Raw genomic sequence first — 56065 nt, forward strand, 5'->3', positions numbered from 1 at the left:
GCGCCGGATCGAGCAGAAGACCGACAAGTCTCTCAAGGGCATGCGCTGGACTTTGCTCAAAGACACAGCCAAGCTCAAACCGGAGGCGGCAGCTGAACTGGATGCGTTGATGGCCAAGATGACCGTCAAACGCACGGCCAGGGCGTGGTCCTACAAAGAGCAGTTGCGTGAGATCCTTGATCGAAAGCAGATCAACGTTGTGCGAACCATGCTGGATCACTGGTGCACATGCGTGATGCGCTCCAAGGTCGAACCGATGAAGGACGTTGCCAAGATGATCCGCGCTCATATGGAAGGCATCGTGGCCTGGGCGCAGACACGCCAGACCAACGGATTCCTCGAAGCCATCAACGGTTTGTTCCAGGCATCCAAGCGTCGTGCGCGTGGGTTTACGCGAATCACAACGATCAAGACTGTCATCTTCTTGATCGCCGGGAGACTCGACTTCCACGCTATCAATCCTCATGCTGGGCAACCCACTTGAAATTCATCAGAGCCCAAAAAATCTTCGACCTGACAAGGGTTTAGGATGAAGTGCTGCCTGTGCAGGTACTGGCACGGCTTGTGCAAGACTGTGTATGCAAAAAGCAGATCACGACACTTCCAACAGGAGATCCCATGTTCCGTCGACACCTCACTTCCTTGGCCGCCTTGCCCTTGATCGCTGCCTTGCCTCTGGTTGCCATGGCCCAAGGCAAAGACATCAAGATCGCCCACATCTACAGCAAGACCGGTCCACTGGAAGCCTACGGCAAGCAAACCCAAACCGGTTTGATGATGGGTCTGAGTTACGCCACGGGTGGCAGCATGACCATCAATGGCCGCAAGATCGTTGTGATCGAAAAAGACGACCAAGGCAAGCCAGACCTGGGCAAGAATTTATTGGCTGCGGCCTACGGCGACGACAAGGTGGACCTGGCTGTAGGCCCGACCGCTTCGCCTGTTGCGCTGGCCATGCTGCCGGTGGCCGAGGAGTACAAGAAGATTTTGTTGGTTGAGCCTGCCGTGGCCGACTCGATCACGGGCGACAAATGGAACAAATACATTTTCCGTACCGGACGCAACAGCAGCCAGGACGCCATCTCGAATGCGGTGGCAGTGGACAAGGAAGGCGTGAGCATCGTCACCATGGCGCAGGATTCGGCCTTTGGACGTGACGGCGTCAAAGCCTACAAAGACGCGATCAAGAAAGCCAAGGTCGTTCACGAAGAGTACCTGCCGCCCGCCACCACCGATTTCACGGCTGGAGCGCAGCGCATGATCGACAAGCTCAAGGGTTTGCCCGGCCGCAAGATCATTTTCATCATCTGGGCCGGCGGCAACCCCTTCAAGATCGCTGACATGGACTTGAAGCGCCACGGCATCGAAATCGCTACAGGCGGCAACATCTTGCCCGCCATGGTGGCTTACAAGCAGTTCCCAGGCATGGAAGGCGCGGCCTACTATTACTTTGGCATGCCCAAGAACCCGGTGAACGACGCCATGGTGGCTTCGCACTACCAGCAGTTCAAGTCGCCACCTGACTTCTTCACCGCAGGTGGCTTCTCGGCTGCGATGGCTTTGGTCACGGCGCTGAAAAAGACCAACGGCGACACCAACACCAACAAGCTCATCAGCACCATGGAAGGCATGAGCTTTGACACGCCCAAAGGCAAGATGACCTTCCGCAAGGAAGACCACCAGGCGATGCAGAGCATGTACCACTTCAAGATCAAGATCGATCCGGCTTTTGCCTGGGGCGTGCCTGAGCTCATTCGTGAGATCAAGCCCGAAGAAATGAACGTGCCGATCCGCAACAAGCGCTGATCGGGTTCGTTTCATGGGCGTGGCGATGCCTTGGATCGCCACGCTTTGCACGCGATGGCGGTGCTTGTTGTTTTTTAAATTGATCTCATGCTCGAAACCCAAAACCTGACTGTGCGGTTCGGCGGTCATGTGGCCGTGAATGCGGTTTCGTGCCGCTTTGCGCCCGGCACGCTCACGGCCATCGTCGGCCCCAACGGGGCAGGCAAAACGACTTACTTCAACCTGATCTCGGGGCAGTTGCCTGCCAGTGCGGGCACGGTTCATCTGAACGGGCGCGAGCTGAGCGGTTTGAGTGCTTCGGCGCGCACCCGCGCAGGTTTGGGTCGTGCCTTTCAGCTGACCAATTTGTTCCCGAACCTGTCGGTGCTGGAGAACGTGCGTTTGGCGGTGCAGGCCACGAAAGAGGGTGCGCACCGCCGGGGCCTGAACCTGTGGAGCATCTGGAGCGACCACGCGGCATTGACTCAGCGTGCTTTGGAGATTTTGCAATCCGTGTCGATGAGCGCGCAGCAGGACGCCCCGGTGGCCAGTCTGCCGCACGGCGACCAACGCAAGCTCGAAGTGGCGCTCTTGATGGCGCTTGAACCGGCGGTCTACATGTTCGACGAGCCGACAGCCGGCATGAGCCACGACGAAGCACCGGTCATCCTCGACCTGATTCGCCAGCTGAAGAAAGACAAAACCAAAACCATCTTGTTGGTGGAGCACAAGATGGACGTGGTGCGTGAACTGGCCGACCGCATCATCGTGCTGCACAACGGCGCGCTGGTGGCCGATGGCGAACCGGGTGAGGTGATGGCCTCGTCCATCGTGCAAGAGGCTTACATGGGCAAAGCGAAGGTGGCCGCATGAACAAGCCTGACATGAGTACGCATTTGCTGAAACTCGAAGGCGTGCACACGCACATCGGGGCTTACCACATCCTGCATGGGGTGGATTTGGTCGTGCCGCGTGGTGAGCTGACTTTGCTGCTGGGCCGCAACGGCGCGGGCAAAACCACCACGCTGCGCACCATCATGGGCCTGTGGCCCGCCTCGCAAGGGCGCATCAGCTTTGGCGGTGAAGACATCACGCAGCTCAATACGCCCGCCATTGCGCAAAAAAACATCGCCTATGTGCCTGAAAACATGGGCATCTTCTCGGACCTGACCGTGAAGGAAAACATGCTGCTGGCCGCCCGCAGCGCCCAGCACGCGGCCCAAATGGACGAAGCCCTGCTGCAGTGGATTTTCAAACTCTTCCCCGCAGTGGAGAAGTTCTGGAACCACCCGGCGGGCAAGCTTTCGGGCGGGCAAAAGCAGATGTTGGCGGTGTCACGGTCCATTGTGGAGCCGCGGGATTTGCTCATCATCGACGAGCCCAGCAAGGGCCTGGCCCCGGCCATCATCCAGAACATGATCGAAGCCTTCCAGCAGCTCAAGGCCAGTGGTGTGACGATTTTGTTGGTGGAGCAAAACATCCACTTTGCCCAGCAGTTGGGCGATAGCGTGGCGGTGATGGACAACGGCCGTGTGGTGCATGCGGGCCGCATGCAGGCGCTGGCCGAAGACACGGCCTTGCAACAATCCTTGTTGGGGCTGGCTTTATGAAGTTGTTTCAAGACGTGGACATCCGTCCTTTGCTGCTGGTGCCGCTGCTGGCTTTGCTGGCGTTTCCCTTGATCGGCTCAGGCTCCACTTGGCTCACGCTCACGGTGGCGGGTCTGGCCATGGGCATGATCATTTTCATCATGGCTTCGGGCCTGACGCTGGTGTTTGGCCTGATGGATGTGCTGAACTTTGGCCACGGCCTGTTCATCGCCCTGGGGGCTTTTGTGGCCACCAGTGTGCTGGGCGCTATGGGCGACTGGACCGGCTCGGGCGAGTGGTGGCGCAACATGGTGGCGGTGTTACCTGCCATGTTGATCGCGATGGCCGTGGCAGCCGCCGTAGGTCTGGCGTTTGAGTGTTTCATCGTGCGGCCGGTTTATGGCCAGCACCTCAAGCAGATCCTGATCACCATGGGTGGCATGATCATTGGCGAAGAACTCATCAAGGTCATCTGGGGGCCGCTGCAGATCGCCTTGCCTTTGCCCGAAGCCATGCGCGGCTCGGTATTGTGGGGCGACGCGGCCATTGAAAAATACCGTTTGCTGGCCGTGGTGGTGGGTTTGGCTGTCTTGGCTTTGCAGATGTGGGTGTTGGGTCGCACCAAGATCGGTTTGCTGATTCGCGCCGGGGTGCAAAACCGCGAGATGGTCGAGTCGCTCGGTTACCGCATTCAGCGCCTGTTTGTGGGCGTGTTCGTGGTGGGCAGTGCGCTGGCGGGCCTGGGCGGCGTGATGTGGGGTCTGTACCAGCAAAACGTGGTGCCGCAAATGGGCGCGCAGGTCAATGTGTTGATCTTCATCGTCATCATCATCGGTGGGCTGGGCTCCACGGGTGGGGCCTTGATTGGCGCTTTGCTGGTGGGTCTGATGGCCAACTACACCGGTTTTTTGGCCCCCAAGGTCGCGCTGTTTTCCAACATTGCGCTGATGGCGGCGATTTTGCTGTGGCGTCCTCAGGGGGTCTACCCCGTGGCCAACCGCTAAAGGGGCAGGGCATGTTGAACCGTTTGATTTCCAACGACCAGCCGCGCAGCCGTTTGCTCGCTGCGGTGCTGGTCGTGATTTTGTTGGGCCTGGCCTTTGCACCGTTTTTGTTTCCGGGTGTCAAGGCCTTGTCGGTGGCGGCCAAGGTGCTGATTTTTGTGGTGCTGGTGGTCGGCTTTGATTTGTTGCTGGGGTACACCGGCATCGTGAGTTTTGCCCACACCATGTTCTTTGGCATTGGGGCCTATGGCATCGCGATCTCGTCGAACACCTGGGGGCCGACCTGGGGTGCCATCGGCTTGGGTTTTGTGTTGTCCCTGGGCGTTACGCTGGTTTTTTCTTTGGCCATTGGCCTGTTTTCGCTGCGGGTGCGGGCGATCTTTTTCGCCATGATCACGCTCGCCGTGGCCGCTGCTTTTCAGACCCTGGCCTCTCAGCTGTCGGACTTCACAGGGGGTGAAGACGGCTTGAGTTTCAAGGTGCCCGAGCTCTTGTCGCCGGGCACCGAGTTCAGCGACGAGCCTTTTTGGGGCGTGTCACTCGACGGGCGTTTGCTGTCTTATTACCTGCTGTTTGTGCTGGCTTTGGGCATGCTGCTGGCCATGCTGCGCATCGTCAATTCGCCATTTGGACGGGTCTTGCAGGCCATCCGCGAAAACGAGTTCCGGGCCGAAGCCATTGGCTACCGGGTGGTGGTGTACCGCACGCTGTCGAGCGTGCTGTCGGCCTTGTTTGCCTGTGTGGCCGGGGCCATGCTGGCGCTTTGGCTGCGCTACAACGGGCCCGACACTTCGCTGAGTTTTGAAATCATGATGGACGTGCTCTTGATCGTGGTGATCGGCGGCATGGGCACGGTCTATGGCGCGGCGATTGGCTCGGTGCTTTTTTTGCTGGCGCAAAGCTATTTGCAAGACCTGCTGCGCCTGGCCAGTGAAGCCACAACGGCGCTGCCTTTGTTGTCGGCACTGTTGTCGCCCGACCGTTGGCTGCTTTGGTTGGGCTTGTTGTTTGTGTTGTCGGTGTATTACTTCCCGACCGGGGTGGTGGGGCGCTTGCGCACCCGCGCCGCCTTGAAGCAGTCGTCCAAAAAGCCTGGCCTTGAGGAGGCGTCATGAGCTTCACATCCCAATACATTCAATGCGCCGGCTTGGAAATCCATTACACCGATTGGGGTCAGGCGGAAAAGGGCACGGTGATCGCCTGGCACGGTTTGGCCCGCACCGGCCGCGACATGGACGAGCTAGCTGCGCACTTGAGCGCACGCGGCTGGCGCGTGATTTGCCCAGACACCGTGGGTCGAGGTTTGTCGCAGTGGAGCGCCGATCCTGAAAATGAATACTGCCTGGCCTTTTACGCCCGTCTGGCGCGTGAACTGATGGACAAGCTGCAACTGCGGGCGGTGCATTGGGTGGGCACCTCCATGGGCGGGGCGATCGGCACGGTGTGCGCCTCCGGCTTGCTGGAGCCCACGCTCAAGCACCGCATTTTGAGTTTGACGCTGAACGACAACGCGCCCGAGTTGGCTGGCGCAGCCATTGAGCGCATCAAAACCTACGCGGGCAGCCCGCCGAGCTTTGCCACAGTGACCGAGCTGGAGGCTTTTTTGCGGCAGGTCTATCAGCCCTTTGGTTGGCTCAGTGAGGCTCAATGGCGTCGCCTGACCGAGACCTCGGTGCGCCGCCTGCCCAATGGCCGCATCACACCGCATTACGACCCGGCCATGGCCTTGCAGCTGACGGTGCACCCTGACGATTACCTGATTTGGCCGCATTACGACGCCCTGAATCTGCCTGTGCTGCTGCTGCGCGGCGTGACGTCGGACTTGGTGCTGCCCGAAACTGCTGCGGAGATGCGCCGCCGGGGCCCGGGCGCACGCGGCTTGCTCAAGCACATCGAGGTGCCCGGCTGTGGTCATGCCCCGGCGCTGAATGTGCTGCAGCAACTCGAATGGGTGACCGAGTTCATCGAATCGACTTGAAGCGGATGATGAACGCCAGATGCCCAAGCGTTCAGCTTTCAGGTTTTGAAAAAATCCCGCGCTTCAAAGAGAGCAATGGCAATGGCTGATATTCGCGAGCAGGGGCTCGCTTCCACGAGGACCGGTTCATTTTATTTGTGTGGGAGGCTGCCCCTGCGGCCGAAAGCCTGAGGTGCGACAGGCCCACTTTCACGAGCGGCAGCTCGCAGCAACACCCATGAAAAGCTCAAACCTTCGAGCCGTGGGCCAAAGCCCGAGCCCGACTCGCGGTCAGCGCCTTCGCATCAGGCGCTGACAAGTTCCAGGCCTGCATGTGGTCCAGGCTGATGTCGGCCAGTGCCTCGATCCACTGCGCGTGGTTGTTCAGGCAGGGGATGTAGCTGAAGCTTTCGCCGCCTGCGTGCAAAAACGCTTCTTGCGCTTCTTGCTGGATCTCTTCCAGCGTTTCCAGGCAGTCGCTGGTGAAGCCCGGGCAGATCACATCGACTTTTTTCACGCCTTGCCCGGCCATGGCCACCAAGGTGGGCTCGGTGTAGGGCTCCAGCCACTTGGCCTTGCCAAAGCGCGACTGGAAGGTGAGTTTGTACTGGTCTTTGGTCAGGTTCAGCGCTTCGGCCAGCAAGCGGCCGGTTTTCATGCATTCGCAGTGATAAGGGTCACCCAGCTGCAAAGTGCGCTCGGGCACGCCGTGAAAGCTCATGACCAGTTGCTCGGCCCGGCCGTGGGTGGCCCAGTGTTCACGCACCGTTTGCGCCAGCGAGGCGATGTAGCGCGGGTCGTCGTGGTAGTGGTTGACAAAGCGCATCTCGGGGATGAGCCGCGTTTTGAGGCCCCAGCGGTACACCGCGTCAAACACACTGGCCGTGGTGGTGCCACTGTATTGCGGGTAGGCGGGCACGATGAGCACGCGCTGCACGCCTTCGGCCTTCAAGGCGTCGAGCTGCGCCGGGATGGACGGCTGGCCGTAGCGCATGGCGTAACGCACGGCCACATGGTGGCCACGCTCTTGCAAGGCAGTGCCCAGCGATTGGGCTTGTTGTTCGGTGAAGGCTTTGAGGGGTGAGCCCTGCTCGGTCCAGATGCTGGCGTATTTGGCGGCCGATTTGGCCGGGCGCACGCGCAAGATGATGCCGTGCAGGATCAACCACCAGATGGGTTTGGGAATCTCCACCACGCGGCTGTCGCCCAGAAACTCGGCCAGGTATTTGCGCAGTGCAGGGGCCGTGGGGGCGCTGGGTGTGCCCAGGTTGCAGTACAGCACCGCTGTGCGGGCGGCCTGACCATGCTGGAAGGAGGGTTCTTTTTGAAATGCCATGCGGTATTCTCCCACCACCATGATTGACATTTCCCGAATCAAAGCCATTACCCTCGATCTGGACGACACATTGTGGCCCGTTTGGCCCACGATTGGCCGTGCCGAGGTGGTTTTACAGACCTGGCTGAACACCCACGCCCCTGGCGCCGCAGCGCTGTCGGCCGACGCAGAACTCAAAAAAGCCGTTCGCGCCGAGATCAATGCCCGCCATGCCGACCGTGCGCATGATTTGTCGTTTTTGCGCCGGGAGTCGATCCGCGCCTTGCTGCATCAAGCCGGGGAGCCCGTGCACCTGGCCGAGGCGGCTTTTGAGGTGTTTTTTGCCGAGCGCCAACGGGTTGATTTGTTTGACGATGCGCTGCCTGCGCTGGCGTTTTGGAGCCAGCGCATGCCGGTGGTGGCGCTGTCCAACGGCAACGCCGATGTGCACCGCGTGGGCATTGGCCAGCACTTTCACGCCAGCGTGAGTGCCCAGTCGCTGGGCGTGGCCAAGCCGGACTTGCGCATTTTTGTGGCGGGCGCCGCAGCGGCGGGTGTGCAGCCGCATGAGGTGCTGCACATTGGCGACGACGCGCACGCCGACTGCGTGGGCGCATTGGCTGCAGGCATGCAAGTGGCTTGGCTCAACCGCGAAGGCCACGACTGGACCCATGGCGACATGCGACCACATCTGGACGTGCCGGACTTGCACGCGCTGTGCGCCAGCTGGCCTGATTACGAACCACCGCGAAAGCCCACATGACTTTGAAAATTTACGGCATCAGCGCATCCCGTGCCGCGCGGCCCTTGTGGGCCGCACTGGAGTTGGGTGTGCCCTTTGAGCACATCGCCATGACCTACAAAGCGGGCGCGACACGCACGCCCGAGTTTTTGGCGCTCAACCCCAACGGCCACATTCCGGTGCTGTGTGACGAGCGGCCCGAAGGCACGGTCACCGTGTGGGAAAGCATGGCCTGCGCGCTCTACATTGCGCGCGTGCACGGCACAGCCGATGGCCAGTCGATCAGCCCCGCCACGCCCCGCGAAGAAGCCGAAGCCCTGCGCTGGAGCTTCTGGACGGTGACCGAGCTTGAAAAAGACGCGCTCACGGTGCTCATGCACCGCATGGCCATGCCCGCCGACCAGCGCAAGCCCGAGCTGTCCGAGCAAGCTGAAAACCGCTTGAAGGTGCCGCTGGCCGTGCTGGAGGCGCATCTGCAAGCCCAGCACGCCAGGGGCCAGGCGCATTTGGCGGCCGATCGTTTCACCGTGGCCGATGTGTGTGTGGCCAGCGTGGCCAACTGGATTCGCCCGGCCCCAGGCTTGCTGGCGCAATACCCGGCGGTGTCAGGCTGGCTGCAGGCCTGCATGGCGCGCGAGGGGCAAATGCGCGTGCGGGCTTTGCCATGAAGGATAAAGCCCTGACGTGAGCATCCGTCAGGCGCATGAATCAGACGGGTTGAGCGGGCAGCGCGTGCAGCCTAATGCCCAAGGCCGAGGTGACTTTCAAGATCGTCGCAAAACAGGGGTGGCCTTCAATTGACCGTATCAACGGGGATACGGTTTGAGGTGCTCTTGGTTGTCAAAACAACTTGGCCCCGAGTTCAAAGAAATCAAACCCAGATGTGCGCCCGCCTAGGCAGCTGGCCAGAAAGTCTTCAGTTTTGCGGTAGGCGACCATGTTGTCCTGCCACCGATGAAAACCGTGTCCGGCCTTGTCGAACAACACCAGTTCAACCGGTTTGCCGTTCGCCCGCAGGGCCTCGGCCATTTGCAGCGACTGGCTGACTTTGACGCGAGGGTCGTGCATGCCGTGCATCAGCAAAATGGGCCCCTGCACTTGGTCAGCTTTGAACAGCGGTGAACGCTCTTGCATGGCGGCGCGTTGGGCGGGGTCTGCCGGGTCACCCACGTAGCGAATCCATTTGGGCTTGCTCAATTCCCAATAAGGCGGTGCGTCGTTCAGCAGGGCGGCAATATCGGTCACGCCCACACTGCTGATGGCGCAGCGAAATCGGCCCGGCGTGTGCGTCATGCCCACCAGGCTGGCGTAGCCGCCATAACTGGCACCGCTGATGGCCACGCGTTTGGGGTCCACCATGCCTTGGGCTACAAGTGCATCCACTGCGTCGGTCAGGTCGCTGTGCATCTTGCCTGCAAATTCGCCTTGAGCCGCGTTCATGAAGGCTTTGCCATAACCGCTGGAGCCCCGGTAGTTGACTTGCAGCACGGCATAGCCCCTGTTGGTCAAAAAGGGCAGCATCGGGTCGTTGCTTTGGTGCAGATCACGAGCCCATGGCCCGCCATGCACATAAACCACGGCGGGGTAGGGCTTGGCCACACCTGGCGGCAAGCTCAGATAGCCATGCAGGTCCAGGCCATCGCGGCTTTTGAAGGTGACGGGCTCCTGCGGAGGCAATGGGCTGATGGCATTCATGCGGCTGCGGCCCAGTTGGGCGAGCACCTCAAAGGTCTGCGTTTGCAGGTCATAGAGCACATGCTCGCCGCCGTTGTGGCGGGTCACGGTGGCGCTCATCCAGCGCTCGTCGTCGCTCAGGTTGTTGATCTCAATCCGTGCATCGCTTTGCCCCTTGAGTTTTTGCACGGCTTGATGGAACGCCGGGTCAAAGGCATGCCATTGCTGTGTGTCGGGTTCAGACACGGCGGCCCTTGGTCGTTGTTGCTGACGGCTCCATGACCAACTGGTCACGTCTGCCTTGGGATCGGCATATTCGACCCTTTCGGCGCCATCGCGCAGGTCGATCTCGACCAGCGCCAGCTTGTCTCGCCCTCGGTTGGACAAGGCCCACCAGTGGCCGAACGTGGCGCTGGGACCCACAGGTTTGACGGTGTCGAAGTGGCTGACGCGAAAGCGGCGGGTCCAGACCTTTTCAGGTGTTTCTCCAGGGGTTTCGAAAACCCATTCCTCTCCTTCGAGTCGGTCGCGCCCAATGACTTCGCCATCGTCGTTGACCAGCCATTGGCCCACATGGCCAGGGTTGGTGGCCAGCAGTTTCAGCTCGCCGCTGTCCATGGCGTAGCGGTACACATCATCGAACTTGGCGTCACGCCGGTTGCTGACGATGATCAGGTCGTTGCTCCCAGGGAGTTGTTTCAGCAGGTGTGAGGCTGAACCCGGAAATGGCGTCAGGTTCCGAGCCACCGTGCTGGATTGGTGCGTGTCCAGAGCCAGAACCTGGCTATTCTCGTCACCCCCGTGCATATTGAACAGAATGTGGCGACTGTCGTTGGCCCAAATCCCAGTTAATGGAATTTTGTAGGATTGAAGTCTGCCATTGGACAAGTCCTTGATGAACAACCCTTGGCCTAGGCCCAGGCGTGCGGACCACATGACGCGTTTACCATCCGGCGAAATTTGGTAAGCCCCGGAGCCGTTCCAGTCCGCCACAAAGTTTCTTATCGGAATCAAGGCCGGCGCGGCGTTGGTGGAGGGTATGGGCACGCTGGCGCAACCGGCCAGTGCGGCGATCAAGGCGCTTAAGCCCCATCGTGTCAGACGTTTGAAGGCACTGGTCGGTGTGTTCCTCATCATGGTTTCCCCCCTGTTTGTTGTTGAAATTTTTCAAAATCTTTTTGCGCCTTCTGCTCGCATTGGAAGCGCAAGGCACTGTCGGTTTGTTGTGCGCAAAGTCGTTTGCTTTGCTCTTTGTAGTTTTCGTGAACCAACAGGCCCCCTACGGCTTGTAAACCCTGTTGTGCCGTGGTGCTGCAAGTGGTCAGCGTGCAAGCGATGCCGATAGAGATTAATCGTTGAATAGGACGGGCATGGCGTTTTGGGCTCATGGAGGTCTGCAGCGGTGTTGAGTTGGGAAAATTTGCTGGGCTTGGCAATTCATTGGCCATGCGCTACGGTTGTTTGGGATTGGGTTGATATGCGGAATCAAAGTCAGAACCCTGATTCATCCGCTGAATCAAGTGCAGCAAGCCCTGGCTGCCCACTTGGGCCAGCCAGGGGCGCACTTCATGCCCGGCAGCGGCATAAACGGGGCTGAGGGCGGGCTGGCCTTGGGCCACGCGTTCAAAGTTTTTGTCGTCACCAAAGCGGTGAACGCCAGCCTGCCATTGCTGCAAGGATTGATAGGTCAGCAACTCATCGCGTGTGGGCCGGGGGATGTGGGTGCTGATCAGAAATTGCCAATGATTTTCTGAATGCTCGGGCGCTTCGCTGATGGTCACGGCCAGACCTTCGTCAAACCACGAGGGCGTGCGTTTCCACGCAAACAGGGTCAAACGTGTGCTCATTTCTGCGTGTGACCATTCGTGCGCCAGAAAGTGCCAGTTCAAGCCACGCGGCGACAGCAAGATGCGTTGGCCAAAGACCCTGGCCACGGAACCTCGCCCGCCGAAGGCGGCATAGCATTTTTCGGTGACGCATGCATGCACGGTGGGGCTTCCGCTGACGCTGCCGAAGGCCCTGCGGATGGCCTCTTCGGCGCGGTCCATGTCTGCGCGCAGTCGGCCCTGTGTGGCTTCATCGGCCCCGGCCTCGACATACAGATGGGGCGCAATGCGGATCAGGCCAAAACTTTCAGGGGTGAGCAATTTGCCGCTTTGCGCCACGCTGTGCAGCATGCCGCAACCACTCAAGAGGGCCAAGGTCAAAAGGAGTGTGAGGGTGCGCAGTCGGATCATCATGTCGCCTGTTCCAAAGCTCAAGAAACCATGTGAAAGTTGAAGGCTTGGTGTTCGCCGGGCAGGACGTCCTGCGCGATGCGGGCCGCCATTTTGATGCCTTGGTGGTGGTTGGTGAATGCAACCAATCCATTGCCAGACACCGGTGAGAACATGGCGAATGAACGAAACCCTGGGTTGTTGCCCCAGTGCCAAAGGTGAGGCCCGTTGTTGCTGCGCTCGATGCCCCAGCCATATCCCCATTCGAGGCCGAGTGATCGGTCCACCTTGACCGGTGATGACAAAGTCAGCGCGAGGAGTTTTTCCTGTCGCAAGACCGCACAAATAAACTTGCCGTAATCCGGGGCCGTGGTGTACAGCGATGCGGCGGCCAGAGCGTGCTTGAACTTGCCTGGGCGTGGTGCCCACAGCCCAGGGATTGCGTCTGAGTGGACTTCGCTGTGGTGTTGTTCATGCCAGACCAAGCTGGAGTGATTCATGTCCAAGGGTGTGAAAACTTGCGAATCCATGAAGTCGCTGAAATGTTGCCCGCTGACGGCTTCCAGGACACCTTGCAAAAGCATGTAGCCCTCACCGGAATATTGCCAAAGCTGGCCGGGGGCAGGGCTTGGCTTCATGGCTTGGCTCGACCAATTGGGTAAGCCCGAGGTGTGGTTGAGCAAGGTGCCCAGCGGGATACGTGCCAGTGCGCTGGGCGGCATCACATCGTGAGGATCGTTGACGGTCCTTGCCAGAACTTTATGGAAATGTATGTAACCCTTGGGCAGGTAGTGCGAGACAGGTTTTGTCAAATCCAGCTTGCCCGCAAGTACCCATTGCAGTGCCGCATAGGCCGTGACAGGCTTGGTCAGAGATGCCGCCTGGAAAATGGCATCCGCAGTCAGCGGGTGTTTGTTGGAACACCCCGAAACCGTTTGGATTTGATCCATTTGACCGTGTTTGAGCGTCGCATAACTGGTTGAACAGATGCCAAGCTGCCTGGCCAGTTCGGTGGGCGATGTGTTTTTGTGTTGGGAAAAGTCTGTCGCACATGAGCTGAGCAAGGGCGATAAACCGCACAAAAGCATGAGCTTGCGCCGGTAGCGCATATCGTCATGGTTGTTCCAAATGGGAGGAGTTGGACGGTGATTCATGGGGTGCTTGTTTTCACTGGTGCTTCAGGTTCATGAACCAACAAATCCCCCGGCTGGCATTGCAGGACTTCGCAGATGCGCTCCAGCGTGTCAAAGCGCACACCTTTGACCTTGCCGGACTTGAGCAAGGAGATGTTGACTTCGGTGATGCCGACGGCGGCGGCCAGATCGCGTGAGCGCATCTTGCGGCGGGCCAGCATCAGGTCGAGTTGAACGACGATGGGCATCAGACAAACGCCTTGTTTTCTTCGGCGATTTCTGACATCCAGGCCATCAGGTAAGACAGCATGAGCAAGACGCCGCAAATCAACAGGCCCAACAAGTCATTGGGGTTGATGTTCCAAAGCCAAAGTTGCGAAGCAGCAGGCAGATGCAGGGTGTAGAGGTAACTGATGAAAGGGCGGGTGAGGATGCTCAGCACAGTGCAGATCAGACCTGCCCAGGCGCCACGCCTCAGCCATGTGCTGGATTGGGTGCTCATGCTCATGTCGCGCAGCAAATGCCGTGATGCCAGCCACCAGCAAACGATGGCCACCGGTAGCAATGACCACAGCGCCAGGTCCAACGTCACCACGCTCCAGACTTGCCAGTCTTGCGCAGCGCTCATGTCGCGCTGCCAATACTTGCCCACACGTTGCAAGAACGCCTGTGTATCCCGCAGGGGGCGGACGATCAGCCAGAACACCCATGCGGTGTAAATGCAAGCCACGATCCGTAAGGACCAGATGACTGAGATGACTTTGCGGCGCAGATCTGCGTGGTGGGGGGAGGTGAGTGATGTGGGGGTATTCATTCATGTCTCCTTGAATAGGTCATCCATCTTGATCAGTCGCTTGACGTTTGCACGTCAACGACCGATGGCTGGCAGGCTCAGTTCTTTTGGCCAATCAGTACCAAGCCGTCTGTTTTTGTGCTGTTCAGTGCGATGAACATGAGGGTTTGGGGTGTGGTCTTTTTGTCAAGCACTGCAATGCCGTTCAGGGTGACACCATTGCCCAAGATGCAGTTGCCCGTTCCGCTGACGCTCACATTCACGATGGCTTTGCCTGAAGCGCGTGGCGTGGCTGTCCCTGTCGTTGTGCAACTTCTGTCTACGATGGTGAAGTTGCCGGTGGCACCAATGGTGAATGTCATTGCGGGGATCGAATAACGAGCAGTCCGCCCAGACAAGGTGTAACTGCCTGCGATTTCTGCTGCTGTGACGGCCTGATCGTAGTCATTGTTGTAGGCAAGATTGACCGTGCTGCCTGTGCTGCTGGTGGCCTGAATGCGCTGCTTTTGTCTCACCGTGCCAGAAAAGCTTCCTGTTCCGACCGTGTTGGATCCGAAATCAAACTCGGAACCCGAAGCCGTGAATGTCGTGTCCTTGCCGGTGGCCGTGCCAGCCAGCGCGCTCACCCAAGTGTTGCCCAGGGTGGCACCGCCCCATGACTCGCCGTTTTCCAAAATGGCCACTTTCACGGTGGCACCCGTTGATGACGGTCCTTGCCAGATGCCTTCGGCGGTGTTGACTGCAACAGCGTCACTGCCGCCACCGCATGCAGCGAGCACAGAGAAAGTAAAAGCCGATATGGCCAGTTTGCAGATGGGTGACATATGTACTCCTTTGGTTTTCATTAAAAGGAGTGCATTGGATCATGATGTTCAATGTATTGCAACAAAAAATTATCTTGAAACAATAAATTTTTATTGTTAATTATGCGTGGTGAATTCAAAACCGTCCCAGTGCTTGGATCTTCCACGCCAGGCACAGCTTGCGCGCAAGGGAAGATGGCAGTTGTTACATCCTTTGAAATGCTAAATATCCCGAACGGGAAATTTTTGAGTTGCGCAAGTCAATCATGGTCAAAAAATTCCCGTTCGGGAAATAAATCTTGCCTTGAAGTGCGTTTTTATGCAAAATTTCCTGAACGGGAAATTCAATAAGCCATGACCAGCATTCACACACCCCAGCAATTGGGTGAAGCCATCCGCACTGCCCGCAAGCAGTTGGCGCTCACGCAGCCTCAGTTGGCCCTGGCGGCCGGGGTGGGCGTGCGCTTTGTGGTGGAACTGGAGGCAGGCAAGCCCTCGGTGCGACTGGCACAGGTGCTTCGCGTCATCGACGCATTGGGTGGCGAAATTGCCTTGAATGGTTTACCGGGTGTCATGGCTGGAGCGCAACGTGAAGGATCTGACGATGGCGCATGAACTGGAGGTCTGGCTGTTTGCCGATCATGTGGGCACCCTGTTCTTGCGGGATGGTCGTCTGAATTTCCGCTACGACCCGGCTTGGCTTGGCAAGTCGAATGCGGTGGCGCTTTCCGTTTCGCTGCCGCTGCGGGCGGAGCCCTTTGATGACCACCAAAGCCGCCCCTTCTTTGCGGGTCTGCTGCCCGAGGGGCAGCTGCGCCGCGTGATTGCGCGGCAATTGCAGATTTCGGGTCAAAACGATTACGCCTTGTTGGACCATATCGGTGGTGAATGTGCCGGGGCCGTGACCTTTCTGGTGCCAGGGCAGACCCCGCCTGTGCCCAGCAGCGCTGACGATGTGCAATGGCTGAGTGACGGGGAGGTCGTGGCCATCCTGGACGAGTTGCCGCGTCGCCCCATGCTGGCGGGGCAGGATGGGTTGCGGCTTTCCCTGGCCGGTGCGCAGGACAAACTACCGGTCGTTTTTGATGGGGAGCGTATAGGTTTGCCGCGCAACGGCACGCCCAGCTCTCACATCTTGAAGCCGCCGATTCATGCCGTGGAGGACAGCGTGATCAACGAGGGTTTTTGCATGGCGCTGGCCGAAGCCATGCATCTGAGACCCGCCAAGTCAACAATGCATGCGGTCTTGGACCGTCCCTTCTTGTTGGTGGAGCGCTATGACCGAACCCTGGACGCGCAAGGGCATCTGTTGCGTGTGCACCAAGAGGACTTTTGCCAGTCGCTGGGCGTGGTGCCTGAAATGAAATACCAAAACGAAGGTGGTCCGGACTTGGCTCAGTGTTTCGATCTCGTTCGCCGTGTCACGCGCCCCAGTGCGCCCCACGTTTTGCGTTTGTTCGATGCTGTGATCTTCAATGCCTTGATCGGCAACCACGATGCCCATGCCAAGAATTTCTCGCTGTTGTATGCGGGTCAGACGCCTGTTTTGGCACCGTTTTATGACCTGCTCTCAACGGCTGTGTATCCGACGCTGACGCCCAAGATGGCCATGAAGATCGGCAGCCAATACAAGTTCAGCGAAGTTCAGGCACGGCATTGGGAGCAGTTTGCGCAAAGTGCAGGGCTGGCCAAGGCAGCGGCCAGAAAACGCATCTTGGAATTGGCCAAAGCACTGCCCGGTGCCGCCCGCTCACGCCAGCAAGCCACCCACACCCCATTTGCCGGAAATGCCGTGGTGGAGCGCATTGTGATGTTGATCGAACAGCGCTGCGCTTTGACGGTTCAACGGCTCAGCGCCCCGGTGACCGATGAGGATGTTTCACCCGATTGAAGTGACGGATGCGCAGCGCCTCAAAACCGCCCCAGCGCCTGCATCTTCCAAGCCAGCCAGAGCTTGCGCAGCGGCGTAAGCGCAATGCGCTGCTGCAGCAACTTATAGCCCGAAGCTTCGATCTCGCGCAGCAGACTGCGGTAGATACTGGCAAATATGAGGCCGGTCTTTGCGCGCGGCAGTCAACTGGCGTATGCGCAAACCACAGATGCAGATTTTTTTGACAAATGGCAAACCATGGCCCGCAGGGTGTCGGTAGCCTCAAGGACAAACTGCTGTGATCACTTGATGGAAAACCGAATGAACCGAGCTGCTGAAGACCCCCAGTTGTCCGGCGCCTTGCCGCAGCTGCCGCCACAGCCCATCAGCAGGGATGTGCTGAAGGAAAAATACCTCAAGGACGATGAAAGCAGCATTGAGGAATTGTTTGACCGTGTGGCCCGCGCATTGGCCAGTGTGGAAAAGCCCGAGCTGCGGGCCGAATACGAGCAGAAGTTCCGGCGCAATCTGGAGGCGGGTGCCATCGGCGCAGGCCGCATCATGAGCGCTGCAGGCACCGGCATTGCCGCGACCTTGATCAACTGCTTTGTGCAGCCCGTGGGCGACTGCATTCAGGGGCGTGACGAGGGCGGCTATCCCGGCATTTACGAGGCGCTGCGCGAGGCGGCCGAGACCATGCGCCGGGGCGGGGGCGTGGGTTATGACTTTTCCCGAATTCGACCCAAGGGGGCAAGGGTCAAGGCCACGGCTTCCACGGCGTCGGGGCCTTGCAGTTACATCAATGTGTTTGACCAGTCGTGTGCCACCGTGGAAAGCGCAGGTGCCCGGCGCGGCGCGCAAATGGGCGTGCTGCGCATCGACCACCCGGACGTCATGGCGTTCATCACCGCCAAGCGCACGCCAGGGCGGTGGAACAACTTCAACGTGTCGGTGGGCGTGAGTGACGCCTTCATCGAAGCAGTGCAAGGCGACCGCAGCTGGGACTTGGTGCACGCCGCCCACCCTGGGCACGATCAGATCCAGCAGGGCGCCCATCCACGCGATGACGGCCAATGGGTGTACCAAAGTCTGCGTGCGCGTGACTTGTGGGACACCATCATGCGTTCGGCCTACGACTTTGCAGAGCCTGGCATTTTGTTTCTGGACCTGATCAACCGCGACAACAATCTGCGCGCCATCGAATCGATCAGCGCGACCAATCCTTGCGGCGAACAGCCCCTGCCGCCTTACGGCTGCTGTGACCTTGGCCCGGTGATCCTGCCGCGTTTTGTGCGCCATCCTTTTGGGCATGGGGGCGAGGCTGCGTTTGACTTTGAGGCCTTTGCCCAAAGCGTGGCCTTGCAGGTGCGCGCACTGGACAACGTGTTGGACCTGACGCATTGGCCTTTGCCCGAGCAAGAGCAGGAAGCCCAGGCCAAGCGCCGCATTGGCGTGGGTTTCACGGGGCTGGGCGATGCACTGGTCATGCTGGGCCTGCGCTACAACGCCCCCGAAGGGCGTGACATGGCGCAACAAATTGCCCGCTGCATGCGCAATGCCGCTTACACCGCATCGGTCGATCTGGCACGCGAGAAGGGCGCCTTTGCCTTGTTTGATGCCGATGTTTACCTGGTCGAGGGCACTTTTGCCAGCCGCTTGCCTGAGGCGATCCGGGCAGATATACGGGCGCACGGCATCCGCAACAGCCATTTGCTGTCGATCGCGCCCACGGGCACGGTGAGCCTGGCCTTTGCCGACAACGCGTCCAATGGCATCGAGCCCGCGTTTTCGTGGACCTACACCCGCAAAAAGCGCGAGGCCGACGGGACGCGCACCGAGTACGAAGTGCAGGACCACGCCTGGCGCCTGTACCGGGCGCTGGGTGGCGACATGGCGCATTTGCCTGCCGCATTCGTGGGTGCCATGGACATGAGCGCCAACGAGCACATTGCCATGATGGAGGCGGTGCAGCCGTTCGTGGACACCGCCATCTCCAAAACGGTGAATGTGCCCGCCGATTACCCCTATGAAGATTTCAAGGGCCTGTATCTGCAGGCCTGGCGTGCGGGGCTCAAGGGATTGGCCACTTACCGGCCCAATGCTATTTTGGGTTCGGTGCTTGCGCTGACGCCCGACAAGGCTCCGCCGCCTGCAGCAGCCACGCCTGCCGCTGCAGTGGACCCAATGCGCACCGTGATCGAAAGCCGTCCCAAAGGTGCGCTGGATGCAGTGGCCGAAAAAATCGAGTACTGGACCCACGAAGGTCACAAGACCTTGTACCTGATCGTTTCCTTTTTGCCCGTGCCGCGTGCCGATGGTCAAGGCAGTGTGGACCGGGCCATCGAGTTTTTCATGCCCGTGGGCCAAAGTGGTGAGTCGCAGCAGTGGATCACGGCCAGCATGCGCTTGTTGTCACTGGCGGCGCGCGGCGGCTTTCTGGAGCGAGCGCTGAGTGACATGTGCAAGGTGGCCTGGGACCGTGGCCCCGTGCGCCATGGACACAAAGTCCGGGAAGACGGCACCCGCATCCCGTTGTGGCACGACTCCGAAGTGGCCGCCATTGCTTTTGCGGTGCAGAACATTCTGGCTTTGCGTGCACGGCGCAACGAGTCGCCCGAACAGTTGGCTTTGCCCCTGGCTGTGCAAGATGTGCCGCTCGCCACGCCTGTGGAGCCCAAGGGGCTAAGGGTCATGGCAGGAAAAAAATGTCCCGATTGCGGGGCGCACGCTGTGATTCGCAAGGATGGCTGCGACTTTTGTACACAGTGCGGATACGTCGGCGCTTGCGGTTGAAGGTTTGAGGCCCTCGTGCGCTGCATGAGGGCCAAACTCGCTCTTTCACAGGGGCGTGCCCCACGTCCTCAAAACCGCCCCAGCGCCTGCATCTTCCACGCCAGCCACAGTTTGCGCAGCGGCGTGAGCGCGATGCGCTGGTGCAGCACCTGAAAGCCCGAGGCTTCGATTTCGCGCAGCAAGGTGCGGTAGATGCTGGCCATCATCAGGCCGGGTTTTTGGGCGCGGCGGTCGGCCACAGGCAGCAGGGCCAGGGCTTCGTCGTACAGGGCGTGGGCGCGGTCGGTCTGGAACTTCATCAGCGCGGTGAAGCGGTCTGAATAGTCGCGTTGCATCAGGTCTTGGGCTTTGACGCCAAAGCGTTGCTGCTCGTCCAGCGGCAGGTAGATGCGCCCGCGCATGGCGTCTTCGCCCACGTCGCGGATGATGTTGGTCATCTGAAAAGCCAGGCCCAGCTTGTGGGCGTAGGCGGTGGTGGCCTCGTCGGTCTGGCCAAAGATGCGGGCGGCGACTTCGCCCACCACACCGGCCACCAGGTGGCAGTAGGTCGTGAGGCCCGCAAAGTCCAGATAACGGGTTTGGTTCAGGTCCATCTGGCAGCCTTCGATCACGGCCATCAGGTGGCGGCTTTCAATGCCGAAGGCAGGGGCCAGGGGCATGAGGGCGTGCATGACCGGGTGGCTGGGCTGGCCTGCATAGGCTTGTTGCACTTCTTTTTGCCACCAGGCGAGTTTGGTGGCAGCCACGCTGGGGTCTTTGATTTCATCGACCACGTCGTCCACTTCGCGGCAAAACGCATAAAAGGCGGTGATGGCCGCACGCCGCTCGGGGGGCAAAAACAGGAAGGCGTAATAGAAGCTGCTGCCCGAGGCGGCGGCTTTTTGCTGGACGTAGTCTTGCGGGCTCATGGGCTGGGATTGTCTCACTGCGAAAGGCTCTGAAATTCTCGGTCCAGGGCATGGGGCGAGGCCAGCCGCCAAATCAGCCGCCAGAGCAAGGCGCGCATTTCGTGGCGCGGCATTTTCACGCGCTGGGTCAGGGCTTGCGGGCCGGCCTGGCGCAGCAGGGCCACAGTGCGGGCGCCGATCAGGGCGGGCAAAGCGCAGGCCAGGCGCAGGCGGCGGCTGCTCAGGCATTGGCTGTAATGCAGGCCTTCGCTCAGTTGGGTGTGGGTTTGCTGCAGGTACTCGCCCCACAAGGGGACCAATAGTTGCAGTGTAGCGGCATCACCCGTGCGAGCGGCTTGCCTGAGCTGCTCGGGGCTCAGGCCCAGTGGGGCCAGGCGCGCCTCAGGCAAGTAGCAGCGGCCCGCAGCCAGGTCGGCCCCGGCGTCGCGCAGGATGTTGAGCCTTTGCAGGCCCATGCCATAGGCTCGGCCTGCCAGACGCATGGCGTCTGCGCTTTGGGTGGCAAAGCCGGGCAGGTGACGCTCGCACAGCTCGGTCCAGAACTCGCCCACGCAACCGGCCACGAGCCAGGTGTAGTCGTCCAGTTCAAATTCGGTCGCCAAGGCTGCAGGCCCTTGGCCAAAGCGCTGAACATCCAGCACCTGCCCGCGTGTGATGTGGCCCAGCACCCAGCGCACACTGGCCTGGTCGTCGGGGGCCAGGTCGTGCAGCAGGGGCAGGCAGTCGGGCAGGGCCTGCATCAGCGCCCGCTCATGCGGGTCGGTTTGGTGGCGGGCAAACTCGCTGAGCAGGCTCTGGATTGCTTGCAGGGACCCTGCGGGTGATTGAATCGCTTGGGCCAGGCCAGACAGCAATGCCAGGCGTTCGGCGGCAGGCTGGGCCGTGGTGTCGGCCACGGTGTCGGTGGCCCGGGCCAGCAGATAGCCCACCGCAATGGGGCCTTGCAGGGCGGGTGGCAGCAGGCGGATCGTCAGGTAAAACGAGCGCGAAACGCCGCGTAAAAGAGGCAGTTGCTTGCGGGTCAAAAGAGTGGAGGCGGGCATGTGTAGGCATATTGTCGCTTGACAGAATGCAGGGCTTTGCTTAAATTACTAACCAGTCAGTCATTAATTTCAGGGTGGTTTTTCCATGTTTCATTTCTCTTTGCCTCAAGGGCCAGGGCGTTGGGCGCTTCGCTTGAGTGTGGTTTCGGCGTTCACGGCGGTGGCTTTGTTGTCGGCCTGTTCGCGACAGGAGGCGGTTCAGGAGCCGGTTCGCTCAGTCAAGCTGCTCACGGTGGGTAGCTCGGTGCTCAATGCCCAGGGTGAATACGCCGCCGAAGTGCGTGCCCGGGTCGAGTCGCGTCTGGGTTTTCGGGTGGGGGGCAAACTGGTGCAGCGCCAGGCCGAGGCCGGTCAGCGTGTGGGCGCAGGTCAGGTGCTGGCCCAAATAGATGCGCAGGATTACCAATTGGGGGCGCAGGCGGCCTTGGCCGGTGTGACAGCCGCCCAGACCCAGCGCGATTTGGCGGCCGCCGAGTTCAAGCGTTTCGAAGCATTGAAGGCTCAAAACTTCATCAGCGGCGTGGAGTTAGAGCGCCGCGAAGCCAGTCTGAAAGCGGCCGAAGCCACGTTGGCGCAGGTCAAGGCGCAGGCCCAGGCCCAAAGCAATCAGGCGGGCTATGCAAAGTTGCAAGCCACGGCTGCGGGGGTGATCACCGCTGTGGATGCTGAAATCGGCCAAGTGGTGTCGGCCGGGCAGCCGGTGGTGCGTCTGGCGCATGACGGCCCGCGCGATGCGGTGTTTGCAGTGTCGGATCAGGCCATTTTGGCGATCAAGCCCGGACAAACCATGCAGGCGGTCTGGCCGGGGACGGGCCAGATCTTTAAAGGCCGGGTGCGCGAAGTGGGGGCTGGGGCCGATCCGGTGACCCGCACTTACACGGTCAAGCTGGCGCTGGAGGCGGCGGATCGCCTGCCTTTGGGCGCCACACTGACGGTGCTGGCGGCCGATGAGGCACCGCGCACAGCACAAGTCATCAAGCTGCCCACCAGCGCGCTTCGCCAGGAAGGTGCAGGCAGTGCGGTTTGGGTGTTGGACGAAGCGACCATGACGGTGCGTTTGCAGCCCGTGCAAGTGAGCACGGTCGATGGCAATGAGGTGGTGATCGCGTCTGGCCTGAGCGTGGGCCAAAAGGTGGTGAGTGCCGGGGTGCATGTCTTGTCGCCGGGGCAGAAGGTCTCGGTGTACAGCGCACCGGCACCCGCCCCCGTCACAGCGGCTTCTGCTGCAACCCAGCGGTGATGCCCCATGAGTGACACCGACAACAACAAGTTCAACCTCTCGCGCTGGGCGCTGGAGCACCCGGCCCTGACGCGCTACCTGATGGTGGCGCTCATGGTGTTGGGCATGGCGTCTTACTTTCAGCTGGGGCAGGACGAGGACCCACCGTTCACCTTCCGTGCCATGGTGGTGCGCACCTACTGGCCTGGGGCCACGGCCCAGCAGGTGGCCGAGCAGGTGACCGACAAGCTCGAACGCACGCTGCAGGAAGTGCCCTATGCGGACAAGATACGCAGCTACTCCAAGCCGGGCGAGTCGCAGATCATTCTGGAACTCAAGGACTATTCCAAGCCCGGTGAGGTGCCGCAGGTCTGGTACACCGTGCGCAAAAAGATCGGCGACATGCGCGCCAACTTGCCGCAGGGCGTTGTGGGGCCGTTTTTCAACGATGAGTTTGGTGATGTGTATGGCGTGATCTACGCCCTGAGCGGCGATGGCTTCAGCGCCGCCGAGGTCAAGACGCACGCCGACCGCGTGCGTCAGACGCTGCTGCGCGTGCCCGATGTGGCCAAGGTCGAGCTTTTTGGCGTGCAGGACGAAAAAATCTTCATCGACGTCTCGCAAAAGAAAATCGCCCAGATGGGCTTGGACATGGGCGCCGTGCTGGCGCAGCTGGGCCAGCAAAACGCGGTCGAGTCGGCGGGCACGATGCAGTCGCCCAACGACGTGGTGCAGGTGCGCGTGGGCGGGCAGTTCCAGAATCTGGACGACCTGCGGGCCATGCCCATACGTGGCGGCTCGGGCGCGCAGGTGCGGCTGGGCGACATCGCAACGGTCAGCCGTGGGTATGTGGACCCGCCGTCCGTCAAGGTGCGCCATGACGGCGAAGAAGTCATTGCCCTGGGTGTGAGCATGGCCAAGGGCGGCGACATCATTGCGCTGGGTAAGGCGCTCAATGCCACGGTCAAGCAAATCGAAGCCAGTTTGCCCGTGGGCTTGGCGCTCAAGCAGGTGCAAGACCAGCCAGCGGCCGTGTCCAAATCGGTCAATGAATTCATCAAAGTGCTGATCGAGGCGGTGGTGATCGTGTTGGCGGTGAGCTTTTTGGCGCTGGGTTTGCACAAGCGGCCCGGAAACAACCCCCTGTGGAAACGCTGGACGCTGGACATTCGCCCCGGTCTGGTGGTGGGCATCACCATTCCGCTGGTGCTGGCCGTCACCTTTTTGGCCATGAATTACTTTGGCATCGGTCTGCACAAGATCTCGCTGGGCTCGCTCATCATTGCGCTGGGCCTGCTGGTCGACGACGCCATCATTGCGGTCGAGATGATGGTGCGCAAGATGGAAGAGGGCTACGACAAGTTTCGCGCCGCCACCTTTGCCTATGAGCTGACGGCCATGCCCATGCTCACGGGCACGCTGATCACGGCGGCGGGCTTTTTACCCATCGGCATCGCCAAGTCGGTCACGGGTGAATACACCTTCGCCATCTTTGCGGTCACGGTGATTGCGCTGATCGTGAGCTGGGTGGCCTCGGTCTACTTTGTGCCCTACCTGGGTGCCTGGCTGCTCAAGCCACCAGTGCATGCGGTCGTGGGCGAGGGCGCTGTGCACAGCCACGACAGCGCCGAGATGTTTGATACGCCGTTTTACCGTCAGTTCCGACGCTGGGTGACCTGGTGCGTGACCCACCGCTGGAAGACCATCGGCATCACCATCGCCTTGTTTGTGCTGGGCATCGTGGGCATGGGCAAGGTGCAGCAGCAGTTCTTCCCCGATTCCAGCCGCCCTGAAATTCTGGTGGACCTGTGGCTACCCGAAGGCGCACCCTACAGTGCCAGCGAAGAGGTGGCCAAGCGGGTCGAAAAACGCCTGGCGCAAGAAGAAGGTGTGAGCTCGGTCACCACCTGGGTGGGCTCGGGCGTGCCGCGTTTTTACCTGCCGCTCGATCAGGTGTTCCCGCAGAGCAATGTGTCGCAGCTGATCGTGTTGCCGCGTGACCTGAAGGTGCGTGAGAGCTTGCGTGTGAAGTTGCCCGCCTTGCTGGCGCAGGAGTTCCCCGAGGTCCGTGGCCGCGTCAAACTGTTGCCCAATGGCCCGCCCGTGCCTTACCCGGTGCAGTTTCGCGTGGTGGGCACCGAGCCGGTGGCCCTGCGCCAGAAGGCCGAAGAGGTCAAGGCCGTCATGCGCAGCAACGCCAGCGCCCGAGGGGTGAACGACAACTGGAACGAGTCGGTCAAGACCGTGCGCCTGGAAGTGGACCAGGCCAAGGCCCGCGCCTTGGGCGTGACCAGCCAGTCCATTGCGCAGTCCTCACGCACGCTCTTGTCGGGGGCGCCTGTGGGCCAGTTCCGCGAAGGCGACAAACTGATCGACATCGTGCTGCGTCAGCCTGTGAGCGAGCGCGATGCGCTGTCCGATCTGGGTCAGGCCTATGTGCCCACGACGTCGGGCAAGTCGATTCCGCTCTTGCAGATCGCGCGTCCCGTCTTCGCCTGGGAACCGGGCGTGATGTGGCGCGAAGGCCGCCAGTACGCCATCACGGTGCAGTCCGACATCGCAGAAGGGGTGCAGGGCGCCACGGTCACGGCGCAGCTGCAGCCTGATTTGCAGAAGCTGCAAGCCCAGTGGGCCAGCCAGGGCCAGACCGATTACCGCATTGAAGTCGCTGGCGCGGTGGAGCAAAGCTCCAAAGGCTCGGCCTCGATTGCGGCGGGCGTGCCCATCATGCTGTTCATCACCTTCACGCTGCTGATGCTGCAGTTGCAAAGCTTCAGCCGCTCGGTGCTGGTGTTCCTGACTGGCCCCTTGGGCATGGCGGGGGTGGCGGCGGCTTTGCTGGCGCTCAACCGGCCTTTTGGCTTTGTGGCTTTGCTCGGGGTGATCGCGCTCATGGGCATGATCCAGCGCAACTCGGTGATCCTGATCGACCAGATCGAGCAGGACCGTGCAGCAGGTATTGAAGCCTGGCGGGCGATTGTCGAGTCGGCCGTGCGCCGCTTGCGCCCCATCGTGCTGACCGCAGCAGCCGCCGTGCTGGCCATGATCCCGCTCTCGCGCAGCGTGTTTTGGGGGCCGATGGCCGTGGCCATCATGGGCGGCCTGATCGTGGCCACCGCCCTGACATTGCTGGCGCTGCCGGCCATGTATGCGGCCTGGTTCCGTGTGCCACGCCCGACCGATGCCGCTTCAAGCACCTGAAAAACGCTGATGGAGAGGGGAAAACCAGCACCGCCCGGACCCGAAAACGGGGTCCGGAGCGGCTAAAATAGAAAGTTGACCGATTTCAAGTGGGCGGTCAGGCCTGTGGATGGCACCCATCCCGGCCTGTTCGCCCTTTTTGTTTGGACCCGCGCGGGTGGCGAAATTGGTAGACGCACCAGGTTTAGGTCCTGACGGTGGCAACACTGTGCGGGTTCGAGTCCCGCCCCGCGCACCAGCTGACTTTTGGCCAAAGGGGCAACCTGGCGGCATGAGAGAAATTCATTTAACCGAGAACGACGATGACAGTGACTGTTGAAACCCTTGAAAAACTGGAACGCAAGATCACCCTGACTGTGCCTGTGACGGCCATCCAGTCCGAGGTCGATGCACGCCTGAAGAAAATGGCCCGCACGGTCAAGATGGACGGTTTCCGTCCCGGCAAAGTGCCCATGAACGTCGTGGCCCAGCGCTATGGCTACTCGGTGCAGTACGAAGTGCTGAACGACAAAGTGGGCGAGGCCTTTGCCGTGGCCGCCAATGAAGCGCAAGTGCGCGTGGCCGGTCAGCCCCGTATTTCGGAAAAAGAAGGCGCGCCTGAAGGCCAGCTGACTTTCGAAGCCATTTTCGAGGTCTATCCCGAAGTCAAACTGGGCAATCTGGCCGACACCGAAGTCGAGAAACTGACCGCTGAAGTGTCTGATGCCGCCATCGACAAGACCATCGACATCCTGCGCAAGCAGCGCCGCACCTTCGCCCAGCGCGCCCAAGACGCCGCTGCACAAGACGGCGACCGCGCCACCATCGACTTCGAAGGCAAGATCGACGGTGAAGTGTTCTCCGGCGGCAAAGCCGAAGATTTCCAGTTCATCCTGGGCGACGGCCAGATGCTCAAAGAGTTTGAAGACGCCGTGCGCGACATGAAAACCGGCGAAAGCAAGACTTTCCCCCTGGCTTTCCCCGCTGACTACCACGGTCAGGATGTGGCGGGCAAAACCGCTGACTTCCTGGTCACCGTCAAGAAACTTGAAGCGGCCAACCTGCCCGAAGTCAACGAAGCCCTGGCCAAGTCTTTGGGCATCGCCGACGCGACTGTCGAAGGCCTGCGCGCCGACATCCGCAAAAACCTCGAACGTGAAGTCAAATTCCGCTTGCTGGCCCGCAACAAGCAAGCTGCCATGGACGCCTTGGTGGCCAAGGCCGAGCTGGACCTGCCCCAGGCCATCGTGCAAAACGAAATCGAACGCCTGAAAGAGGGCGCTCGTGCAGACCTGAAGCAACGCGGCATCAAGGACGCCGACAAGGCCCCGATCCCTGACGACATCTTCCGTCCCCAAGCCGAACAGCGCGTGCGCTTAGGGCTTGTGGTGGCCGAAGTTGTGCGTGGCAACACCCTGCACGCCAAGGCCGAGCAGATCCAAGCCCACATTCAAGAGTTGGCATCCAGCTACGAGCGTCCCGATGACGTGGTGCGTTGGTACAACAGCGACAACCAGCGCATGGCCGAAGTCGAAGCCGTGGTCATCGAGAGCAATGTGTCTGATTTCGTGCTGGGCCAGGCCAAGGTCACCGAAAAAGCCATTACGTTTGAAGAGCTGATGGGTCAGCAGGCCTGATGGGGCCTTTGAACCCTTGAAGAATGGGGCTTGTGCCGCGCTTGCAGTTCGGCAGACAAGCCCCATCTCTTTGGTGGGTTGGAAACTCGGGTTAAAGTCATTTGAAATTTTTGGAGAAATGATGAGCGCACTGGACATCACAAGTTTGGGCATGGTCCCCATGGTCATCGAGCAATCGGGCCGAGGCGAACGTGCCTACGACATTTACTCGCGTCTGCTCAAGGAGCGCGTGATCTTTTTGGTGGGTGAGGTCAATGACCACATGGCCAATTTGATCGTGGCCCAGTTGCTCTTCCTGGAGAGTGAAAACCCTGAAAAGGACATTTCGCTGTACATCAACTCGCCCGGTGGCTCGGTGAGCGCGGGCATGGCGATTTACGACACCATGAACTTCGTCAAGCCCGACGTGTCCACGCTGTGCAACGGCATGGCTGCCAGCATGGGCGCTTTCTTGCTGTCTTCGGGTGCCAAGGGCAAGCGTTTTTCGCTGCCCAACTCCAAGATCATGATTCACCAGCCACTGGGCGGTGCGCGTGGTCAAGCCACTGAAATCGAGATTGCTGCGCGCGAAATCGTCAAAACACGTGCGCACTTGAACCGCATCCTGGCCGAAAACACGGGCCAGCCGCTGAGCAAAATCGAGATGGACACCGAGCGCGATTACTACCTGTCGGCGGACGAGGCCAAAGACTACGGTTTGATCGATCAGGTGATCGCCAAGCGGACTTGATGCAAGCCGTTTGACTCAGGCTCTTTTGGACGGCGTTTACCTGTGCAGGTGAGCGCCGTTTTTCTTTCGTTATCATTGACGATCCCCGGATTCCAAGGCGACTTTTTATGGCCGACAAAAAAGGCTCTACTTCTGAAAAAAACCTGTATTGCTCCTTTTGCGGCAAAAGCCAGCACGAGGTCAAAAAGCTGATTGCAGGCCCGTCGGTCTTCATTTGCGATGAATGCATTGATTTATGCAATGACATCGTGCGCGATGAATTGGCCACAACCTTGGTGGGTGAAGGCGCCAAGGATGGTTTGCCGACTCCTCTGGACATCAAGACCAACCTCGACAACTACGTGATCGGCCAAGAAAAGGCCAAACGCAGCCTGGCCGTGGCGGTCTACAACCACTACAAACGCCTCAAACACAAGGACGGCGCCAAAAAGGATGACGTCGAGCTGGCCAAGAGCAATATTTTGCTGATCGGTCCTACAGGCTCGGGCAAAACCCTGCTGGCCCAGACCATGGCGCGCATGCTGGATGTGCCTTTTGTGATGGCCGACGCCACCACCCTGACCGAAGCCGGTTATGTGGGAGAAGACGTCGAAAACATCGTGGCCAAGCTGCTGCAGACCTGCAATTACGACGTCGAACGTGCCCAGCGCGGCATCGTCTACATCGACGAGATCGACAAGATCACCCGCAAGTCCGACAACCCCTCGATCACCCGTGACGTGTCGGGTGAGGGCGTTCAGCAGGCCTTGCTCAAGTTGGTGGAAGGCACCATGGCCAGCGTGCCTCCGCAAGGCGGACGCAAGCATCCCAACCAGGACTTCTTGCAGATCGACACGACCAACATTTTGTTCATCTGCGGTGGCGCTTTTGCCGGCCTTGAAAAAGTCATTGAAAACCGCACCGAAGCGGGCGGTATCGGCTTTGGCGCCACGGTCAAGAGTAAAAAACAACGCTCGCTGACTGAAGTTTTCAATGAAGTTGAGCCGGAAGACTTGATCAAGTTTGGCCTGATTCCCGAGTTGGTGGGCCGCTTGCCGGTGGTGGCCACCTTGGCCGAGCTGACCGAAGATGCGCTGGTTCAAATCCTGACCGAGCCGAAAAACGCAGTGGTCAAGCAGTTCACCAAGCTACTTTCCATGGAAGGGGTGGATCTGGAAGTGCGACCCAGCGCGCTGACGGCGATTGCCCGCAAGGCATTGGCCCGCAAGACCGGTGCCCGTGGTCTTCGCTCCATCATGGAACAAGCGCTGATTGACACCATGTTTGATTTGCCCAATGCGGCCAATGTTGAAAAAGTCGTGGTGGACGAGTCCACCATCGACGACAACAAGGCGCCGCTGCTTGTTTACCGCGAGTCGGCCAAACAGGCCTGATCCCCATGAGTGCAGCACCGCGCGCTATAACCCTGCAGCTTGCTGGGTTGAATTCGGCGGTGCAGCATCCATGTGCAGCTGAATTGACCTGAGGTACACACCATGTCTGGACACACACCTTTACCGACCACCCCGATTGAACTGCCCATGTTGCCATTGCGCGACGTGGTGGTGTTCCCTCACATGGTGATTCCCTTGTTTGTGGGACGCCCCAAGAGCATCAAAGCGCTGGAATCAGCCATGGTGGCCGAGCGCCGCATCATGCTGGTGGCCCAGAAAACGGCCGCCAAAGACGAGCCTGATGCCTCTGACATGTTTGATGTGGGTTGCGTTTCGACCATTTTGCAAATGCTCAAATTGCCAGACGGCACCGTGAAGGTGCTGGTCGAAGGCCAGCAGCGTGCCCTGGTTCAGCGCATTGTGGACGGTGAAGCGCACTTTGTGGCCACGGTGTCGCCGGTGGATCCCGGCTTGGAGCAGTCTGAGCCTGGCAGCGAAATTGAAGCCTTGCGCCGCGCCGTGATGCAGCAGTTTGACCAGTACGTCAAACTCAACAAAAAAATTCCGCCCGAAATCCTGACCTCGATTTCCAGCATCGACGATGCTGGACGACTGGCCGACACCATCGCGGCCCACCTGCCGCTCAAACTTGAGAACAAGCAACAGGTACTGGACCTGGCCAACATCAAGGCAAGGCTTGAAAACCTGTTTGCCCAGCTGGAGCACGAAGTTGACATCCTCAATGTGGACAAGCGCATCCGTGGCCGCGTCAAGCGCCAGATGGAGAAAAATCAGCGTGACTTTTATCTGAACGAACAGGTCAAAGCCATCCAGAAAGAGTTAGGGGATGGTGAAGACGGCGCCGACATCGAGGACATCGAAAAGAAGATCAAGACAGCCAAGATGTCTCCCGAGGCCCGCAAAAAGGCCGAAGGCGAACTTAAAAAGCTCAAGCTCATGTCGCCCATGTCGGCGGAAGCCTCGGTGGTGCGCAATTACCTAGACGTGTTGACTGGTTTGCCCTGGAGCAAAAAAACCAAACTCAAGCACGATCTGGGCAATGCCGAAGATGTGCTGAACCAAGATCACTATGGCCTGGACAAGGTCAAAGACCGCATCCTGGAATACCTTGCCGTGCAGCAACGCGTGGACAAGGTCAAGGCGCCCATTCTGTGTCTGGTCGGGCCACCCGGCGTGGGCAAGACATCCTTGGGGCAATCCATCGCCAAGGCCACTGGCCGCAAGTATGTGCGCATGGCATTGGGCGGCATGCGTGACGAAGCAGAAATCCGTGGGCACCGCCGTACTTACATTGGTGCTTTGCCGGGCAAGGTGCTGCAAAACCTGAACAAGGTCGGCACCAAGAATCCGCTGTTCCTGCTCGACGAGATCGACAAACTGGGCACCGATTTCAGGGGCGATCCTTCGAGCGCCTTGCTGGAGGTGCTCGATCCTGAGCAAAACCACACTTTTGGCGATCACTACGTTGAAGTTGATTTTGACCTGAGCGATGTGATGTTCGTGGCGACTTCGAACTCCATGAACATTCCTTCGGCCCTGTTGGATCGCATGGAAGTTATCCGCCTGTCGGGGTACACCGAAGACGAGAAAACCAGCATCGCCATGAAGTATTTGCTGCCCAAGCAAATGACCAACAATGGCGTCAAAGCGACCGAGTTGAACGTGACGGAAGAAGCGGTGCGCGATGTGGTGCGTTACTACACGCGTGAAGCTGGCGTCCGCTCTCTGGAACGTGAGCTGGGCAAAATTTGCCGCAAAGTGGTCAAGGCCTTGCTGCTCAAGCAAATGAAGCCGCAAGTGGAAGTGACCACTGATAACTTGAACGACTTTCTGGGCGTGCGCAAATACACCTATGGCCGTGCTGAGCAAAAGAACCAAGTTGGTCAAGTGGTTGGCTTGGCTTGGACAGAGGTGGGTGGTGATTTGCTGACCATTGAGGCGGCCTTGATGCCCGGCAAGGGTGTGATCACCCGCACCGGTTCGCTGGGTGACGTGATGAAAGAGTCTGTGGAAGCTGCTCGCACTGTTGTGCGCAGCCGCTCACGCCTATTGGGCATCAAAGACGAGGTCTTTGAAAAGAAAGACCTGCACATCCATGTGCCCGATGGCGCCACGCCCAAAGACGGCCCCAGCGCCGGGGCTGCCATGACCACGGCCATGGTGTCGGCCATGACGGGTATTCCAGTGCGTGCCGACGTGGCCATGACCGGTGAAATTACCCTGCGCGGTGAAGTCACGGCCATTGGAGGACTCAAGGAAAAGTTGCTGGCAGCCTTGCGCGGCGGCATCAAGACCGTGATGATTCCCGAGGACAACGTCAAAGACCTGCAGGACATTCCTGAGAACGTGAAAAACGGCTTGGAAATTGTGCCTGTAAAGTGGATTGATCAGGTGCTGGAAGTCGCCCTGGAAGCCAAACCTTTGCCCTTGAGTGAAGAAGAGGTGGCTGCAGTGGTGACAACGGTGCCCGCTGTAGCGCAACCCGAGACCATCAAACATTGATGGAAATTTTCAGGGTCGACTTCGTTTGACCCGAAAATCTCGCTATAATTTGCAGCATTGCAGACAACGAATCATATAATGCTAAGTTATCTGAAATGCGGGAATAGCTCAGTTGGTAGAGCGCAACCTTGCCAAGGTTGAGGTCGCGAGTTCGAGCCTCGTTTCCCGCTCCAAATATTGAAAGAAGTGCCAACATCTTTCAGCAAAAAGGGAAGCCCAAGCTTCCCTTTTTTGTGCGATTTTCGAGGTTCCTTTTGAAGGAATAGGGCGCGGTAGCAAAGCGGTTATGCACCGGATTGCAAATCCGTGTAGGTCGGTTCGACTCCGGCCCGCGCCTCCAATCTCGAGAATTTGCATGTTTGATTTTGATGTCAGCTGCAACGGATATTGTTCGGTTCCGTTGTATAATCTAAAGCTAGACAATGCGGGAATAGCTCAGTTGGTAGAGCGCAACCTTGCCAAGGTTGAGGTCGCGAGTTCGAGCCTCGTTTCCCGCTCCAAACAATGAAAGAAGTGCCAACATCTTTCAGCAAAAAGGGAAGCCTAAGCTTCCCTTTTTTGTAAGAATTTTTTCAGAACATGGCTCGGTAGCAAAGCGGTTATGCACCGGATTGCAAATCCGTGTAGGTCGGTTCGACTCCGGCCCGAGCCTCCATGATTCAATGTTGAAATCTACAAACCAGCTCGCATCAAGCGGGCTTTTTTGTGTCTGTCAATTCCCGCTGTGGACACAGCCTGCCGAAGATCGTGCTTGTCATCCAGCCGCAGGTCGGTAGCTTTGGCTCCGAAGTTGCTGGCTTCGGCACGGGCACTTGTCGGATCTAAAGCTACCGACCTACAAACCTTTTGCTCATTGAATACTTCACAGGGCAAGATTAATGATGTGCTGGATGGTTGAAAGTGTCGTCTGCCTCTTGTGCAATCGGCTTGTTGTCCAGACTCATCAGTGTCTCCCTGAATCTACGCGCCGCAGGCGTTTCGGTGTCTGGACGCCACAGCAGGGCAATGCCAATCTCGTTCGATCCGCCCGGCCCGTGCACTTGGCGGAACACGACGCCTGGCATGGCGTGGCGGGTGGCCACAGAGGGCACCAGGGCCACGCCCAAGCCGCTCTCGACTAGGCTGACCACGGTCTGCACCTGCACGGCTTCTTGCTGCACTTGGGGCACAAAGCCCGCTTGCTGGCAAGCGAGCAAGGCCATCGCGTGCAGGCCCGGCACCGCTTGGGCGCTGTACATGACAAACGCTTCGCTGGCGAGGTCCGACAGCTTGAGTTTGGGCTTGCTCAGCAGTGGGTGGCCTTCGGGAAGTGCGGCCACAAACACATCCCGCTCGATGGGCGTCATGCGGGCCTGGGTGGCTTGCACCATCGGAAAGCGCAGCAGCCCCGCGTCCAGATCGCCCTGCTCCACCTGCTCGATCAGCCGTTGCGTGGTGGATTCGCTCAGCACCAGCTCGACGTCGGGGTAGCGTGCGCGAAACAGCGGCATCAGCCGGGGCATGAGCGAATAGGTGGCTGAGCCGATGAAGCCGATGCGCAGCGTGCCCGCTTCGCCCCGGGCTGTGGCGGCGGCCGTGCGGCCGAACTGCTCGGTGTGAAACAGCGCGCGGCGGGCATCGGCCAGCGCCGCCTCGCCCGCAGGCGTGAGGTGGGTGCCGCGCCGCGTGCGCTCGAACAAGCGCACGCCCAGGTCTTCTTCGAGTTTGCGGATCGAGGCCGACAGCGGCGGCTGCGAGATGTGCAGCCGCTCGGCCGCACGGTGGTAGTTCAGGGTTTCGGCAAGGGCCACAAAGTGGCGCAGCTGGCGGGTGTCCATTGATATCCAATAGCTATCACAGAGGTGAAAACAAATATTAGACGAAAACACCTGCGGCAGAAATAATCAGCCGCAATACACCCCACCGTCTCAGGTATGCAGCCACTTCAAGGAATCCGGGTCCTGGACCTGTCGAGCGTGATCTTTGGCCCCCTGGCAAGCCAGGTGCTGGCCGACTACGGCGCTGAAGTCATCAAGGTCGAGCCGCCCGAGGGCGATTCGACGCGCCACACGGGCCCGGGCCTAGAGCCAGGCATGGCCGCCATGTTCATGGGCGCCAACCGCAGCAAAAAGAGCCTGGTGCTCGACCTCAAGCAGGCCGCAGCCCAGCAGGCGCTGCAGACCTTGGTCGATTCGGCCGACGTGTTCATGCACAGCATGCGGCCCCAAAAACTCGCGACGCTGAGCATCGATCCGGACACACTGCGCCAACGCCACCCCCGGCTGGTGTATGCCAGCCTGCTGGGCTTTTTGCCGGGGCCTTATTCGGGACGGCCCGCGTACGACGATGTGATCCAGGGCATGTCCGGCCTGGCCGATCTGATGGAGCGCCAGACGGGCGAGGCGCGTTACCTGCCCACCATCGCCGCCGACAAGACCTGCGGCCATGTGGCGGCGCACGCCATCTTGGCAGCCCTGATGCAGCGCGAGCGCACGGGTGAGGGTGCGTTGGTCGAGATCCCGATGTTCGAGGCCATGGTGGGCTTCAATCTGGTGGAGCACTTTTACGGTCAGCACTTTGTGCCGCCGCTGTCGGGTGCGGGTTACCCGCGTGTGCTGGTGCCCTGGCGCAGGCCTTACAGAACGACCAACGGCTACGTGGCGATGATGCCGTACACCACCACCCATTGGCAGCGTTTCTTTGCCGAAGTGGGCCGCCCCGACCTGGCGGCGGACCCGCGCTTTGCCGACATCGCGCAGCGAACGCGGCACATTGCCGAACTGCTCGAACTCGCATCCGGTTTTGTGCAGCAGCACTCCACCGCCCACTGGATCGCTACTTGCGAGCGGCTCGAAATCCCGGCAGCGCCCGTGGGGCGGCTGGACGATTTGCCGCAAGACCCGCATTTGTTGGCCACCGGGTTTTTCGAGTCGGTGCAAGACCCCGCCATGGGCGAGGTGCGCTTTCCGGGGGTGCCCGTGCGCTTCAATGGCCAGCGCCCGCCCGTGGCGCTGCCCCCGCGACTGGGTGAACACACACGCAGCTTGCTGTTGGCTACGGGTCTGTCGACCAATCAGATAGCTGCAATGCTTGGCAGTGGCGCAGCCGTGACGTCTTCTTTTTCCAATGATTCCGATGTTTCCCGTTCATGAATACACCGTTATGAGCACACCGTTTTCGACCGCGGCGGTTGACCGCACTTTGCCCCAGCTGGGGCGTGGCTTTGTCTGGCAAGACCTCACGGTCGGCCAGCGCATGCGCACTTTTCGGCGCACCATCACCGAGACCGATCTGGTCAACTTCATTTCCGTCACGGGCATGCTCGAAGCCATCTTCATCGAAGAAGGCTACGAGGGCGGCGCGATGGCCGGGCGTCCTGTGCCGGGCGCACTGACCTACACCTTGATCGAAGGCTTCATCTTGCAGACCATGATCCAGGGCACTGGCCTGGCCATGCTGGAGCTGCACCAGAAAATTCTGGCCCCCGTGGTGGTGGGGGACACCATCGAGGCCGTGATCGAGGTGACCGAGATTCGCTCCACCTCACGCAGCGGCCGCGCCGTGGTCACGTCGCGCATCGACGTGTTCAACCAGCATGGCACGCTCGTCATGACCTACACCGCCACCCGCCTGCTGGCCGGGCGGTCTGCCACTTGAATCCACACGCTTGTACTTACACAAAAAATTCACTTTAGGAGACAACACCATGAATATTTTCCACAGAACTTTTTTGGGCCTGGTCGCTGTGGCTTGTTTGCCTTTGGCCGCCTGGGCGCAGACTTATCCCAGCAAGCCCATCACACTGCTGGTGCCATTCCCGCCCGGCGGCCCCACCGATCTGGTGGCGCGTGTGCTGGCCAAGAAAATGTCGGAGCAGATGGGCCAGTCCATCGTGATTGACAACAAGCCCGGTGCCAACGGCAACATTGCAGCGGTGGCCGCAGCCAAGGCTCCGGCGGACGGTTACACCGTGCTCTACAACACCTCGTCCATCACCCTGAGCCCGGCGCTCTACAAAAGCCTGACCTACGACGTGCAGCGAGACCTCGCGCCCGTGGCGATCACGGCCGTGGTGCCCCTGGCCTTGGTGGTCAACCCCGCCGTGCCTGCCAACAACGTGCGCGAGTTCATCGCTTACGCCAAAGCCAACCCCGGCAAGCTGTCTTATGGTTCGGCAGGCAATGGCAACGTGACGCATTTGGCGGCTTTTCAACTGGTGCGGCACCACGACATCGACGCCACGCATGTGCCCTACCGTGGCAGCGCTCCGGCCGACGTGGACCTGGTGGCAGGGCAAATCCAGTTCATGACCGACACCATCAACTCGGTCATGCCTTTCGTGAAAGAAAAGCGCCTGAAACTGCTGGCGGTCACCACCAGCCAGCGCATGTCGCTCTTCCCCGAGGTGCCCACCCTGGCCGAGACCGTGATGCCCGGCTTTGAGGCAGGCGCATGGCAGGGCATCATGGTGCCCGCCAACACACCCAAAGCGGTGGTGCAGCGGCTGAATGCCGAAATCAACAAAGCCCTGCAAAGCGCCGAGGTCAAGGAAAAACTGGCGCTGCAAGGCGCCGAACCTCTGGGCTCGACCCCGGAGGAATACGGCGCTTACGTGAAGAAAGAGCTTGCCCGCTGGGCTGCGGTCGTCAAGGCCACGGGTGTGACGCTCGAATAACACCCGACAAAGACAAACGACAGGAGACAAGCCATGACCCCACGCCGACAAGTCATTCAAATACTCACCACCACCGCCCTGCTGGCCGCAACCCTGGGCGCAACTTCGGTGCACGCACAGACCGCTGCCCCTGCACCACAAGCGGGGGCTTTCCCATCCAAGCCCGTGCGCTTTGTGGTGCCGTTCCCGCCGGGCAGCGGCACCGACACCTCGGCGCGTTACTTCGCCAAAAAGCTGACCGAGATGACGGGCCAAACCGTGGTGGTGGACAACAAGCCCGGTGCCAACGGTTTCATCGCCGTGCGTGCAGTGCAAAGCGCGCCTGCCGACGGCTACACCGTCTTTGTGGGCAGCAATTCCACGCTGGCGGTGAACGCGGCGCTCTTCAAGTCTTTGCCCTATGACCCGGTGGCCGACTTTGCGCCGCTGACCATGATGATGCGCGCGGCCGCTTTGTTGATCGTGCCCGGTCAGTCGGAGTACAAGACCGTCGCCGACTTGGTGGCAGCCGCCAAGGCCAAACCCGGCCAACTCAATTACGGGGCGGGATCGGCCGGTTACCAGCTGATGGCTGAGGCCTTCAACGATGCGACCCGCATTCAGGCAGTGCATGTGCCTTTCAAGGGGGCCAGCGAAGTGGTGTCGGCGGTGACGGCAGGCACGGTACAGTTTGCGTTTGCCGAGATGACGAGTGCCCAGGAAATGGTCAAGGCGGGCAAGCTGCGCGCTCTGGCCTTTGCGTCGGAGCAGCGCTCGCCCACACTGCCCGCCGTGCCAACGGCCACAGAAGCAGGTTTGCCGGGCTTCACGGCTTACACCTGGGTGGGGGCCATGGTGTCGGCCAAGACACCCAAGGCTGAAATCGACAAACTCGCGAGCTTGCTCACCGCCATCGAGCGTTTGCCCGAAACCCGTGAGTTTTATGAACGCTTGGGCGCTGAAGTCATGAATGGCGGCCCCGAAGAAATGCGCACCTTCCAGGCGGCCGAGATTAAACTTTGGAAGCGCATTGCCGCCAACGCCAAGGTGGAGCAGCAATGACGGCTGCCAGCGCAGACACCGGCCCACGCGGTGCGCTCTCGCACATCCGCGTGCTCGACCTCTCGCGTGTGTTGGCGGGGCCATGGGCGGCGCAGACTCTGGGCGACCTGGGCGCCGACATCATCAAGGTCGAGCGCCCTGAGACGGGTGACGACACCCGCACTTGGGGCCCGCCTTATCTGAAGGACGCACAGGGCGAGCCCACGCCCGACGCGGCCTACTACCTGTGCACCAACCGCAACAAGAAGTCGATTGCCGTCGACTTGAGCAGCGCCGAAGGCCAGCAGTTGGTGCGTGACTTGGCACTTCAATGCGATGTGCTGATCGAGAACTTCAAAGTGGGCAGCCTGCAGCAGTACGGCTTGGACTACGACACGCTGCACGACATCCACCCCCGGCTGGTGTACTGCTCGGTGACGGGCTTTGGCCAGACGGGGCCTTATGCCCAGCGCGCAGGCTATGACTTTTTGATCCAGGGCATGGGTGGGCTCATGAGCATCACGGGCCAGCCCGACGGCACGCCGGGCGCAGGCCCCATGAAGGTGGGCGTGGCGCTCACCGACATCTTGACGGGTCTGTACGCCAGCACCAGCATCTTGGCGGCCTTGCAGGCCCGCGAGGTGACGGGGCGCGGTCAGCACATCGACTTGGCATTGCTCGACGTGGGGGTGGCGTGTCTCGCCAACCAGTCGATGAACTACCTGCACAGCGGCGTGGCCCCCCAGCGCATGGGCAACGCCCACCCGAACACGGTGCCGTACCAGGACTTTCCGACGGCCGACGGCCACATGATTTTGGCCATGGGCAACGACGGGCAGTTCGCTCGCTTTTGCAAAACCGCTGGGCGACCCGAATGGGCAGGCGATGCGCGCTTTGTGACCAACGCCGCACGCGTGCAAAACCGCGTGGCCCTGATTGAGCTGATGCGTGCGCTCACCGTCACCCGCAGCACGCGTGAGTGGGTGGCCTTGCTCGAATCGGCAGGCGTGCCCTGTGGCCCCATCAACACTTTGGCCGATGTGTTTGAAGACCCTCAGGTCCAGGCGCGCGGCATGCAGATCCACATGGACCACGCCGCGCGCGACGACGTGGCCTTGGTGGCCAGCCCGATCCGCCTGTCGGACACGCCCGTGCAGTACCGCCTCGCGCCGCCGCTCTTGGGGAAGCACACCCGCGAGGTGCTGGGCGACTTGCTGGCCCTGGACGAAGAGACCCTGACAACTTTGTTTGAAAAAGGGGTGTTGGCATGAGCCAGCTCGATTCCTTGAACCCGTCGGCCATTCCTGCGCAAGACGAAGCCCTGCGCCAAGAGGTGCGGGCTTTTTTGGTGGAGGCCATGCGTGGCGTGCCCGCACATGTGCGCGCCCGCTCTTGGTCGGGTTATGACCCGGCGTTCAGCCGGGAGCTGGGCCGCAGGGGCTGGCTGGGCATCACTTTCCCCACCGCCTATGGCGGCGCTGGGCGCAGCGCGTTCTCACGCTATGTGCTGGTCGAGGAGTTCCTGAACTTTGGCGCGCCCGTGGGCTCGCACTGGATCGCCGATCGGCAAAGCGGCCCTTTGCTGCTCAAGTACGGCACCGAAGCGCAAAAGCAGCGCTACCTGCCCGCCATTTGCCGGGGTGAGGCGTTCTTTTGCATCGGCATGAGCGAGCCCGGTTCGGGCTCGGACCTGGCCAGTGTGCGCACCCGCGCCGTGCCCAATGAGGCGGGCTGGTTGCTGAACGGCCAGAAAATCTGGACCACCAACGCCCACAACTGCCATTTCATGATTGCGCTGGTGCGCACCAGTGGCGAAGCGACCGACCGCCACAAGGGCTTGTCGCAGGTGATCGTGGACTTGTCCTTGCCGGGCGTCACGGTGCGGCCCATAACGGACCAATCGGGCGACAGCCATTTTTGCGAAGTGTTTTTTGAGAATGTGCAGCTGGGGCCCGACTCCCTGGTGGGCGACGAAGGCGGCGGCTGGGAGCAGGTCACGGCCGAGCTGGCGTTCGAGCGCAGCGGCCCGGAGCGTCTGTATTCCAGCATCGCCTTGTTCGACGAGTGGCTGGCCTACGTGCGCACACCCCAAGGCCGCACGCCGCAGGCGCAGCGCCTGGCAGGCAAGATCCTGAGCCAGCTGGCGCCCTTGCGCGCCATGTCGGTGGCCATCACCGAAAAACTCACGCGGGGCGAAAGCCCGGTGGTCGAGGCGGCCCTGGTCAAAGACCTGGGCACAGGCGTGGAGCAGCTGATCCCGGCCGCGATTGCCGACGACCTGTTCTCGCGCCCCGACACCGATGTGCCCGCCGAGTTGCTCAACACGCTCAACTACATCACGCAGGTGGCGCCCAGCTACTCGCTGCGCGGCGGCACGCGTGACATCTTGCGCGGCATGATCGCCCGTGGCCTGGGCCTGCGCTGAAAAGGAAACACCATGGACGATCTTTTTGCCGACGCCGTCAAGGCGCTGCTCACCGACCATTGCACGCCTGCGGTGGTGCGCGCCATCGAGGCGGGCCAGCCGCGCGCTGCTTTGTGGCAAGCGCTTGAAGACGCGGGCTTTGCCGATGCGCTGGTGCCCGAATCGGCCGGGGGCGCGGGCCTGGTTTTGGCCGATGTGTACACGGTGCTGGAGTTGTGCGGCAGCTTTGCCGTGCCCGTGCCCTTGGGGGAGACCTTGCTGGCGCGGGGTTTGATGGCCCATGCGGGCGTGGCTGTGCCTGTGGGCAGCGTGGTGTTCGGCATGGGCCATCTGGCCGGTGACGGCCTTTTGCACTGCGCACAGGTGCGTTGCGGCACACAAGCCGACTGGGTGCTGGTTTCGTCTGGTGGCGCTTGCCGTCTGTTGCCTGCAGCCGATGCTCAGGTGCAAGTGGTCGGGTTTTGCCTGGACGCGCAGATGAGCTGGCCCCAAGCGGCTTGGGACGCTGCACAGCCTGTCCCCGGAACGCACGATCTGGTGACGCTGCAAGCGGCGCTGTACGCCGCCCAGCTGGCGGGTGCCCTGATGGCCGTGTTCAGCCGCACGCTGCAGTACGCCAACGACCGCCAGCAGTTTGGCAAACCGATTGGCAAGTTCCAGGCGATCCAGCACCAGTTGAGCGTCATGTCCGAGCATGCGTTTGCCGCGCGCATGGCCGCCCAGCTGGGCTTGCGCAGCGAAGGCCAAGTGCCCGACCGCCTGCGCGTGGCCATGGCCAAGGCCCGCACCAGCGAGGCGGCGCTCGAAGTGGCGGGCCTGAGCCATTCCATCCACGGTGCCATCGGTTTCACGCGTGAGTTTGACTTGCAGCTCTACACCCGCAGGCTGCACGCCTGGCGGCAAGCGGCCGGGTCAGAGTCTTACTGGCACGATGTTTTGGGCCAGGCCTTGCTGGACAGCCCCGAGCCCATGAGCCTGGACCTGGTGCGCACGCTCACCGACACGGTGCTTTGATTTTTTCGACAGGAAACCCCATGAACGCTTTTCTCAACATCACCCGTGAGGGCAGCATCGCCATCCTCACCATGAGCCAGCCCGAGACCCGCAACGCCTTGACGGGCAACACGGCGGTCGAAGAGTTTGTGCAGGCTTGTGCCGACATCACCAAGGACACCAGCGTCCGTGCTGTCATCCTTACTGCCGAAGGCCCGGTCTTCAGCTCGGGCGGCAACGTCAAGGACATGCTGCGCTACCAGACGCAGCAACTCAATCCCGATGTGATCCGCGAGGAGTACCGCAACGGCATCCAGCGCCTGCCCAAGGCGCTGTACAACCTGGATGTGCCCGTAATCGCCGCCATCAACGGCCCGGCCATTGGCGCGGGGCTGGATTTGACCTGCATGTGTGACATCCGCATCGCGTCGGACAAGGCCACCTTTGCCGAGAGTTTTGTGAAAGTGGGCATCGTGCCGGGCGATGGCGGGGCCTGGTTGTTGCCGCGTGCGGTGGGCGCGTCCAAAGCGGCCGAGATGGCCTTCACGGGCGAGGCGCTCACGGCCGAGCAGGCACTGGCCTGTGGGCTGGTCTCGCGGGTGGTGGCACCCGATCAATTGATGCCCGAGGCGCTGGCGCTGGCGCGCAAGATCGCGGCCAACCCGGGCGCGGTGCTGCGCATGACCAAGCGTTTGCTGCGCGAGGGGGAGCGCAGCTCGCTTGAGTCCTTGCTGGAGTTGTCGGCGGGTTACCAAGCCATTGCCCACATGACCGACGACCACCACGAGGCGGTGAATGCCTTCATTGAAAAGCGACCGCCCAAGTTCTCGGTTTGACAGGGCGCATCATCCGGGTGTACCTTCAACTTGTGGCTTAATATCGCTTTTGCATTTTTATCTGGAGCCATCGATGGGCAACAAAATCGTCACCGAAGCAGATCGTAAATTCACCCCCCCACTGCCAGCCTTGCCTGGCGTGTCCCTGCGCACACCTGGCCGTGGCCAGCGTGTCAGTCTGGAGCGCGGTGTGGCGACTCGCAGCAAGAAAAACCCCGGCAAGCGCTCCAAAAAGGGCGGTTGATCCAGGCTGTTGCAGCTGCGCGCTGTGACAGATCGCAAGCCACTGACAAACATCAGTGGCTTTTTTTGCGTTTGCTGCCAAATGCCTGAGTGTTTGACGGCCCCAGCCAGTACCGATGTGAGGTGAAAAAATGTTGATTTCTTATGGTGCCATTTTGTTGGCGGGCTTGATGCCCGTCATTTGCGCGGGCATTGCCAAGTCGGGGGCCAAAGGCTATGACAACCACGATCCCCGGGCATGGCTGGCCCAGCAAATCGGCCATCGCGCACGGGCCAATGCCGCCCAGGCCAACAGCCTGGAGGCCTTTCCATTTTTTGCGGTGGGCGTTATTTTGGCCCTGCTCACGGGTGTGGACCCCTTTGTGGTCGACATGCTGGCCGCGGCATTCATCGCCGCCCGGGTAGCCTATGTGGCGTGCTATTTGAGCGATAAGGCGCTGTTGCGCTCGATTTTTTGGGCGGTGGGTTATTTCAGCGTCATCGCCTTTTATGTGCTGGCCATGCTGAATTTGCAGCCGGGCTGAGTCCGGAAAAGCGACTTTATCAAGGCACAATAGAGGCTTGGCCCCGGTGGTGAAACTGGTAGACACACCGGACTTAAAATCCGTTGCTTCCTGAAAAGGGGCGTGCCGGTTCGATTCCGGCTCGGGGCACCAGCAGTCAGTTATAAGGCACCGTCATGAACCACGACAACGCACCGTTCGAAATCCACGTGCATGGTGATGTGCCGATCAAGCCAGGCACCGACACCAAGTCCATTCAGGAAGCGCTCAAACCTCTTTGGCATTACACAGGTGCCCGCACTTTGAGCGAAGGCGCCCTGAGCTTGTATGAGGAAGAGCCAGGCATCCGCTTTGATGCCAACACCCAGCGGCTGCACATGTGCTGGACGGTGCGCGGGGACGAGGACTTCCGCATGGTGTTGGACGATTTGTGCATGAACCTCAATGATTTGTCCTCGGCGGGCACACAAATCGAAGTCACTTTTTATGACATCGAATTTGATGACGAAGATGAAGCCCGTGGCGCAGAGTCCCGCGATGATTTCGTGATGCTGTTTGTGGGCCCCGATCCGGGGGCCATCATGCAGGCCCAACGGGATTTGTTGATTCACGACGTGGTGAACTTGATGGAGCGTCACTTTGACGGCGCCGAATTGTCTGGCGTGGTGGCTGAAATCGACAAATTGTTCAGCCAGCGTTTTGACAACCTGGTGAGTTCGCTGGAACTGGGCAAACCGCCCAAAGGTTCGGGCGGTAACGGCAACTCAGGTCATGGCGGCGGTGGCCGTCGTCCTCGCCACTTGCATTGAACTGTTCCAGCCATGGCCTTGATGTTTTCGCGTGAAGCCCTGAACCCTGGTGTCCGTCTGCGTGAGGTGTTTGGCTGGGCCATGTATGACTTCGCCAATTCCGGTTACACCACGGTGGTCATCACGGCTGTGTTTGCGGCCTATTTTGTGGGTGGCGTGGCCGATGGGGCGGCTTGGGCCACACTGGCCTGGACTTCTGGCCTGAGTGTTTCCTATCTGATCGTGATGCTGAGCATGCCGGGCTTGGGCGCTTGGGCTGACCGTGTGGCAGGCAAAAAGCGCCTACTCATGTGGGTGACCTTGGGCTGCGTCATCAGCACCGCAGCGCTGGCCTGGGTGGGGCCTGGCCAAGTGGCACTGGGGCTTTTGATTTTGGTGGTGTCCAACACTTTTTTTTCTTATGGCGAGTCCTTGACCGCATCCTTTTTGCCCGAATTGGCCAAACCCGAGGCCATGGGCCGGGTCAGTGGCTGGGGGTGGTCGCTGGGTTATATCGGCGGCATGTTGACGCTGGGCGTGTGCCTGGCCTATGTGCTGGCTGCGCAAGCGCGTGGTGAGACAGGCAGCCAGTTTGTGCCGGTCACGATGTTGATCACTGCGCTGGTGTACGGTTTGGCATCCTGTGTCACGTTTGCTTTGATGCGTGAGCATTCACCGCCCCAACCCCATGCCCCTGTGGTGGGCATGCTGCAAAGCTTGCGCGGATTGCGGAAAACCTTCCGTGATGCCCGCCCTTACAAGGATTTCATTCGGCTCATGGCCTGTGCGGTGGCCTACCAGGGGGGGGTGGCGGTGGCCATTTCGCTGGCGGCCATTTATGCCGAACAGGTGATTGGCTTTCAGCCGCAAGAGACGATGGTGCTGATTTTTGTGCTCAACATCGCCGCTTTTGCGGGGGCCTTTGTGTTTGGCTATGCGCAGGACCGCATGGGCCACAAATTGGCTCTGGCCTTGACCTTGGTGGGCTGGATCTTGACTTGTGTGATTGCCGCCTTGTCGAGCACCAAAGAGGTGTTCTGGTGGGCTGCTGCGATTGCCGGGGTGTGCATGGGGTCGAGCCAGTCATCGGGCCGTGCCATGGCCGGGCTCATGGTGCCGCCTGCGCGCCTGGGGGAGTTTTTTGGTCTGTGGACCTTTGCCATTCGACTGGCAAGCATCCTGGGGCCTTTGAGTTATGGCCTCATCACCTGGCTCAGTGGCGGTAATCAGCGCCTGGCAATTGGCTCGACTTCCTTGCTCTTCGTCTTGGGCCTGGTTTTACTCATGCCTGTGAGCGTCGAGCGTGGCCGTCGCATGGCCATGGGGCAGGCCTGATCAGATTTGCCGTTCAGCCTTGTGACAGGTCGAATGGGGCAAATGGAGCCAGCGCTGTGCGGCCGCTTGCAGTGCACTGAGTTCACCATTGGTCAGCAACTGGGTGCGTGCGGATACCGACAGTGGCGCAGGGCCGCTGCGCAATTGGCCTGCGGCTTCTAGCAATCTTCGGGTTTGGCGGGCAACAGGCTCTCCGGTGGATACCAGCAGCACATCAGGCCCCAGCAAGTCGCGCAAGGGCTGGTGCGCAAACACATAGTGCGTGCAGCCCAGCACCAAGGTGTCCATGTCGCCGGGGGCCGTGCCAAAACGGCCCATCTGACGGGTGTAGTCCTGCAGCAATTGCCTGACTTTTTCATGCGCTTGTGCTGCAGATGGGGCATGTGTGCTCTGCTCAATGGCCAGGGCCAAACCCTGGCAGGGCTGAACAACAAACTCGGCCTGGTCCTGCAAGCTGCCCAGCAGCCGACGAAATTTTTCACTGGACAGCGTGCCCTGGGTGCCGATGACGCCAATGCGCTGGGTTTGGCTCAAGGCGATGGCGGGCTTGAGCGCGGGTTCGACCCCGATCAACGGCAAGTGGGGGTGCTGGGCACGCAACTCGTGAATGGCCGCTGCGGTGGCCGTGTTGCAGGCCACCACCAGGGCTTTGATGTGGTGCTGCTCGATCAGGTACCGGCCGATGGCCAAGCTGCGCTGGCGAACAAACACATCGCCTTTTTCACCATACGGTGCATGTCCGCTGTCAGCCCAATACACAAAGTGCTCGGCTGGCAGTTCCGATTGAAGGGCCTGCAACACGCTCAGGCCACCAATGCCGCTGTCAAAAACGCCGATGGGGGATTCGGTCATGAGGGCTGCTCAGATGTCATCGCGGTGTCCCGACGGAACGCCGCGTGGTGATCCAGAACTGGACTGACACGCTGTCCTCGCAGTGACGGGATAGGCGCTCGCCATGACGGGTCAGCCGCTCGCCATGAAGAGGCAGGCGCCCTCCATGACGGGTCAGGCGCTTGCCGTGAGGGGGTCAGGCGCATGGAAGGCGTCAGGCCGCTGTGACGCCGATGCCCTTGAACTCGCCCGTAGCGATGCGCTTTTGCCATTCGGCGGGTCCCGTGATGTGGGCGCTGGTGCCGCCCGCGTCCACCGCTACCGTCACGGGCATGTCCACCACGTCAAATTCATAGATGGCTTCCATGCCCATGTCGGCAAAACCCACCACCTGGGCGTGCTTGATGGCTTTGGACACCAGGTAAGCGGCACCGCCCACGGCCATCAGGTAAGCGCTCTTGTGCTTCTTGATGGCTTCGATGGCAACTGGGCCGCGCTCGGCCTTGCCGATCATGGCGATCAGGCCGGTGTTGGCCAGCATCATCTCGGTGAAGCCGTCCATGCGGGTGGCGGTGGTGGGACCGGCGGGGCCCACAGCCTCGTCGCCCACGGGGTCCACGGGACCGACGTAATAAATCACGCGGTTCTTGAAACTCACGGGCAGCGGCTCGCCCTTGGCCAGCATGTCCTGGATGCGTTTGTGCGCAGCGTCGCGGCCGGTGAGCATCTTGCCGTTGAGCAGCAGGGTCTGGCCGGGTTTCCATGCGGCGACTTGCTCGGGTGTCAGGGTGTTCAGGTCCACGCGCTGGCTCTTTTCGGTGTCGGCCGTCCAACCCACGTTGGGCCATAGATCGAGCGAAGGCGCTTCGAGGTAGCTGGGGCCGGAGCCGTCGAGCACAAAGTGCGCGTGGCGGGTGGCCGCGCAGTTGGGGATCATGGCCACGGGCTTGGAGGCTGCGTGCGTGGGGTACATCTTGATCTTGATGTCGAGCACGGTGGTGAGACCCCCCAGGCCTTGCGCACCAATGCCCAGGGCGTTGACCTTGTGGTACAGCTCCAGGCGCATGTCTTCGACTTGGTCGAGCTTGTCGCCCTTGCTCGATTTTTCGAGCAGCTGGTACATGTCCAGGTCGTCCATCAGGCTTTCCTTGGCCAGGAGCACGGCTTTTTCTGCCGTGCCGCCGATGCCGATGCCCAGCATGCCCGGTGGGCACCAGCCCGCGCCCATGGTGGGCACGGTTTTGAGCACCCAGTCGACGATGCTGTCGCCGGGGTTGAGCATGATCATCTTGGACTTGTTCTCGCTGCCGCCGCCTTTGGCCGCCACGGTCACATGCACATGGTGGCCGGGAACGATCTTGGTGAAGATCACGGCAGGTGTGTTGTCCTTGGTGTTCTTGCGGTTGAAGTGCGGGTCGGACACGACCGATGCACGCAGCATGTTGTCGGGGTGGTTGTAGCCACGGCGCACACCTTCGTTCACGGCGTCTTCCAAGCTGCCGGTGAAGCCGTCGAATTTCACGTCCATACCGACTTCGAGGAACACGTTGACGATGCCCGTGTCCTGACAAATCGGGCGGTGGCCAAAGGCACTCATTTTGCTGTTGGTCAGGATCTGCGCGATGGCGTCCTTGGCGGCCGGGCTTTGCTCACGGTCGTAGGCGCTGGCCAGGTGCGAGATGAAGTCGGCCGGGTGGTAGTAGCTGATGTACTGCAGGGCGGCGGCGACGGATTCGATCAGGTCGTCTTGTTTGATCAGTGTGGTCATGGTGGTGTGATCCCGTAAAAATCAAAAATCGGTCGTGGTCAGGCGCTCAGTGGGCCTTGTCGTGGTGCGACATCAGGCGGTCGGCATAAGCAATCGCGATCGCGCTGAGCAAGAAAGCCATGTGGATGAGGGTTTGCCACATCAGCACTTTTTCATCGTAGTTGGCGGCGTTGATGAAGGTTTTGAGCAGGTGAATCGAGCTGATGCCGATGATGGCCGTACCCAGCTTGACCTTGAGCACCGAGGCGTTGACGTGGCTCAGCCACTCGGGCTGGTCGGGGTGGCCTTCCAAGTTCAGGCGCGAGACAAAGGTTTCGTAGCCGCCCACGATGACCATGATCAGCAAGTTCGAGATCATGACCACGTCAATCAGGGCCAGCACGACCAACATGATCACCGTTTCATTCAGGGCCGTCAGGGGTGCATCTGCTTTGTAGCCAATGCTGCTGACCAGGGCTTGCAGTGCGGTTTGGCTGCCAAAGGCGGCTTCCAGCAAGTGCACCAGTTCGACCCAGAAATGGAAGACGTATACAGCTTGAGCGGCGATCAGTCCCAAATACAAAGGCAACTGCAGCCAACGGCTGGCAAAAATGAAGCTGCTCAGGGGGCTCAGGGAGGTTTTGGCTGGGGGTGTGGGTTTGGACATGTTTTTCCTGGTTTTTTTGAGGGCAAGGGCCTCTCGTGACATCATTTGGATTTTAGGCGGTCCAATCCGGTATCGATCGAACATCCGTGCAAGACTGCTGTCAGTCAGTGCTTTGTAAGAGCGAAAGCCGACATTTGCACCATTTTCAAAAAACGTCATGTCATTGAGGAGACAAATCTGATGAGTTCCATCGTTTACCAACCCAGCGCCGATTTCGTGAAAAACGCCCACGTTTCGGGCATGTCGGCCTACGAAGCGCTGTGCAAAGAAGCTGAAACCGACTACCAGGGCTACTGGGGACGTCTGGCCAAAGAGCTGATCACCTGGAAGACCCCCTTCACCAAGGTGCTGGACGAGTCCAACGCACCATTCTTCCAGTGGTTCGAAGACGGCACCCTGAACGCCTCTTACAACTGCCTGGACCGCAACGTTGAAAACGGCCTGGGCGACAAGACCGCCATCATTTTTGAAGCCGACGGCGGCGAAGTGACCAAGGTCACCTACAGCCAGCTGCTGGCCAAGACCTGCCAATACGCCAACGCCTTGAAGAGCCTGGGCATCAAAAAAGGTGACCGCGTGGTCATCTACATCTCCATGTCCATCGACGGCGTGGCCGCCATGCAGGCCTGCGCCCGAATCGGCGCAACCCACTCGGTGGTGTTTGGTGGTTTCTCGGCCCAGTCGCTGCGCGACCGCATCGAAGACACGGGCGCTGTCGCTGTCATCACCGCCGACAACCAGGTGCGCGGCGGCAAGTTGCTGCCCCTCAAGTCCATCGTGGACGAAGCCATCAACCTGGGCGGTTGCGGCTCCATCCAAAATGTCTTGGTCGTCAAGCGCTCGGGTGCCGACATTGCCATGACTGCAGGTCGCGACCTGTGGATGGCCGATCTGGCCGACCAGCAAGCCACCACCTGTGAGCCCGAGTGGGTCGGTGCCGAACACCCCTTGTTCTTGCTCTACACCTCGGGCTCCACGGGCAAACCCAAAGGCGTTCAGCACAGCACCGGCGGCTATTTGCTGCATGCCGCGCTGACCACCAAGTGGACCTTCGACCTGAAGGCCGACGATGTGTTCTGGTGCACGGCCGACATCGGCTGGGTCACGGGCCACACCTACATCACCTACGGCCCCTTGGCTTTGGGCGGCACCGAGATTGTGTTCGAGGGCGTGCCCACCTACCCCGACGCGGGCCGTTTCTGGAAGATGATCCAGGACCACAAAGTCTCGATCTTCTACACCGCGCCCACCGCCATCCGCTCGCTCATCAAGGCCGCCGAAGCCAACGACGCTGTGCACCCCAAGAGCTACAACCTCAGCAGCCTGCGCTTGTTGGGTTCGGTCGGCGAGCCGATCAACCCCGCCGCCTGGGAGTGGTACCACAAGCATGTGGGCGGCGGCAATTGCCCCATCGTCGACACCTTCTGGCAAACCGAAACCGGTGGCCACATGATCACGCCGCTGCCTGGTGCCACACCCATGGTGCCCGGTTCCTGCACACTGCCTTTCCCCGGCATCCAGGCCGCCATCGTGGACGAAACCGGCAAAGACATGCCCAACGGCCAAGGCGGCATCTTGGTGGTCAAGCGCCCATGGCCTTCCATGATCCGCAACATCTGGGGCGACCCCGAGCGCTTCAAGAAGAGCTACTACCCTGAAGACTTCAAGGGCAAGTACTACCTGGCCGGCGACGGCGCGATCCGCGACGAGAAAACCGGTTACTTCACCATCACCGGCCGCATCGACGACGTGCTCAACGTCTCCGGTCACCGCATGGGCACGATGGAAATCGAATCGGCCCTGGTCAGCTGCACCGAGCTGGTGGCCGAAGCCGCTGTGGTGGGCCGCCCTGACGACACCACGGGTGAGGCGATTTGCGCCTTCGTAGTGCTCAAGCGCTCGCTGCCCAACACGGAAGAAGGCAAGGCCATTGCCAAGCAGTTGCGCGACCACATTGCCAAGGAAATCGGCCCGATCGCCAAGCCCAAGGACATCCGCTTTGGCGAGAACCTGCCCAAGACCCGCTCGGGCAAGATCATGCGGCGCCTGCTGCGCTCGCTGGCCAAAGGCGAAGAGATCACGCAAGACATCTCGACCTTGGAAAACCCCGCCATCTTGGGGCAGCTGGGTCAGGCGTACTGATAGGCTGATGCAGCCAAAAAAAAACGGCAGCCTCGGCTGCCGTTTTTTGTAGATCGACGCTCGCAGTCCCTGACGTTTGCATCATGATCAATGGTGCTCATGGATGCATGGGGGGCATTGAAAAACGTCGGACTCTGCGAGTACCGACCTACGGTGAAGGCCTGTTGTAGGTCGGTCGTCTCGGACTCCGACGGGTGCCTGCAAACCCCGCTTCAGATCTTGATGCCCAGCCCCAGCTTTTCGATCAGCCGCTTTTCCTTCACATAGCTGGCCAAAATGAACTGGGTGTAGGCCTCGCTGTCCATGTAGATCACGGGCTGGTCGTATTTTTCGAAGGCAGCGATCACGCCCGGGTCGCTCAGGGTTTTCTTGAAGCCGTCTTGCAGCTTGCGCACCACCTTCGGGTCCATGCCCCGAGGGCCGGCGATGCCGAAAGGGGAGTCGGACACTGTGTCGTAGCCCAGTTCGTTGAGCGTGGGCACTTTGGGCCAGCGCTTGGTGCGCTTGCTGCCATAGGTGGCCAGCAGGCGCAGGGTGCCTGCTTCAACGTGGGGTGCCCAGCCTGTGGCGTCACTGTGCGCGTCGATGTGGCCACCCAACAGCGCTTGCAAGCCGTCCGAGCTGCCTTTGAAAGGCACATGCGTGAGCTGCACGCCCGCCTTGAGGGCGAACTCTTCCACCGCAAGGTGCGGCGTGGTGCCGTTGCCCGTCGAGCCGTAGTTGAATTTACCGGGATTGGCCTTGGCAAAACTGACCAGGTCCTTGATGGATTTGATCGGCGAGTCGGCCTTGACCACGATGCCAAAGGTGTAGCCCGTCAGGCAGGCGATATAGCTGAAGTCTTTGAGCGGGTCGAACAGCATTTTTTGCATGTGCGGCAGCCGCGCCACGCCAATCGTGATTTGCGACAGGGTGTAGCCGTCGGGCGCGGCCTTGACCAGTTCGTTGGGGCCGAGCATGCCGCTGGCACCGGGCTTGTTTTCAACCACCACCTGCTGACCCAGCACTTTGGTGGCGCCATCGGCCAGGGCGCGCATGACGATGTCGCTGGACCCGCCGGCAGGCCAGGGGCAAATCAGCTTGAGTGGGCGCGTCGGGAAGGCTTGCGCCTGGGCCAGGGTGGGAAGTGCCAGGGTAGCGGCGCTGGCGATGCCGGTTTGCACAAACTGGCGGCGTGTGGGGTCGTTGGTTTTCACAAGGCTCTCCTGATCGGGTATCTGATTCAGCGCTCAGTATGGCCCCTGGACAAGGTGGCTCGTATCGGGAGTTCCCTCATGCGGTCACGTGTGCGACCGACGCTGTTTCAGACACCCTCAGTTGGCCTCAGTCCCCACGCACCACGCCCTCGCGCCGGGGATCGGCCCCGCCAAACCAGCCGCTGGGCGTGCGCTCAATGGCCTGCAGGCCGCTGGTCATCTCCATTTCGCGCACCTCGTGGCCACGCGCCTTGAGGGCGTCTACGGTGCTGCGCTCAAAGCGCTGGGCTTCGAGCAAAGTGGGGCCGCCCAGCGAGCCGAAGTTGGGCAGATCAATCGCTTGCTGCGCGTTCAGGCCCCAGTGCAGCGTGCCCGTGAGCAGCTTGGCGGTGTAGTGGATGATGGCCGCGCCCCCGGGGCTGCCGCCGCTCATGAGCAGTTGGCCTGTGGCCTTGTCAAACACCAAGGTGGGCGACATGGACGAGCGCGGGCGTTTGCCAGGTTCGACCCGGTTGGCGATCGGGCGGCCCTGCGCGTCGGCAGGGGCCAGGCTGAAATCGGTCAACTCGTTGTTCAGCAAAAAGCCGCCGGGGCGAGTGGGGTCGGTGGTGACCATGCGGCGCGAGCCAAAGGCGGCTTCGATGGTGGTGGTCATGGCCACCGCGCGGCCTTGGGCATCGACCACGCTGATGTGGCTGGTGCCGTATTCGGTTTGTGTGGGCATGGGGGCGAAGCTGTTGCTTTGGTCACCGGGCTGGCCTGGGGGGGCCGCTTTCATGGCTTGGTTGCCGATCAGCTGGCTGCGATCGCGCAGGTAAGCGGGGGCCAGCAGGCTGCGCCAGTCACCAGCGGGTGCGCTCACAAAATCCGGGTCGGCCACGTACTGCGCACGGTCGGCAAAGGCCAGGCGCGAGGCTTCGGTGTAGCGGTGCAGCCAGTCGGGGGAGGGCTGGGCGCCTGCCAGCTCGGGGCCTTGCGCTGCGGTGTGGCCCAGCATGCCCAAAATCTGGCCGATGGCGATCTGGCCCGAAGACGGTGGCGGAAAGCCACAGAGGCGGTAAGCCCGCGATGCGGCCGTGTGGTCAAAACACAGGGCCTCGCGCATGCGGGGCTGGTAGTTGGCCAGGTCTTGCAGACTCAGGGTGCCGGGGCGAGGGGCTTGTGCGGTGCGCGCCACCATGGCTGCCGCCACCGGCCCTTCGTGCAGGGCGCGGCTGCCTTGGGCTGCGATGAGGCGCAGCACATGGGCGTACTCGGGGTTGCGCAGCACATGGCCCACAGGCCAGGCCTGCCCATCGGCTTGGTAGAAAAAGCGCAGCGCCAGCAGGTCTTTTTTGAGCAGTGCGTCGGCGTTCAGCAAGGCGTTTAAACGGGGGCTGACCCGAAAGCCTTGCTCGGCCAGCGTGATGGCGGGTGCCAACAACTGTGCCCAAGGCAGGCGGCCGTGCTGGCGGTGGGCCACCTCCAGCATGCGCACCACACCCGGCACACCCACCGAATGGCCGCTTTGCACGGCATCCGCAAAAGGCAGGGGCTTGCCTTGGTCTAGAAACATGTCGCCTCGTGCGCCAGCGGGGGCCGTTTCACGCCCGTCGTGTGCGGTAACTTTTTGGCCATCAAAGTGCAGCAAAAATGCACCGCCGCCAATGCCACTCGACTGCGGCTCCACCAGCCCCAAAACCATTTGCACGGCAATGGCCGCATCGAGCGCCGAGCCGCCTGCGCGCAGCACCTGGTGCCCCGCATCGGTGGCCAGCGGGTTGGCGGCGGCTACGGCCTGGCGCGTGTAGGCCCAGCCGGGTTTGGCCGTGTTGCCACTGGCCGCCTCGGGCTGGATGGCAAGATCTGGCACGTTGTAGCGCAGGGCCTGGGCGGGCGGCTGTGTGTTGCAGGCGCTCAATAACGCCAACATGATCAGGCTCAAAGGCCAGTGTGCTTTCATGTGATCTTTCTCCTCAGGAGATGCTAGCGGCAATACAGGTCAGCACCCATTGAATACGTGACAGGGAGGGTGTGAAGGTTTTGGGGTTGGTTTTGTGTGCTCCAGACCTTGAGCGCCAACACAGTCCGGATGTGTTGGATAGCCAAACTTTCCCCGCACTCAAGAGAAATTCATGGCGTCAGCGGTCGCGTGCTGGCCAGGTTGTCGAGGCCGCACGATGAGGGTGCTGAGGCTTTCTTCGCGCTCGATGGCGTTGGTCACTCATTGGAGACCCAGCTGGTGCCTGCGCTGGATGGTCTGTTTTTATTTTTTTAAAGCAGCCAATAATACACATCAGTTAATTCGAAAATATTCAATAAACCTGTCAAATGGTTTGGCTGTTTTGGGGAATTTCAGAGGCCGTGAAAGCCAGAAAATTTTCTTGAAAACCTCGTTTTGTAAACCCATGATTTACAGTTTATGATCCTCACTTTCCGGCACAACGGTCTTGAGCTTTATTTCAGGACGGGTCGCATGTCAGGCATACAGGCCATTCATGCCAAGCGTTTGCGTGAATTGCTCACCGCGCTGAACGTGGCGCAAGGCCCGGTGGATTTGGGGCGTCCCTCATGGCGCTTGCATGGCCTGAGCGGCGACCGGGACGGATTTCATGCCGTGACTGTGCAGGCCAATTGGCGCTTGACCTTCAGGTTTGTGGGGCAGGACGTTGAATTGCTGGATTATTTGGACTACCACTGAAAGGCGCGTCATGAAGATGCACAACCCGGCCCACCCCGGTGAAATGCTGGCGGGGTGGTTGGAGGATTTGAAGACCAGTGTGACGGCTTTTGCGGGCCATTTGGGCATCAGCCGCGTGATGCTGTCGCGTGTTCTGAATGGCCATGCGGCCGTGTCGGCCGACATGGACTTGAGGCTTTCAGAGGCCTTGGGCACGAACCCGGGTTATTGGTTGGCTTTGCAGGCCCAAAGCGATTTGTGGAAAGCCACCGAGCGGGCCAAAGAGCGCTCACCCATTGGGCGAATGCCTTTGCCAGACGGTTTTTGGGGGGGATGATCTGTCGATCGATGGCTGTCCATTTCCAAACAACAACAGGCCCCTCGGGGCCTGTTGTTGTTTGAGCAAAGAGAAGCCTTCAGCTCACTTCGGAGCCAAGCGGATTGCCCCGTCCAGCCGGATCACTTCGCCGTTGAGCATGTCGTTTTCGATGATGTGCTTGGCCAGTTTGGCGTAGTCCTGCGGGGTGCCCAAGCGGCTGGGGAAGGGCACGCCTGCTGCCAGCGCGTCTTGCACTTCTTGCGGCATGCCAAACAGCATGGGGGTGCCGAAGATGCCGGGGGCAATCGTCATATTGCGGATGCCGTTGCGCGCCAGGTCGCGGGCAATGGGCAGTGTCATGCCGACCACGCCGCCTTTGGAAGCGGCGTATGCGGCCTGGCCAATTTGCCCGTCGTAGGCGGCCACGCTGGCCGTGCTGATCAGCACACCGCGCTCGCCTGTGGCCTCGGGCTCGTTTTTGCACATGGCCTCAGACGCCAAGCGGATCATGTTGAAGGTGCCGACCAAGTTGACCATGATGGTCTTGGTGTAGACGGCCAGGCTGTGCGCGCCGTTTTTGCCCACGGTTTTTTCGGCAGGGGCGATGCCTGCGCAGTTCACCAAGCCCATGAGTTTGCCCATGGACACGGCCTGGGCCACCACGGCTTGGCCATCGGTCTCGTTGCTCACGTCGCACTTGACGAAAGCGCCGCCCAGTTCTTTGGCGATGGCCTCCCCTTTTTCAGCCTGCATGTCGGCGATCACGACTTTGCCGCCGTTCGCTGCCAGCATGCGCGCTGTGCCTTCGCCCAGACCCGATGCGCCGCCGGTGACGATGAAAACTTTGCCTTGAATGTCCATGTTTTGCTCCTGAATGTGATTGACGTTACGTCAACGTCAATTATGCCCTTTGGCCATGGGCGGCCAAAGCACAACACGACCTCAAAAGTGGGCGCAGTGGTGAGGTCAAGCCTCTGATGGCCCCCGTGCCTACCGCAAACACAGTACGCGGGTACCGGTTTGTTTGGATGTGCAGAGCGCCTTGGGTTTTCTAGCATGGTCAAGGTCACGGGTGCATCGCCCGGTTGGCACCAGGACAGGAGAACCGCATGGCTTCAGAGCTCTCATGGGACACGAAGGAAACGGCTTTGGTGCGCACCGACGACAACTGGCGTCGGGCTTGCGCCTTGTTGGCCACGGCCGATATTCGGGTTGGGGGCGGCAGGCCTTGGGACATGCGGGTGCACCACCCGGCCACGTTCGACCGCATCCTGACACGGGGCAGTCTGGGTTTGGGTGAGAGCTACATGGACGGCTGGTGGGATTGCGACAAGGTGGACGAGTTGATCACCCGCATCTTGCGGGCGCGGCTGGACGAGCAGGTCGGACGGGCCGGTTGGCTGTGGGCATCACTGAAGGC

The 56065-nt window shown here is 60.6% G+C and carries 51 protein-coding genes, 6 tRNA genes and 1 pseudogene (1 of these 58 cut by a window edge); 40 read left to right on the forward strand and 18 right to left on the reverse strand.

The features are described from left to right. The 7 genes from AMM33_RS13645 to AMM33_RS13675 form a co-directional block, all read left to right on the forward strand. The coding region (locus AMM33_RS13645; protein WP_194945457.1) for a transposase at positions 1-484 on the forward strand (484 nt) is incomplete at its 5' end. A 134-nt stretch (positions 485-618) separates the two neighbouring features. Next, complete coding sequence (locus tag AMM33_RS13650) at positions 619-1806, forward strand: substrate-binding domain-containing protein (RefSeq protein ID WP_090141864.1); 1188 nt, start codon at positions 619-621, stop codon at positions 1804-1806. An 87-nt stretch (positions 1807-1893) separates the two neighbouring features. Further along, positions 1894-2658 (forward strand): ABC transporter ATP-binding protein, encoded by a 765-nt coding sequence (locus AMM33_RS13655; RefSeq protein ID WP_090141865.1) that lies wholly within the window; start codon positions 1894-1896, stop codon positions 2656-2658. A gap of 11 nt (positions 2659-2669) precedes the next feature. Then, complete coding sequence (locus AMM33_RS13660) at positions 2670-3395, forward strand: ABC transporter ATP-binding protein (protein WP_090141951.1); 726 nt, start codon at positions 2670-2672, stop codon at positions 3393-3395. After that, positions 3392-4378: a branched-chain amino acid ABC transporter permease gene (locus tag AMM33_RS13665; RefSeq protein WP_090141866.1), complete on the forward strand. Its 987-nt coding sequence runs from the start codon at positions 3392-3394 to the stop codon at positions 4376-4378. The genes AMM33_RS13660 and AMM33_RS13665 overlap by 4 nt, the downstream gene beginning before the upstream one ends. An 11-nt stretch (positions 4379-4389) precedes the next feature. Continuing rightward, entirely contained in the window at positions 4390-5493 is a 1104-nt protein-coding gene (locus tag AMM33_RS13670) for a branched-chain amino acid ABC transporter permease (RefSeq protein WP_090141867.1), read from the forward strand. After that, positions 5490-6356 carry an alpha/beta fold hydrolase gene (locus AMM33_RS13675; protein WP_090141868.1) on the forward strand — a complete coding sequence of 289 codons (867 nt, stop codon included), beginning with the start codon at positions 5490-5492 and terminating at the stop codon, positions 6354-6356. The genes AMM33_RS13670 and AMM33_RS13675 overlap by 4 nt, the downstream gene beginning before the upstream one ends. Positions 6357-6582: 226 nt before the next feature. Here AMM33_RS13675 and hemH read toward each other — a convergent pair whose 3' ends face one another. Further along, the gene (gene hemH / locus AMM33_RS13680) at positions 6583-7671 is read right to left on the reverse strand and encodes a ferrochelatase (protein ID WP_090141952.1); all 1089 of its coding nucleotides are present in this window, start codon (positions 7669-7671) and stop codon (positions 6583-6585) included. A 19-nt stretch (positions 7672-7690) separates the two neighbouring features. Between hemH and AMM33_RS13685 the strand changes: the two genes are divergently transcribed. Next, a complete protein-coding gene (locus AMM33_RS13685) occupies positions 7691-8413 on the forward strand; it encodes an HAD family hydrolase (RefSeq protein ID WP_090141869.1) in 723 nt (240 codons plus the stop codon). After that, positions 8410-9060 carry a glutathione S-transferase family protein gene (locus tag AMM33_RS13690; RefSeq protein WP_090141870.1) on the forward strand — a complete coding sequence of 217 codons (651 nt, stop codon included), beginning with the start codon at positions 8410-8412 and terminating at the stop codon, positions 9058-9060. Before AMM33_RS13685 ends, AMM33_RS13690 begins: the two co-directional genes overlap by 4 nt. Before the next feature lie 172 nt (positions 9061-9232). Here AMM33_RS13690 and AMM33_RS13695 read toward each other — a convergent pair whose 3' ends face one another. The 7 genes from AMM33_RS13695 to AMM33_RS13720 form a co-directional block, all read right to left on the reverse strand. Continuing rightward, entirely contained in the window at positions 9233-11203 is a 1971-nt protein-coding gene (locus AMM33_RS13695) for a S9 family peptidase (protein ID WP_090141871.1), read from the reverse strand. Then, positions 11200-11514: a hypothetical protein gene (locus AMM33_RS22030; RefSeq protein WP_194945458.1), complete on the reverse strand. Its 315-nt coding sequence runs from the start codon at positions 11512-11514 to the stop codon at positions 11200-11202. The genes AMM33_RS13695 and AMM33_RS22030 overlap by 4 nt, the downstream gene beginning before the upstream one ends. 3 nt (positions 11515-11517) lie before the next feature. Further along, positions 11518-12306 carry a hypothetical protein gene (locus AMM33_RS13700; RefSeq protein WP_194945459.1) on the reverse strand — a complete coding sequence of 263 codons (789 nt, stop codon included), beginning with the start codon at positions 12304-12306 and terminating at the stop codon, positions 11518-11520. Positions 12307-12323: 17 nt separating this feature from the next. Beyond that, positions 12324-13232 (reverse strand): serine hydrolase domain-containing protein, encoded by a 909-nt coding sequence (locus tag AMM33_RS13705; RefSeq protein ID WP_194945460.1) that lies wholly within the window; start codon positions 13230-13232, stop codon positions 12324-12326. Between the two features lie 200 nt (positions 13233-13432). Next, positions 13433-13663 (reverse strand): helix-turn-helix domain-containing protein, encoded by a 231-nt coding sequence (locus AMM33_RS13710; RefSeq protein WP_090141874.1) that lies wholly within the window; start codon positions 13661-13663, stop codon positions 13433-13435. After that, a complete protein-coding gene (locus AMM33_RS13715) occupies positions 13663-14229 on the reverse strand; it encodes a hypothetical protein (RefSeq protein ID WP_090141875.1) in 567 nt (188 codons plus the stop codon). Before AMM33_RS13715 ends, AMM33_RS13710 begins: the two co-directional genes overlap by 1 nt. A 77-nt stretch (positions 14230-14306) precedes the next feature. Beyond that, a complete protein-coding gene (locus tag AMM33_RS13720) occupies positions 14307-15032 on the reverse strand; it encodes a hypothetical protein (RefSeq protein WP_090141876.1) in 726 nt (241 codons plus the stop codon). Positions 15033-15365: 333 nt separating this feature from the next. On the opposite strand from AMM33_RS13720, the gene AMM33_RS13725 reads away from it, so the two are divergent. Beyond that, on the forward strand, positions 15366-15626 hold the full coding sequence (locus AMM33_RS13725; RefSeq protein ID WP_090141877.1) for a helix-turn-helix transcriptional regulator: 261 nt from the start codon (positions 15366-15368) through the stop codon (positions 15624-15626). Continuing rightward, positions 15601-16902, forward strand: coding sequence for a type II toxin-antitoxin system HipA family toxin (locus AMM33_RS13730; protein ID WP_228768133.1), 1302 nt, complete (start codon positions 15601-15603; stop codon positions 16900-16902). Before AMM33_RS13725 ends, AMM33_RS13730 begins: the two co-directional genes overlap by 26 nt. 20 nt (positions 16903-16922) lie before the next feature. Here the strand turns inward: AMM33_RS13730 and AMM33_RS22485 are convergent. Continuing rightward, a pseudogene (locus AMM33_RS22485) lies at positions 16923-17072 on the reverse strand (squalene synthase HpnD); the annotation flags it as partial. Positions 17073-17202: 130 nt separating this feature from the next. On the opposite strand from AMM33_RS22485, the gene AMM33_RS13735 reads away from it, so the two are divergent. Then, positions 17203-19674, forward strand: a complete 2472-nt coding sequence (locus tag AMM33_RS13735; protein ID WP_090141879.1) for an adenosylcobalamin-dependent ribonucleoside-diphosphate reductase — start codon at positions 17203-17205, stop codon at positions 19672-19674. Positions 19675-19742: 68 nt separating this feature from the next. Here the strand turns inward: AMM33_RS13735 and hpnD are convergent, their stop codons facing one another. After that, positions 19743-20582 (reverse strand): presqualene diphosphate synthase HpnD, encoded by an 840-nt coding sequence (hpnD, locus tag AMM33_RS13740; protein WP_090141880.1) that lies wholly within the window; start codon positions 20580-20582, stop codon positions 19743-19745. A 14-nt stretch (positions 20583-20596) separates the two neighbouring features. After that, a complete protein-coding gene (locus AMM33_RS13745) occupies positions 20597-21625 on the reverse strand; it encodes a phytoene/squalene synthase family protein (protein ID WP_090141881.1) in 1029 nt (342 codons plus the stop codon). An 85-nt stretch (positions 21626-21710) separates the two neighbouring features. Here AMM33_RS13745 and AMM33_RS13750 point away from each other — a divergent pair, with 85 nt between their 5' ends. The 11 genes from AMM33_RS13750 to AMM33_RS13800 all read left to right on the forward strand — a co-directional run bounded on the left by AMM33_RS13750 (position 21711) and on the right by AMM33_RS13800 (position 32942). After that, positions 21711-22865: an efflux RND transporter periplasmic adaptor subunit gene (locus AMM33_RS13750; RefSeq protein WP_090141882.1), complete on the forward strand. Its 1155-nt coding sequence runs from the start codon at positions 21711-21713 to the stop codon at positions 22863-22865. A 6-nt stretch (positions 22866-22871) separates the two neighbouring features. Next, positions 22872-26045 carry an efflux RND transporter permease subunit gene (locus AMM33_RS13755; protein ID WP_090141883.1) on the forward strand — a complete coding sequence of 1058 codons (3174 nt, stop codon included), beginning with the start codon at positions 22872-22874 and terminating at the stop codon, positions 26043-26045. Between the two features lie 151 nt (positions 26046-26196). Next, a tRNA-Leu gene (locus AMM33_RS13760) sits at positions 26197-26283 on the forward strand. Between the two features lie 64 nt (positions 26284-26347). Further along, positions 26348-27661, forward strand: a complete 1314-nt coding sequence (tig, locus tag AMM33_RS13765; RefSeq protein WP_090141884.1) for a trigger factor — start codon at positions 26348-26350, stop codon at positions 27659-27661. Positions 27662-27782: 121 nt separating this feature from the next. After that, positions 27783-28391: an ATP-dependent Clp endopeptidase proteolytic subunit ClpP gene (gene clpP / locus AMM33_RS13770; protein WP_090141953.1), complete on the forward strand. Its 609-nt coding sequence runs from the start codon at positions 27783-27785 to the stop codon at positions 28389-28391. A gap of 107 nt (positions 28392-28498) precedes the next feature. After that, positions 28499-29764, forward strand: a complete 1266-nt coding sequence (gene clpX, locus AMM33_RS13775) for an ATP-dependent Clp protease ATP-binding subunit ClpX (protein WP_090141885.1) — start codon at positions 28499-28501, stop codon at positions 29762-29764. Between the two features lie 102 nt (positions 29765-29866). After that, positions 29867-32287, forward strand: coding sequence for an endopeptidase La (gene lon, locus AMM33_RS13780; RefSeq protein WP_090141886.1), 2421 nt, complete (start codon positions 29867-29869; stop codon positions 32285-32287). A gap of 97 nt (positions 32288-32384) precedes the next feature. Beyond that, positions 32385-32460, forward strand: a tRNA-Gly gene (locus tag AMM33_RS13785). A 93-nt stretch (positions 32461-32553) separates the two neighbouring features. Further along, positions 32554-32627, forward strand: a tRNA-Cys gene (locus AMM33_RS13790). 84 nt (positions 32628-32711) lie between these two features. Beyond that, positions 32712-32787, forward strand: a tRNA-Gly gene (locus AMM33_RS13795). 81 nt (positions 32788-32868) lie between these two features. Next, a tRNA-Cys gene (locus tag AMM33_RS13800) sits at positions 32869-32942 on the forward strand. 220 nt (positions 32943-33162) lie between these two features. Here AMM33_RS13800 and AMM33_RS13805 read toward each other — a convergent pair. Continuing rightward, positions 33163-34104: a LysR family transcriptional regulator gene (locus tag AMM33_RS13805; RefSeq protein WP_090141887.1), complete on the reverse strand. Its 942-nt coding sequence runs from the start codon at positions 34102-34104 to the stop codon at positions 33163-33165. 96 nt (positions 34105-34200) lie between these two features. Between AMM33_RS13805 and AMM33_RS13810 the strand changes: the two genes are divergently transcribed. From AMM33_RS13810 to AMM33_RS13865, 13 genes are all read left to right on the forward strand, one after another. Beyond that, positions 34201-35418, forward strand: a complete 1218-nt coding sequence (locus tag AMM33_RS13810; protein ID WP_090141888.1) for a CaiB/BaiF CoA transferase family protein — start codon at positions 34201-34203, stop codon at positions 35416-35418. Between the two features lie 10 nt (positions 35419-35428). Continuing rightward, positions 35429-35923, forward strand: a complete 495-nt coding sequence (locus tag AMM33_RS13815; protein WP_090141889.1) for a MaoC family dehydratase — start codon at positions 35429-35431, stop codon at positions 35921-35923. A 49-nt stretch (positions 35924-35972) separates the two neighbouring features. Then, on the forward strand, positions 35973-36941 hold the full coding sequence (locus tag AMM33_RS13820) for a Bug family tripartite tricarboxylate transporter substrate binding protein (RefSeq protein ID WP_090141890.1): 969 nt from the start codon (positions 35973-35975) through the stop codon (positions 36939-36941). A gap of 33 nt (positions 36942-36974) precedes the next feature. Next, complete coding sequence (locus AMM33_RS13825) at positions 36975-37982, forward strand: Bug family tripartite tricarboxylate transporter substrate binding protein (RefSeq protein WP_090141891.1); 1008 nt, start codon at positions 36975-36977, stop codon at positions 37980-37982. Continuing rightward, positions 37979-39232, forward strand: a complete 1254-nt coding sequence (locus AMM33_RS13830; protein WP_090141892.1) for a CaiB/BaiF CoA transferase family protein — start codon at positions 37979-37981, stop codon at positions 39230-39232. The genes AMM33_RS13825 and AMM33_RS13830 overlap by 4 nt, the downstream gene beginning before the upstream one ends. Further along, positions 39229-40386 carry an acyl-CoA dehydrogenase family protein gene (locus tag AMM33_RS13835; RefSeq protein ID WP_090141893.1) on the forward strand — a complete coding sequence of 386 codons (1158 nt, stop codon included), beginning with the start codon at positions 39229-39231 and terminating at the stop codon, positions 40384-40386. Before AMM33_RS13830 ends, AMM33_RS13835 begins: the two co-directional genes overlap by 4 nt. 12 nt (positions 40387-40398) lie before the next feature. Further along, positions 40399-41400, forward strand: coding sequence for an acyl-CoA dehydrogenase (locus AMM33_RS13840; protein WP_090141894.1), 1002 nt, complete (start codon positions 40399-40401; stop codon positions 41398-41400). A gap of 20 nt (positions 41401-41420) precedes the next feature. After that, the gene (locus tag AMM33_RS13845; RefSeq protein ID WP_090141895.1) at positions 41421-42215 is read left to right on the forward strand and encodes a crotonase/enoyl-CoA hydratase family protein; all 795 of its coding nucleotides are present in this window, start codon (positions 41421-41423) and stop codon (positions 42213-42215) included. 73 nt (positions 42216-42288) lie between these two features. Next, entirely contained in the window at positions 42289-42459 is a 171-nt protein-coding gene (locus AMM33_RS22035; protein WP_194945461.1) for a hypothetical protein, read from the forward strand. Positions 42460-42589: 130 nt separating this feature from the next. After that, positions 42590-42982, forward strand: coding sequence for an MAPEG family protein (locus tag AMM33_RS13850; RefSeq protein WP_090141896.1), 393 nt, complete (start codon positions 42590-42592; stop codon positions 42980-42982). Between the two features lie 40 nt (positions 42983-43022). Beyond that, positions 43023-43114: transfer RNA gene (locus AMM33_RS13855), tRNA-Leu, on the forward strand. Between the two features lie 23 nt (positions 43115-43137). Next, a complete protein-coding gene (locus tag AMM33_RS13860) occupies positions 43138-43770 on the forward strand; it encodes a DUF6806 family protein (protein WP_053169973.1) in 633 nt (210 codons plus the stop codon). A 12-nt stretch (positions 43771-43782) separates the two neighbouring features. Continuing rightward, positions 43783-45084: an MFS transporter gene (locus tag AMM33_RS13865; protein WP_090141897.1), complete on the forward strand. Its 1302-nt coding sequence runs from the start codon at positions 43783-43785 to the stop codon at positions 45082-45084. Here AMM33_RS13865 and murI read toward each other — a convergent pair whose 3' ends face one another. From murI to AMM33_RS13880, 3 genes are all read right to left on the reverse strand, one after another. Further along, positions 45085-45936, reverse strand: a complete 852-nt coding sequence (gene murI / locus AMM33_RS13870; protein ID WP_090141898.1) for a glutamate racemase — start codon at positions 45934-45936, stop codon at positions 45085-45087. Positions 45937-46129: 193 nt separating this feature from the next. Next, positions 46130-47683 carry a fumarate hydratase gene (locus tag AMM33_RS13875; RefSeq protein WP_090141899.1) on the reverse strand — a complete coding sequence of 518 codons (1554 nt, stop codon included), beginning with the start codon at positions 47681-47683 and terminating at the stop codon, positions 46130-46132. A 46-nt stretch (positions 47684-47729) separates the two neighbouring features. Beyond that, positions 47730-48329, reverse strand: a complete 600-nt coding sequence (locus AMM33_RS13880; protein ID WP_090141954.1) for a TIGR00645 family protein — start codon at positions 48327-48329, stop codon at positions 47730-47732. A 180-nt stretch (positions 48330-48509) separates the two neighbouring features. On the opposite strand from AMM33_RS13880, the gene acs reads away from it, so the two are divergent. Beyond that, positions 48510-50471: an acetate--CoA ligase gene (gene acs, locus AMM33_RS13885; protein ID WP_090141900.1), complete on the forward strand. Its 1962-nt coding sequence runs from the start codon at positions 48510-48512 to the stop codon at positions 50469-50471. A gap of 212 nt (positions 50472-50683) precedes the next feature. On the opposite strand, the gene AMM33_RS13890 is transcribed toward acs, so the two are convergent. Together AMM33_RS13890 and AMM33_RS13895 are read right to left on the reverse strand one after the other, a co-directional pair. Next, positions 50684-51667: a Bug family tripartite tricarboxylate transporter substrate binding protein gene (locus AMM33_RS13890; RefSeq protein ID WP_228768134.1), complete on the reverse strand. Its 984-nt coding sequence runs from the start codon at positions 51665-51667 to the stop codon at positions 50684-50686. Between the two features lie 127 nt (positions 51668-51794). Further along, positions 51795-53609, reverse strand: coding sequence for a gamma-glutamyltransferase family protein (locus tag AMM33_RS13895; protein WP_090141902.1), 1815 nt, complete (start codon positions 53607-53609; stop codon positions 51795-51797). Positions 53610-54068: 459 nt separating this feature from the next. Here AMM33_RS13895 and AMM33_RS13905 point away from each other — a divergent pair, with 459 nt between their 5' ends. Both AMM33_RS13905 and AMM33_RS13910 read left to right on the forward strand, forming a co-directional pair. Beyond that, entirely contained in the window at positions 54069-54347 is a 279-nt protein-coding gene (locus tag AMM33_RS13905; RefSeq protein WP_090141904.1) for a type II toxin-antitoxin system RelE/ParE family toxin, read from the forward strand. A gap of 10 nt (positions 54348-54357) precedes the next feature. Next, positions 54358-54663 carry a HigA family addiction module antitoxin gene (locus tag AMM33_RS13910; protein WP_090141905.1) on the forward strand — a complete coding sequence of 102 codons (306 nt, stop codon included), beginning with the start codon at positions 54358-54360 and terminating at the stop codon, positions 54661-54663. 84 nt (positions 54664-54747) lie between these two features. On the opposite strand, the gene AMM33_RS13915 is transcribed toward AMM33_RS13910, so the two are convergent. Continuing rightward, complete coding sequence (locus AMM33_RS13915; protein WP_090141906.1) at positions 54748-55506, reverse strand: 3-hydroxyacyl-CoA dehydrogenase; 759 nt, start codon at positions 55504-55506, stop codon at positions 54748-54750. A gap of 248 nt (positions 55507-55754) precedes the next feature. Between AMM33_RS13915 and cfa the strand changes: the two genes are divergently transcribed. Continuing rightward, positions 55755-56065, forward strand: the beginning of a protein-coding gene (cfa, locus tag AMM33_RS13920) for a cyclopropane fatty acyl phospholipid synthase (protein ID WP_090141955.1). The gene runs 865 nt beyond the window's last position; only the first 311 of its 1176 coding nucleotides appear in the window; it begins with the start codon at positions 55755-55757; the stop codon falls past the right edge of the window.

Origin of the sequence: Limnohabitans sp. DM1 (genome assembly GCF_001269385.1) — a bacterium.
Classification (GTDB): Bacteria; Pseudomonadota; Gammaproteobacteria; order Burkholderiales; family Burkholderiaceae_C; genus Limnohabitans_A.

Excerpts from the sequence above, each read along its gene's own strand:
- AMM33_RS13650 (WP_090141864.1), top strand. The coding sequence starts at position 619 with ATGTTCCGTCGACACCTCACTTCCTTGGCCGCCTTGCCCTTGATCGCT.
- AMM33_RS13655 (WP_090141865.1), top strand. The coding sequence starts at position 1,894 with ATGCTCGAAACCCAAAACCTGACTGTGCGGTTCGGCGGTCATGTGGCC.
- AMM33_RS13660 (WP_090141951.1), top strand. The coding sequence starts at position 2,670 with ATGAGTACGCATTTGCTGAAACTCGAAGGCGTGCACACGCACATCGGG.
- AMM33_RS13665 (WP_090141866.1), top strand. The coding sequence starts at position 3,392 with ATGAAGTTGTTTCAAGACGTGGACATCCGTCCTTTGCTGCTGGTGCCG.
- AMM33_RS13670 (WP_090141867.1), top strand. The coding sequence starts at position 4,390 with ATGTTGAACCGTTTGATTTCCAACGACCAGCCGCGCAGCCGTTTGCTC.
- AMM33_RS13675 (WP_090141868.1), top strand. The coding sequence starts at position 5,490 with ATGAGCTTCACATCCCAATACATTCAATGCGCCGGCTTGGAAATCCAT.
- hemH (WP_090141952.1), bottom strand. The coding sequence starts at position 7,671 with ATGGCATTTCAAAAAGAACCCTCCTTCCAGCATGGTCAGGCCGCCCGC.
- AMM33_RS13685 (WP_090141869.1), top strand. The coding sequence starts at position 7,691 with ATGATTGACATTTCCCGAATCAAAGCCATTACCCTCGATCTGGACGAC.
- AMM33_RS13690 (WP_090141870.1), top strand. The coding sequence starts at position 8,410 with ATGACTTTGAAAATTTACGGCATCAGCGCATCCCGTGCCGCGCGGCCC.
- AMM33_RS13695 (WP_090141871.1), bottom strand. The coding sequence starts at position 11,203 with ATGATGAGGAACACACCGACCAGTGCCTTCAAACGTCTGACACGATGG.
- AMM33_RS22030 (WP_194945458.1), bottom strand. The coding sequence starts at position 11,514 with ATGGCCAATGAATTGCCAAGCCCAGCAAATTTTCCCAACTCAACACCG.
- AMM33_RS13700 (WP_194945459.1), bottom strand. The coding sequence starts at position 12,306 with ATGATGATCCGACTGCGCACCCTCACACTCCTTTTGACCTTGGCCCTC.
- AMM33_RS13705 (WP_194945460.1), bottom strand. The coding sequence starts at position 13,232 with ATGGATCAAATCCAAACGGTTTCGGGGTGTTCCAACAAACACCCGCTG.
- AMM33_RS13710 (WP_090141874.1), bottom strand. The coding sequence starts at position 13,663 with ATGCCCATCGTCGTTCAACTCGACCTGATGCTGGCCCGCCGCAAGATG.
- AMM33_RS13715 (WP_090141875.1), bottom strand. The coding sequence starts at position 14,229 with ATGAATACCCCCACATCACTCACCTCCCCCCACCACGCAGATCTGCGC.
- AMM33_RS13720 (WP_090141876.1), bottom strand. The coding sequence starts at position 15,032 with ATGTCACCCATCTGCAAACTGGCCATATCGGCTTTTACTTTCTCTGTG.
- AMM33_RS13725 (WP_090141877.1), top strand. The coding sequence starts at position 15,366 with ATGACCAGCATTCACACACCCCAGCAATTGGGTGAAGCCATCCGCACT.
- AMM33_RS13735 (WP_090141879.1), top strand. The coding sequence starts at position 17,203 with ATGAACCGAGCTGCTGAAGACCCCCAGTTGTCCGGCGCCTTGCCGCAG.
- hpnD (WP_090141880.1), bottom strand. The coding sequence starts at position 20,582 with ATGAGCCCGCAAGACTACGTCCAGCAAAAAGCCGCCGCCTCGGGCAGC.
- AMM33_RS13745 (WP_090141881.1), bottom strand. The coding sequence starts at position 21,625 with ATGCCCGCCTCCACTCTTTTGACCCGCAAGCAACTGCCTCTTTTACGC.
- AMM33_RS13750 (WP_090141882.1), top strand. The coding sequence starts at position 21,711 with ATGTTTCATTTCTCTTTGCCTCAAGGGCCAGGGCGTTGGGCGCTTCGC.
- AMM33_RS13755 (WP_090141883.1), top strand. The coding sequence starts at position 22,872 with ATGAGTGACACCGACAACAACAAGTTCAACCTCTCGCGCTGGGCGCTG.
- tig (WP_090141884.1), top strand. The coding sequence starts at position 26,348 with ATGACAGTGACTGTTGAAACCCTTGAAAAACTGGAACGCAAGATCACC.
- clpP (WP_090141953.1), top strand. The coding sequence starts at position 27,783 with ATGAGCGCACTGGACATCACAAGTTTGGGCATGGTCCCCATGGTCATC.
- clpX (WP_090141885.1), top strand. The coding sequence starts at position 28,499 with ATGGCCGACAAAAAAGGCTCTACTTCTGAAAAAAACCTGTATTGCTCC.
- lon (WP_090141886.1), top strand. The coding sequence starts at position 29,867 with ATGTCTGGACACACACCTTTACCGACCACCCCGATTGAACTGCCCATG.
- AMM33_RS13805 (WP_090141887.1), bottom strand. The coding sequence starts at position 34,104 with ATGGACACCCGCCAGCTGCGCCACTTTGTGGCCCTTGCCGAAACCCTG.
- AMM33_RS13810 (WP_090141888.1), top strand. The coding sequence starts at position 34,201 with ATGCAGCCACTTCAAGGAATCCGGGTCCTGGACCTGTCGAGCGTGATC.
- AMM33_RS13815 (WP_090141889.1), top strand. The coding sequence starts at position 35,429 with ATGAGCACACCGTTTTCGACCGCGGCGGTTGACCGCACTTTGCCCCAG.
- AMM33_RS13820 (WP_090141890.1), top strand. The coding sequence starts at position 35,973 with ATGAATATTTTCCACAGAACTTTTTTGGGCCTGGTCGCTGTGGCTTGT.
- AMM33_RS13825 (WP_090141891.1), top strand. The coding sequence starts at position 36,975 with ATGACCCCACGCCGACAAGTCATTCAAATACTCACCACCACCGCCCTG.
- AMM33_RS13830 (WP_090141892.1), top strand. The coding sequence starts at position 37,979 with ATGACGGCTGCCAGCGCAGACACCGGCCCACGCGGTGCGCTCTCGCAC.
- AMM33_RS13835 (WP_090141893.1), top strand. The coding sequence starts at position 39,229 with ATGAGCCAGCTCGATTCCTTGAACCCGTCGGCCATTCCTGCGCAAGAC.
- AMM33_RS13840 (WP_090141894.1), top strand. The coding sequence starts at position 40,399 with ATGGACGATCTTTTTGCCGACGCCGTCAAGGCGCTGCTCACCGACCAT.
- AMM33_RS13845 (WP_090141895.1), top strand. The coding sequence starts at position 41,421 with ATGAACGCTTTTCTCAACATCACCCGTGAGGGCAGCATCGCCATCCTC.
- AMM33_RS22035 (WP_194945461.1), top strand. The coding sequence starts at position 42,289 with ATGGGCAACAAAATCGTCACCGAAGCAGATCGTAAATTCACCCCCCCA.
- AMM33_RS13850 (WP_090141896.1), top strand. The coding sequence starts at position 42,590 with ATGTTGATTTCTTATGGTGCCATTTTGTTGGCGGGCTTGATGCCCGTC.
- AMM33_RS13860 (WP_053169973.1), top strand. The coding sequence starts at position 43,138 with ATGAACCACGACAACGCACCGTTCGAAATCCACGTGCATGGTGATGTG.
- AMM33_RS13865 (WP_090141897.1), top strand. The coding sequence starts at position 43,783 with ATGGCCTTGATGTTTTCGCGTGAAGCCCTGAACCCTGGTGTCCGTCTG.
- murI (WP_090141898.1), bottom strand. The coding sequence starts at position 45,936 with ATGACCGAATCCCCCATCGGCGTTTTTGACAGCGGCATTGGTGGCCTG.
- AMM33_RS13875 (WP_090141899.1), bottom strand. The coding sequence starts at position 47,683 with ATGACCACACTGATCAAACAAGACGACCTGATCGAATCCGTCGCCGCC.
- AMM33_RS13880 (WP_090141954.1), bottom strand. The coding sequence starts at position 48,329 with ATGTCCAAACCCACACCCCCAGCCAAAACCTCCCTGAGCCCCCTGAGC.
- acs (WP_090141900.1), top strand. The coding sequence starts at position 48,510 with ATGAGTTCCATCGTTTACCAACCCAGCGCCGATTTCGTGAAAAACGCC.
- AMM33_RS13895 (WP_090141902.1), bottom strand. The coding sequence starts at position 53,609 with ATGAAAGCACACTGGCCTTTGAGCCTGATCATGTTGGCGTTATTGAGC.
- AMM33_RS13905 (WP_090141904.1), top strand. The coding sequence starts at position 54,069 with ATGATCCTCACTTTCCGGCACAACGGTCTTGAGCTTTATTTCAGGACG.
- AMM33_RS13910 (WP_090141905.1), top strand. The coding sequence starts at position 54,358 with ATGAAGATGCACAACCCGGCCCACCCCGGTGAAATGCTGGCGGGGTGG.
- AMM33_RS13915 (WP_090141906.1), bottom strand. The coding sequence starts at position 55,506 with ATGGACATTCAAGGCAAAGTTTTCATCGTCACCGGCGGCGCATCGGGT.